This window comes from Streptomyces apricus (assembly GCF_008369065.1).
GTDB lineage: Bacteria > Actinomycetota > Actinomycetes > Streptomycetales > Streptomycetaceae > Streptomyces > Streptomyces apricus.
The window spans coordinates 1-56,403 of sequence record NZ_VDFC01000004.1 but is presented as its reverse complement, the minus strand read 5'-3'; the positions used below and the strand labels follow the sequence as shown (position 1 = coordinate 56,403).

Below are 56,403 nucleotides of genomic sequence, written 5' to 3'. Positions count from 1 at the left end.
GAGCGGCCGGAGATCCACCGGTGCCCGTCCCACTGCCAGCCGCCTGCGTCGATGGGTCCCGTCAATTGCATTTTGATCACCGCATGCTCCTGGTCCGGCAGCGGGCCAGGAGCTGTGGTCCCGGCCCGTCGCCGAGGACTGTCAGATGTCGTCGGTCTCGGTCTGCGTGTCCGAGCTGCCCTGCTTCTTGGTGTAGAGCAGGTCCAGGCCCGGAACCTCGCGGATCTCCTGATCGGCGAACAGCTCCTCGAACGGGGTCTTCTGCTGCATGGCGAACACCTTTCTCGTAGGGAGGAAATGCGTGGTGCGGCCGTCACTCCGTCGGAGTGACGGAGTCTGCGATCAGCGTCTTCAGCTCGGGCAGGGCCTCTGCCCGGCGAGCCATGAGGTAGACGGTGCGGCTCTTGCGCCGAGGCGTGTGGATCAACTTCCAGCCCTGTACGTCGCGGTAGTAGGTCATGAGCCGTTCCACGAAGGTCCCGCGGCGCACCCACTCGACGCCTTCGTGGGCAGCCCGGTCCAGGGCCCACCACGCCATCAGACGGCCGGGCCGGTCCTGTCGGCGGGCGGGATGGGTGAACGATGTCGCCAGGAAGTACGCGCTGTGTGTCAGTTCCTCGGGGGTCCAGCCCCATTCCGGTGTCGTGGTGAACACAGTGGTGCAGCCGATGACCTGACGGCCGTCGACGAGTACCCGTACAGGAAAGTTCGGGTCGGCTGCCTGGGCCGCGACGGTGTTCACGTCGTCATCGTTCCGAGGCCAGTCGGGGACACCGCGATTCCGCATCCAGGCCATGCGGGCCCGGACCATCACGGCAATCGCTTCCTGATCGTCGGCGGTGGCCGGACGCATCTCGTACACGGTGATCCTCCTGGTGTTCACGACTCGTGCGTTTTCTCGACAGACGGTCCGCCGGCACGGCTCGGGCACCGCCGTGGTGCCGCTGTCTCCTGCGGACGCGGCCGAGCCGGGGACTCCTGGCGACCTGGGTCGTCGCAGGCTCCTATCGCGCGGACTCTCGTCGGGCGATGGCCTGCTCCAGCTGAATGGAGTAGAGCTCCACCTCGCCAGGGGTGAGGATCAGGATCGTCTCCTCCGTCCCGCCATCGGGATGGTGCAGGACGATCGGTAGGGCAGCTTGCTGGGCACGATGGTCATAGGTCACATCGCGCTTGACGGGTGTCGCGTGGGTGATCAACGGTCGGATGGCCTTTCTGCTGTCCTGCACGGGAGCGTGATGTCCAGTCAACTGCCGGACGGGTGGACGAAGGAGGGGCCAGGCTGTGGGCCAGGTGTAGGCCCGTGTGGTCCAGGGAGGTACAGGTGCCGGAGAACACGAGCATCGGGGATGTGATCCGGCAAGCGCGCGAAGCGAGGGGCTGGGGGTCGGCCAAGCTCGCCCGCGAGCTCGGCATCGCTGAGGGCCGAGGCCCGACGCAGCTGGAGCGACAAGCGGTCTACCGGTGGGAGACCGGGAGGCGGAGGCCCGGCTATTGGCTGCCGTACATCGTCCAGGTCCTGGAACTGGACCTGTGCGCCGTTCCCGGGCCGGCTGTCCCCGAACAGGAGCGGATGCCCACGGATACCGTGGAGTCAGTCCTTGTCCTTGGAAGGAATGACGTGGATCGCCGGAAGTTCCTGGCCGCATCCAGCGGTTATGCCCTCAGCGCTCTCGCACTGCCCGATCTGGAAAGTGTCGTGCGTCGTACCAGGACGGCTTCGTCCGGAGCCGTGCGCGTCGGCGCGGGTGAAGTGAGCGCCGTCCGACAGATGGTCAAAGCGCTCGGTGACTCCGCAGCCGAGCTCGGTGGCGGCCACGCCCGCCATCTCGCGGTCCGCTACCTGACACAGGACGTCGCTCCCTGGCTGAACGGGAGGTTCACCGAGTCCACGGGCCGTGAACTGTTTGCCGCTTCATCCCAACTGGTGCACTTGGCAGGGTGGATGGCCCAGGACGAGGGCCACGGCACGGAGCATCAGGGACGAGCTCAGCAGTACTACGCGCACGCCTACCGGCTCGCGGCCGAAGCGGGAGATCCGGAACTGTCCGCGACCGCCCTGCGCGGTCTCGCGGTCCAGGCCGTCGACCTCGGGTATCGCGCCGAGGCCGTACAGCTCGGCGAGGCATGTGTCCGCCACGGCCGCCACTTGGAGAACCCGCGGGCTGTCGCCTACTACGAGGCCACCCTCGCCAACGCGGCAGCGCAGGACAACGACCGGCGCACCGCCACCCGACATCTCGTGCTCTCCGAGGCCGCCATCTGCCGTTCCCCCGACGTGTCCGGCGAATCCTGGGCCGCCCACTATTCACCCGGTCGATGGGCTCACGAATCCGGCATGATCCTTTCTCGCCTCGGCGACCTCGACGCGGCTGAGGAACACCTCCATCTCGCCTTGGACATTCACGGACTGGACCGTAGACGCACCCGCGCCATCGTCCTCGCCGACCTCGGCGGCGTGCGTCTTCGGCAGGACGACCTGGATGGCGCCCTGTCCTCATGGAACGAATTCGTCGAATGCGCTGAGGGCATCCGCTCGGTGAAGGTCCGCAATGCCGTGGACGACATGCGGCTGCGGTTGAACCGATTTCAGGGCACAGTCGCAACCGAGGAACTGCGGCGCAAGGCGGATCAACTCATGACCTGGCATTCGTAGGCCACAGAATCCCGTGTCCCGGTGGCGAGCTGGGCACATACCGGGTCATGAGGCGAGTCAGGGAGCGACCGCGCGGACGAGGAGCGTCCCGATGTGCCCGAGGTGCGGTGCGTCGAGGATCCGTGCGTCGGCCGTGGCGAAACCGGCCCGGCTGAGCAGGCGTTCCCACACAGTTGGACGGTAGCTCGGGCCCGAGGTCTCTTGCGGACCCGGCACGTCAGGCCGCTGGGGCCATGGCAGCGACTGTAGGAAGCGGCAGTCGTCCGGGGCGAGGGAAGTTCCCCGAAGTTGCTCGACGAGGAACGGAAGTTCCTCAAGGTTCCCGACGTCACCTTGTTGAGCTGGGCGGATCGGGCGCCGGGCCGGGGATGCTCTCCGTACCGGCCCTGGACGAGAGGAACCGCTCATGGCGCGACGACTGCGCTTCAACGGCACCGGATCGGGCGACGACGGATGCCCGTCGGTACACGAAGACCTCGACTCCGGAGAGGTCATCCTGCACGGTCCGCCGCTCACGGATTCCGAGGACGTCGCCCGACTGCGGCACCTGAGCGAGGGCGAGGTGCCGATCGTCGTACCGAGGGAACTGCTCATGGACTGGGTGCCCAAAGGGCCGGAACAGCGGAAAGCGAGGTTCGTTCACCTGGATGGTCTGAGCCGGCTGTTCACACGGTTCGAGCACACGGCCTGGCGGCTGGAGACGCGCCGGCGTTACGCCTCCGACGAAGCCACGGAGACTTACGCCCGGTTCATCCGCGGTGAGTCCGTCGACTGGGACGACACGGACTCGCCATGGTGTGCCAATCGTCTCGTGCAGACCGGACTCGGCAAGCGGATCGAGCGTGTCCGCGTCGTGGACGACCCGCCCACGGCGGGGCAGCTGTACCTGTTGGGCAATGCACGGCGCAACACTGCCGTCGGCGAGAGGATCATGAATCTCCGACGTGCGGACGCCGACCACCTGAGCCTGCCCACTGAAGACTTCTGGATCTTCGACTCGCGGATGGTCGCCTTGCTCCACTTCGACGACGCCGACAACCTGGTGGACGTCGAACTGATCACAGAGCCCGCCGAAGTGGTCCGGTACTCCCAGGTGCGGGACGCGGCCGTGCATCATGCCGTTCCGTACGAGCACTTCGTGGCCGGCCTGGCAGCGGGGAAACAGGAGAAGCAGGTGTGTATCGGTGAGTACGGACTACCAGAAGGCACGTGAGGCCCTCGGCACCGCGGTCCTCGACGACACCTGCGACAACCTCATCCAGATCGCCGAGTACAAGTGAACCGACGGGGGTGACGGTCCCCGGCGCACGGGCCCCGACGGTACGGCAGGTCCCACGGTGTGGTCGTACGAAGGCCCGGCCACGTGCGGGAGCGGCCGGGCCGGGTGCGTCGTCAGGCGGGCGCTGTCAGCCCCAGCCGCCGAGGAGCCCGGAGTTCGCCTGCGCGTGGCAGATGTTGTATCCGCCCGCCGCGTGCGCCTTCTCCGTGTGCCCGTCGACCGTGACCGAGCAGTTGATGTCCCCGGAGCCCTGCAGCTGCGCCATCACGTTGAAGTACATGGCGTCGTCGTCGAGCGGCAGTGTGGCTTCGAACGTGCCGTTCTTGAAGCTGCCCTTGCGGGTGTCGGAGTCGGAGCCGTAGGTGATGTCCAGCGGGCCGAGGGTGCCGGCGGGGGCGGTGCCCCACACCTTGAAGACGACCTTCGTGGTGTCGTCCTTCTTCGGCTCGGCGGCCTTGGGCTTGTCGTCCTTCTTGGCCTCGTCGGCCTTCGGCTCGTCGTCGGTCTTCGCCTCGGAGGCTTCGTCCTTCTCCGCCTTGTCCGCGGTGTCGTCGCCCTTGGCCACGGTGTCGGAACTGACCGTGTCGCCCTTGCTGTCGTCGTCGGAGCCGCCCCCCCGCGGCCGCGCCGATGACACCGATGACGACGAACAGCGCGAAGACACCGGCACATCCGAGGCCGACGATCTTGCCGGTGCTGTTCTTCTTCGGCGGCGGAGGCGGAGCCCCCCACCCGGGCTGCTGCGCGCCCCATTGTGGCTGCTGCTGAGGCTGTTGCGGCTGCTGTCCCCAGTTCGGCTGCTGCGGGTGCTGCTGGTTCATCTCGCCCCCCAATGGCGTTTTGCGCAAGAGGTGAGAATGTATCCGATGTGTGGGCCGTGTGAGGACACTGGTGCGAATCTGTGACATATATGAACCGTCAACCACCTGTCGCGGCCGTGCCCCTACCGGATCCGGAACCCCGCGCGGCGGGCGCCGAACAGCTTCGTCTGTTCCGGCGTCGGCAGGTTGCCCAGCGAGATCAGGTGCGGGGCCTGAGACAGAGCTGCCGAGCGGGTGGCTTCCTGGGCCGACCAGAGGGCTCGGACCGTGCCCTCGACGGCCGTCGGCGGGTAGGACGCGATGACCGTCGCGCAGCGGACCGCCGCCTGCACCGATCCGCCCGGCGGCGTCMCCTCCGACACCAGCCCCACCTCGTACGCCCGCCGTGCGGAGACCCGTTCCGCCGTGCCCATCAGGGCCAGGCGGGCCACCTCGCCGAACGGTGTCCGCTGTGCCAGGTACACCGACTCGTAGGCGCTGACCATGCCGTACGTCGTGTGCGGGTCGAAGAACGTGGCCGTCTCGTCCGCGATCACGAAGTCCGCCTCGCCCAAAAGGTAGAAGGCTCCGCCGCACGCCATGCCGTTGACCGCCGCGATCACCGGCTTCCACAGGCCCGCCGCCTTCGGGCCGACCGCGGCGAGCGGATCGTCCAGCATGTAGGGGGAGTCGGGCTGCGGTACCTCGGCGTCCCGGTCCAGGCCCGTCGAGAAGGCCCGCTCGCCCGCGCCCGTCAGGACGATCGCCCGTACGGAGTCGTCGTGTCGGAAGTCCGACCAGACGGCCGTCAGTCGGGACGCTGTGGGCAGGTCGATCGCGTTCAGGCGGTCCGGGCGGTCCAGCGTGACCACCGCCACGCCCGTGTCCTTGTCGGTGGTGATCCGCAGGGTCATGGCCGCTCCAGGACCCACCGGGGGAGTCGGACGCCGTCCGCGCCGCTCGTGAAGACCACCTGGACCCGCGCGCCGATCCGGATCTGTTCCGGCGGGACCGAGTTCAGCGGTGCGTCCGGGGCGGCGACCAGGTTGCCGACGAGGCGGATCCGCGGTGCCTCCGCCAGCTCCACGACGATCACGTTGTACGGGGCCTGCGCCGCGTAGTCCGGCAGCAGCGGGGGGTGCGGGACCACGTACGACCAGATGCGGCCCCGGCCGCTCGTCGCGCGCCACTCGCTGTCGAAGGAGTGGCAGTGCGGGCAGCAGGGCCGGGGCGGGAAGCGCGGTTCGCCGCAGCCGGCCCCGGCGCAGGCCTGGACGCGCAGTTCGCCCCGGGCGGCGTACTCCCAGAAGGGAGCGCCGTCGTCGTCCACGACGGGAGCGAGCATGGGGGATCCTCCTCGACTGCCGGACCGCTGACGTCAGTTGCGCAGGAGCAGGGCCGACGTCGGGACGCCCTCGCCCGCCGTGACCAGGCAGGTCGCGGCGCCCGGCACCTGCGCGGTGCTGGTCCCCCGCAGCTGCCGCACGCCCTCGGTGATCAGGTTGAAGCCGTGCACGTACGCCTCGGAGAGCCCCCCGCCGCTCGTGTTCAGCGGCAGCCGGCCGCCGATCTCCAGGGCGCCCCCCTCGGTGAAGGCGCCGCCCTCGCCCCGCCCGCAGAAGCCGTACCCCTCCAGGGAGAGCGGGACGAGGGACGTGAACGCGTCGTAGATCTGGGCGACGTCCACGTCCTGCGGGGTGAGGTCGGCGTGCTTCCACAGGTGGCGGGCCGCCGTCCAGGCGGGGCCGGTGAGCGGGTCGTCGTTCCAGTAGTTGACCATCCCGTGGTGCTGGGCTGGCAGCCCCTGGGCGGCCGCGTGGACGTACACGGGCCGGTGCCGGCAGTCGCGGGCCCGCTCGGCGGAGACGACGACGCAGGCCAGCGCCCCGTCCGTCTCCAGGCAGTTGTCGAAGAGGCAGAGCGGCTCGCTGATCCAGCGGGAGTTCATGTACATGTCCCGGGTCAGCGGGCGTTCGTACATGACCGCCGCGGGGTTCTGGTTGGCCCGGTTGCGGCAGGCGAGCGCGACGTTGAAGAGGTGGTCGCGGGTCGCCCCGTACTCGTGCAGGTAGCGGCGGGTCAGCATGGCTATCTCGTCGGCCGGGCGCAGGAGGCCGAAGGGGCGCGTCCACTGGGCCGGGGTGGGGAGCTGGACGGCGGTGTTCCGCCACGGTCTCGGCCCGCTGCCGCGCTTGCGGGAGCGCCAGGCGACCCCGACCGTCGCCTGCCCGGTGGCCACCGCGCCCGCCAGGTGCGCGACGGTGGCGCACGAACCGCCGCCCCCGAAGCCGACCTTGGAGAAGAAGGTCAGGTCGCCGAAGCCGACCGCCTTGGCGACCTCCACCTCGTCGGTCTCCTCCATCGTGTAGGAGGCGAGCGCGTCGACCTCGGCCGGGGAGATCCCGGCGTCGTCCAGGGCCGCCAGGACCGCCCGGCACGCCAGCGCCTTCTCGCTCCCGGGGAGGTGCTTGGCGAAGGCGGTCCGCCCGATCCCGACGACGGCGGTGGCGTCCTTGAGCGCCGCCCCCGACCCCGATCCCGCTGCCCTCGCAGTGCCTGCCATGGGCACGCCTCCGCCCCGGTCCGCGAATGCTGACAGTGCGTCAGGCTACCGCTAATCTGACGGACAGTCAGCTAGTGGTGGGGAGGCCCGCTGTGCGCGGTGACTTGGAGTGGGGCACGGTCCCGGGACTCGTCCGGGCGGCGGCCGGGCGGTACGCGGACGTGGAGGCGGTCGTCGAGGGCCGCACCCGGATCACCTACGCGGAGCTGGGCGACCGGGTGGAACGCGCGGCGGCGGCCTGCCTGGCGAACGGCGTGGAGCCCGGCGACCGCGTGGGCGTCTGGGCGCCCAACACCCTCGACTGGATCGTGTGCTCGCTCGGCGCGGTGTCGGCGGGCGCGGTCCTGGTCCCGCTGAACACGCGCTTCAAGGGCGCGGAGGCGGCGTACGTGCTGGCCAGGAGCCGTACGAAGCTGCTGTTCGTGACGGGCACCTTCCTCGGCACCTCGTACGTGGCCGCACTGCGGCGCGCCTGCGCGGAGGGGCCGGCCGGCGAGCGCCCCCTGCCGGGGCTGCCGCACCTGGAGCAGGTGGTGGTCCTCTCCGACGACGCCCCCGACGTCGCCCCGGCCGGCCCCCGTACCCGGGAGGCCGGCCCCAGTACCCGGGAGGCCGGCCGGACCCGCGGCGCGTGGAAGGCCTGGGCGACCTGGAAGGAGTTCCTGGCGAGCGGGGACGGGACGGAGCCGGAACAGGTGCGGGCGGGCATCGCGGCCCTCGACCCCGCCGCCCCCTGCGACATCGTCTTCACCTCGGGCACCACGGGCCGGCCCAAGGGCGCGGTGATCACCCACGCGCAGACCCTGCGGGCGTACGACGTGTGGTGCGACCTGGCCGGACTGCGCGAGGGCGACCGCTACCTCGTCGTGAACCCCTTCTTCCACACCTTCGGCTACAAGGCGGGCGTCCTGGCCTGTCTGATGCGGGGCGCGACGATCGTCCCGCAGCCCGTGTTCGACGTCGGCACGGCGCTGGCCAACATCGCCGCGGAGCGCATCTCGGTGCTGCCGGGGCCGCCCACCCTCCACCAGTCCCTCCTGGACCACCCGCACCGCGACGCGTACGACCTCTCGGCCCTGCGCCTGGTCGTCACCGGCGCCGCGGTGGTGCCGCTGCGCCTGGTGGAACGGCTGCGGCGGGAGCTGGGTGTGGACACGGTCCTCACCGCCTACGGCCTCTCCGAGGCGAGCGGGATCGTCTCCATGTGCCGCCGCAGCGACGCGCCGGGGGTCATCGCGGCAACGTCGGGGCGGGCGATCCCCGGCACCGAGGTGAAGGTGGTGGACCCCGCGGGCGCGGCGCTCGCCCCGGGCACCCCGGGCGAGGTCCTGGTCCGCGGCTTCAACGTCATGCGCGGCTACTACGAGGACGCCCCGGCCACCGCGGAGGCCCTCACCCCGGACGGCTGGCTCCGCACGGGCGACATCGGCGTCCTGGACGAGGCGGGCAACCTGCGGATCACCGACCGCATCAAGGACATGTTCGTCGTCGGCGGCTTCAACGCGTACCCGGCGGAGATAGAGCAGCTGCTCGGCCTGCACCCGGACGTCGCGGACGTGGCGGTGGTCGGCGTCCCGGACGCGCGGCTCGGCGAGGTCGGCCGGGCGTACGTCGTGCGCCGCCCGGACGCGCCCCTCACCGGCGACGACCTGATCGCCTGGGCGCGCCGCGAGATGGCCAACTACAAGGTGCCGCGGACGGTCGAGTTCGTCGGCGCCCTGCCGCGCAACGCGAGCGGGAAGGTCCTCAAGGGCGAGCTGCGCGGGCGGGGTTGAGGGAGGTGTGGGCCGGGAGGTACCTCCCGGCCCACACCCCCGCCCCGGCCTGCCCCTACTCGCGGGCCGACAGCGCGTGGGCCGGGGCCGTGCGCAGGGCCTGCCGGGTGGGGAGCTCCACCGTGGCGAAGGCCGTGCACAGCACGGTCAGTGCGACGGCCGGGAGCAGCCACACCGGGCCGTCCGGCCAGGGCCGGTCCAGGAAACCGAGGCCGAGCAGCGCGAGCGGGACCGCCGACAGCAGCACCCCGGTGCCGAGCGCGGCGGCGCCGATCACCGCGGCCTCGCGCCGCATCATCGCCAGGACCTGGCGCGGGGTCGTGCCGTTGAGCCGCAGCGCGGCGATCTCGTTGCGCCGCTGGGCGGTCGTCGCGACCAGCTTGTTGGCGATGCTCAGCAGCAGGTAGCCGAGGAGCACGACGACGGTCGCCAGGTTGATCCAGACCGTCGCCGGGGCGTCGTCGAGGCTGTCGCCGGTCCCGGTGTCGGTGGGCTCCAGGACCAGCCCGGGGCGGGACCCGGCGAACGCGGCGAGGGCGCGGCCGGCGGCGTCGGTGCCGTCGGTGCGGACGAGGACGCTCTGGTCGAGGCCGGCGGTGGTGTGGCCGGCGGCGAGGTCGTGGGAGAGGACGACCGGGCCGAAGCCCAGGCCGCGGTCGTAGACGGCGACGACCTCCGCGTCGACCGTGGCGCCGTCCCCGAGGACCAGGGTGATCCGGCGGCCGACACCGGCGTCGCGGGAGCGGGCGACGTCGCTGCTGACGGCGACCGTGTCCCCGGTGAGCCGGGCCAGGCTGCCGTCGCGCACGCCGAGGTCCAGGACGCCCGGCGCGGCCGGGGTCAGGATCGTCGCCGCGCTCGACTCGGTCTCCGGCTCGCCGAACATCTCGTACGTCCACACGACCGTCGTGCTGCCCACCGGGGCCGCCGCCCGTACGCCGTCGGTCCTCGCCACGTCGGCCAGGGTGCCGGCCGGCAGCCCGCCGAGGCCGGGCGCGCTCAGCCGCTGCTGGGCCAGGGTGCCGGCGCGGGTGTCCTGCGCGGTGGCGCTCATGACGGTCGTCTGGGCGAAGACGTAGGTGAGCACGAACACCACCGCCATCGCGAGGGCGCTGACGACCCCCGACAGGCGCAGCGCGTACCCGCGGATGTTGGCCACCGCCAGCCAGGTGGGCGCCGAGACCCCGGGCCGCAGCCGCCGGGCGGCCGTGTCGCCGACCGCCTTGACCAGGGCGGGGCCCGCCAGCGCCAGGCCGATCGCGCCGATGATGCCGGCCATCGAGGTGGCCGCCGCGCCGAGGACCGTGCGGTTCAGCAGCGGGACCGCCGAGAGCGTCATGGCGCCGGCGATCAGCAGCAGCCCGGCGCGGGCGCGGACCTTCGACGGGGTACGGGGCTCGCTGCGCGACTCGGCGACCGCCTCGGTGGCCGGCATGCGCGAGGTGCGCCACGCGGCGCCGCGGGCCGACACCTGCACGCCGATGCCGAGGAGCAGGACGGTGGCGAGCGCGGGCAGCGGGCCGTAGGTGAGCGGCAGGCTCTCCGGGATCACCGCGCGGTCGACCAGCATCTCCCGGAACCGCCCGGCCAGCAGGTAGCCGAGGCCGATCCCGGGCGCGGCCGCCACGGCGGCGATGAGCGAGGCCTGACCGGCCGCCAGCCGCCGGATCTGCCGGGGCGTCGCGCCGACGGCCCGCATCAGGGCCAGGTCGCGGCGCTGGCTGCCGATCGACACGGCCAGCGCGCTCGCCATCACGAACCCGATGATCAGCACGACGATCCCGGCGAGCGAACCGGCGAGCAGGATCAGCAGGGAACGGGAGGCGCCCGCGCCGGGGGAGGCGATGTCGCCGCGGTCGGAGCCGGTGGAGACGACGAGGTCGCCGCGGACACCGGCGCCCTTGCCCGCGTCCCCGCCCTTGGCATTGGCGTCCGCGACGATGCCGCGGGCCGCGGCGGCCACCGAGGAGGCGGCGCCCGGCTCGGTGCGCAGGCCGACCAGGTCCACGGTCCCGGCACGCGGCCCGGCCGCGGACCCCGCGTCCGCGCGGCCGGACAGCCGCAGGGCCGTCCGGTCGGCGAAGAGGATGCCGGCGTCCGGGGCGTCGACCACCGCCGTGACGCGGTACGCGGCGGCGGGCCGCCCGGCCGCGACGACCTCGACCCGGTCGCCCGCGCGGACCCCCGCGGCCCGCGCGGTCGCGCCGTCGAGCGCCACGTCGCCGGCGCCGGCCGGCGCGGAACCGTCGACCCCGGCATCCGCGAGCAGCTTCGTCGAGGACCAGCCGTGTCCGGCCGCCTGCGGCTCCGCGGCCGGTACGACCCGGCCGTCGCCGTCCAGCACGGCGGCCGGGAAGCTCACGTCGCCCACCGCGGCCGTGACACCGGGCAGTCCGGCGAGGCGGCCGGCCAGCGCGGCCGGGACCGTGCCCCGCTCCGGGAGCGCGATCGGCAGGTCCCCGGCAGGGTGGAAGCTCTGGTCGGTGGAGACCACGACGTCCGCGCCGGCCAGGCGCCCGGCCGGCAGCTGGGAGCGCAGGCCCGACTCGGCCAGGATCCCGGTGCCGGTGATCAGCGCCGCGCCGCCGAGCACCGCGAACGCCACCGCCAGCAGGGCGGTGATGCGGTGGCCCGCCATACGGACCGCGAGATGCAGCATGGTTCTAGACCTCTCCCAGCTTGACGAGGCGGTCGGCCAGTTCGGGGGCGGTGGGCCGGTCCAGGGTGTCGACCACACAGCCGTCGGCCATCACCAGCGCGCGGTGCGCCTGGGCGGCGGCGGCCGGGTCGTGGGTGACCATCACCACCGTCTGGCGCAGTTCGTCGACGAGTTCGCGCAGCAGGCCCAGCACCTCGTGGGCGCTGCGCAGGTCCAGGGCGCCGGTCGGCTCGTCGGCGAACACCACGGCGGGCTTCGCCACCAGGGCCCGTACGATCGCCGCCCGCTGCTGCTGACCGCCGGAGAGCTCGGCGGGCCGGTGCGCGAGCCGGTCGGCGAGGCCGACCCGCTCCACCAGCGTCCGCAGCCACCGGTGGTCGGGGGCGCGCCCCGCGAGCCGCAGCGGCAGGGTGATGTTGTCGGCGACGCTGAGTGCGGGGACCAGGTTGTAGGACTGGAAGACGAACCCGATGTGCTCGCGGCGCAGTTCGGTGCGGCGGGTCTCGTTCAGGCCCGCGATCTCGCGGTCGCCGATGCGGATGCTCCCCGCGGTGGGGGTGTCGAGTCCGGCGGCGCAGTGCATCAGCGTGCTCTTGCCGGAGCCCGAGGGCCCCATCACGGCGAGGAACGTGCCGTGCGCCACGGTCAGCGACACGTCGTCGAGGGCGCGGACGCCTCCCGCGTACGTCTTGCTGACGCCGGTCAGGGTGATGGCGGGGGCCGCCTGCGCCGGGCGGGCGGTGCCCGCGGGGAAGCCGCTCATCGCCGGCCCCGCAGGTGCCGGACGACGAGCACCGTCGCGCACAGGGCGGTGACCGCGCCGCAGACCAGGTGGACCTGCGTGGAGGCGGCGCCGAAGGAGGCCGCCATGTTGCCGACGGTACTGACGACCAGCAGCAGCCACAGCACCGTCCGCACGACGCCGTCCCTGGTGACGCCGTCCCGGCCGGCGTCCGGCCCCGCGGTGGACGGACCGGCGGTGTACGGGCCGCTCGCGTACGGGTTGTCCGCGTACGGGCCGCTCGGGTACGGGCTGCTCGCGTACGGGCCGTTCGCGTACGGGTTCTCGGCGCCGCCCTCGAAGCGGTAGGGGTCCGTGGTCGTCATGGCTGTCCTCTTCACGGTCTCGGGTGCACGGTCTCGTGGGCTGAGAACCCTGATCGGGTCCCGTCGCCGTGCCACCGAAACTACGGATCGCGACCCCGGCCGGCCGAGCCCGCCAGCAGCCCGGATGGGGGTACAGCAGGCTGTACCTCTACGCTCCTCCTCGACGGCGGTCGGGCTGCTGACCGGCCGCCGCGACCGGGTCGTCGGACGGAGAGGGAGGGTGCGGATGCCGGCCTCCAGCGATGCGGGCGGGCCCGCGGACAGGACCCAGGGGCCGCCCGGGCACGGGCCCGCGGACAGGCCCGGGATCGGGGTCACCGCCGTGCGGACCGCCGGCGCGGCCGGCGCCGCGCTGAGGGAGCTCGTCGGCGGGTTCCGCACGGCGCTGCTGGCGCTCCTCGTCCTGGCCGGGACGGCCGTGACCGCCGTGGCCTCCCTCGCGGGGATCGGGCTGCTCATGGCCCCGGTCACCCTGCGGGCCCTGCACGCGCTGGCCGGACGCGAACGCCGCCGGCTCGCCCGGCACGGCCCCGAGGTCATCGGCCCGGACCCGGCACCGACCCGGCTGCGCCTGGCCCTCGTCGACCCGACCACACGGCGCGAACTGCGCTGGCTGGTCCGGCACGCCTCGCTCGGCCTGCTGCTGGGCCTCGCCGGCGCGCTGCTCCCGGTGCTGGCCGTGCGCGACGTCGCGTTCCCGCTGTACTGGCGCCTGCTCCCGGAGGGCGCGACCAGTACGTCCCTGGGCATCGGGGTCGCGCAGACGTGGACCGACGCGCTGGCCGCCGGCCTGCTGGGGCTCGGCTGGACCGCCATCATCCTGGGCCTCGCCCCCGGCATGGCCCGGCTCCAGGCGCGGCCCGGCCGCACCCTCCTCGCGGCCGGACCCGACACCGACCTGTCCCTGCGCGTCGCGGAACTCACCGCCACCCGGGCGGCCGCCCTGGACGCCCACGCCACCGAACTGCGGCGCATCGAGCGCTCGTTGCACGACGGCACCCAGAACCGGATCGTCACCGTCACCGTGCTGCTGGGCGCCGCGCGCCGTATGGTGGCCCGCGACCCGGCGGGCGCCGAGGAACTCCTGGAGCGCGCCCAGAGCGCCGCCGAGCAGGCCCTGGCCGAGCTGCGCTCGGTGGCCCGGGGCATCCTGCCGCCCGTCCTGGCCGACCGCGGGCTCGCGGGCGCGCTCACCGGGCTCGCCGCGAGCTGCCCGGTGCCCTGCCGGATCGACGTCGAGGCGCCCGGGCGGTGCGCGGCGTCCGTGGAGGCGACCGCCTACTTCGTGGTGGCCGAGACGCTGACGAACATCGCCAAGCACAGCGGGGCGCGGCAGGCGTCCGTCACGGTGCGCAGCCGCGGCGGCTGGCTCCTGCTGGACGTCACCGACGACGGCCGGGGCGGCGCCGACGAAAAAGGCGGCTCCGGGCTCACCGGGATCCGCAACCGGATCGCGGCCCACGACGGCACCCTCGAACTGGCCAGCCCGCCCGGCGGCCCGACGACCCTGAAGGTGGAACTGCCATGCGGATTGTGATCGCCGAGGACGACGCGCTGCTGCGGGAGGGGCTCGCGCTGCTGCTGCGCGCCGAGGGCCTCGACGTGGTGGCCACCGCGGGCACCGCCGACGGCGTCCTCGACGCCATCGACACCCACAAGCCGGACGTCGCCATCCTCGACGTGCGGATGCCGCCGACGCACACCGACGAGGGGATCGTCGCGGCCGTGGAGGCCCGTCGGCGACGGCCCGACCTGGCGGTCCTGGTGCTCTCGGCGTACGTCGAGCAGTCCTTCGCCACCGAGCTGCTGGTGGGCGGGGTCACCGGGCTCGGCTACCTGCTCAAGGAGCGGGTCGGACGGGTGGAGGAGTTCCTGGACGCACTGAACCGGGTGGCGTCCGGCGGGACGGCCATCGACCCGGAGGTCGTCGCGCAGCTCTTCACCCGCACCCGCCAGGACACGCGCCTGGAACGGCTCAGCCCGCGCGAGCGCGACGTGCTCGCGCTGATGGCGGAGGGGCTGGGCAACGGGGCGATCGCGGAACGCCTCGTCGTCACGGAGGGCGCCGTCCACAAGCACATCCGCAGCATCTTCGCCAAGCTCGACCTGTCGCCCGCCGACCAGGTGGACCGGCGGGTCGCGGCGGTGCTGCGCTACCTCGACGACGCGCGCCGCCGCGCCTGACGACTAGGACCTGACGACGCGTCAGCAGGTGTACGTTGCCTCCGTGTTCCCTCCGGTCACGAGGCGCGCGGTACAGCAGGCGCCACCGGCTCCGGGGTGCGGGCACCCCTGCCGAGTGGCCCGCCTGCCCGATCGTCGCGCGCGGCGGCGGTTCCTAGCGTGGTGGTCACACCGCGACGGCGGCACGACCGACACGACACCCGAGGAGCCCGCGACCCATGAAGACCAAGCTCACCTCCCGTGCGCTGGCCACGATGCTGGTGACCGCGCTGGCCGGCGTCGGCCTGACCCTGCCCGCGGCCGGCGCGACCGGATCCGTCGCCGCGCCGGTGCACGGCGGTCCGGCCGGGACCTCGCACGGCAAGAGGCTGCAGGCCGGCGTGGACGCGGTCATGCGGACCGGGACCGTCGCCGTCGTGGCGCGGTCGACGGGCCCGTGGGGCGTCCGGCACGCCTCCGGCGGCGTCGCCGACCGGGAGACGGGGGCGCCGGCGCGGGCCGGTGACGGGTTCCGGATCGCCAGCACCACCAAGACATTCGTCGCCACCGTGATGCTGCAACTGGTGGGCGAGGGCCGCGTGTCGCTGGACGACACCGTGGAGCACTGGCTGCCCGGCGTCGTCTCCGGCCACGGCAACGACGGCGCCGCGATCACCGTACGGCAGCTGCTGCAGCAGACCAGCGGGCTGTTCGACTACGTGTCGGACTTTCCCGGGCTCACGAGCAAGGAGGGGTACCTGGCCGGCCGTCACACGACCTGGACCCCGGAGCAGCTGGTCGCCATCGCGACCCGGCACGCCCCGAACTTCGCGCCCGGCACGGGGTGGAGCTACTCCAACACCAACTACGTCCTGGCCGGGATGATCATCGAGAAGGCCACCGGGAACAGCTGGAACGAGGAGGTCACCGCGCGCGTGATCCGCCCGCTGGGCCTGCGCGGCACCTTCGCCCCGACGACGTACCCCCGGCTGCCGGGGCGCCACCTGCGCGGCTACTCCGACTTCGACGGGGGCGGGCCGGGGATCGACGTCACCGAGCTCAACCCCTGGGCGGGGGGCGCGGCGGGCGGCAGGATCAGCACGACGGCGGACCTGACCCGCTTCTACGAGGCGCTGCTGGGCGGCCGGCTGCTGCGGCCGGCCGAGCTGGCGGCGATGAAGGCGACCGTGCCGGCCCCGGAGCTGGAGCCCGGCTGGGCCGGTGTGCGCTACGGCCTGGGCCTGATGAGCGTCCCGCTGTCCTGCGGGGGCGTCTACTACGGCCACGGCGGCGACATCCCGGGCTACACGACCCGCAACGGCGTCACCGCGGACGGCCGCCGCGCGGTGGTCCTGAACGCGACGGGCGACGGCTCGGCGGACACCCAGCAGGCCGCGAACGACCTGGTCGACGGCGAACTCTGCGCGTAGGGCCGGTCAGGGAGCCTGGCCGGCGGGCGCGGCCTGGCTCACGCCGCCGTACGGCGGCGGCGAGGGCATCGAGTTGTCGGCCGGGGCCGGGCCCGCGGCCGCGGCGCTGACGCCGAGCACCAGGGCGAGCGTGGCGAGGAACTTCTGCGTGCGGGTCATGGCGACTCCTGGAGGAGAGGACGTGCCGGCCGGCGAGGGACGCCGACCCCGTACGGCTACCCACGACCGGCCGGGTCGAATGCCCGTACGGCCGGAGCGTGTCCGGACAGACCTCGGCCGCGGTGGCTCCCCCTCCGCGCCACCGCGGCCGAACCCCCGTCGGGAGGGCGGTCCTGGTTCTTACTTGCCGCCGTCCAGGCCCTGGGCGGGCGGGGACGGCATGCCGTTGTCCATCGCGAGGACGTCGTCGGGCGCGGGCGGAGTGGGCATCCCGTTGTCGAGCTGGGGGCCCGTCGCGTCGTCGGCCGGCGGGGTCGGCATCCCGTTGTCGTTCGGGGTGGCCACCGTCTGGTCCTTCACCGCCGAGTCCTTCACCGGCGGCGCCGGCATCCCGTTGTCCTGGGTGGTGAAGTCGGTGTCCTTCGTGGTGTCGCTCATGGTCCGGGTCCTCCCGTTGTGATGACGAGTGAGAAACGCCCGTCCAGAGACTCCCCCGAGGGCCGCTGGACGGGCGTTCGGAGCCGCACACTAGTCGGTTGGCTCCTGGTCAGACCGTCTGCCCCCCGACGCGACGGTGTGACAGGAATGAGAGTGCCGGGCGGAGATAAACGAATGCTGAACGTCTGCATCCGCCCTGGTGGGAACCCTGTCGCTCACGCCGCCGTGGCGGGTGCGAGCAGGGCGCGGACCTCCTCGGCCTGTGCGGCGCCGCCGTTCGACTCCAGGAGGTTCAGCGCGTCGCGCCAGCAGACCCTGGCCCGGTCCACCTGTCCCAGCATGGTCAGGGCCCGGCCCAGGAGCGTGAGGACGGTGCCCTGCATCCGGTCGCCGCCGATGCAGCCGAGCGCGAGCGCCTGCTCGGCGTGCTGGGCCGCCTGCGCGGGCCGGCGGGCCGCCAGGTGCACCTCGGCCATGCGGAAGTTGGTGGTCCCCTCCCACAGCCGCTGCCGGTGGCTGCCGAAGACGGCCAGGGCGTCGGAGAACTGGCTGAGCGCCTCGGCGTGCCGGCCGGCCCGGGTCAGCGCGATGCCCAGGGTGAAGTGGCCGTTGGCGATGCGCAGGGTCTTGCCGATCTCCAGGTAGGTCGCCAGGGCGCGCTGCGCGATCTCGACGGCCTTGTCGATGTTGCCCATGCCGAGGTGGGCGCGGGAGAGGTTGCAGAGGCTGAGGGCCTCCAGGGGCCGGTTGCCGATCGCCCCGTACCCCTGTATCGCCTGCTCGAAGTACGGCTTGCCGCTCGCGAACTGCTCCTGGTGCAGGCAGGTGAGGCCCCGGTCGTTGGCCGCCCAGCTCATGGCCATGGCGTCCTGCGCGGAGGTCGCGAGGTCCATGGCGAGCTGCGCCTGCTCGGCCGCCTGCTGGATGCGGCCCGAGACCAGCAGGACGTTGGTGAGCGTGGTGCGCGCTCTGCCCTCCGCGCGGGCGTCCCCCGCGGTGCGGGTGGCGTCGCACATCGCGCTGGCCGTCGTCTCGTACTGGTGGGAGTTGGCCCCCGACTCCGTGAGGTCCTTGGCCGCCCACAGCAGGTCGACCGCCCGGGGCAGCAGGTCGGTGCCGGCGGACTGCCGTACGCAGGCCAGCAGCGGCGCGGCCTCGGTGTACAGCCAGTCGAGCGCCGCGCTCCCCTCGGTGAACCGCAGGCCCGGGTACTGGGTCGTCTCCAGGTGGTCCACCAGCCGGTCGCCGGGCCGCTCGATCGCGTACACCCCGGCCGCCGTGGCCAGGTAGAAGTCGAGCAGGCGGGACATGGCGGCGTTCCGCTCGCTCGGCGGCTGCTCGTCGCGCTCGGCGCACGCACGCGCGTAGAGACGGACCAGGTCGTGGTAGCGGTAGCGGCCGGGCGCGGCCGATTCCAGCAGCGAGGTGTCGACGAGCGATTCGAGGATGTCCTCGGTGTCCTCCGGCGAGAGGTCCAGGACGGCGGCGGCCGCCGCGAGCGAGATGTCGGGGCCGTCCGCGAGGCCCAGCAGCCGGAAGGCGCGGGCCTGGGCCGCCTCCAGCTGCCCGTACCCCAGCTCGAAGGTGGCCTTCACGGCCAGGTCGCCGGCCTGGAGCTCGTCCAGCCGGCGCCGCTCGTCGGCGAGCTTGGCCGCCAGCACCGAGACCGTCCAGGTGCGCCGCGCCGCAAGGCGGGACGCGGCAATCCTGATGGCCAGCGGCAGGAAGCCGCAGGCCGCCACCACGTCCAGCGCCGACTGCCGCTCGGCCGCCACCCGTTCGGCGCCCACGATCTTCGTGAAGAGCTGCAGCGCCTCCTCGGGCGACATCACATCGAGGTCCACCAGGTGCGCGCCGGCCAGGTCGACCATCCGCACCCGCGAGGTCACCAGCGCGGCGCAGCCCTCGGTGCCGGGCAGCAGGGGCCGCACCTGCGCCGCGTCGCGGGCGTTGTCGAGGAGCACCAGCACGCGGCGGCCGTCCAGCACCGAGCGGTACAGCGCCGCCCGCTCCTCCAGGGTGTCCGGGATGGCGGAGTCCGCGGTGCCCAGGGCGCGCAGGAACGCGCCGAGGACGGCCTGCGGTTCGGCGGCCCGTGCGCCCGCGCCCTGCAGGTCCACGTACAGCTGCCCGTCCGGGAAGACGGTGCGCGAGCGGTGCGCGACGTGCACGGCGAGCGTCGTCTTGCCGACGCCGCCGATGCCGGCGAGCGCGGACACCGCCATCACCCGGCCCTCGGCGGTCGCGAGCACGTCGCTCAGCTCGGAGACGAAGGAGGCCCGGCCGGTGAAGTCCGGGACCGTCGCCGGGAGCTGGGCGGGGCGCACCGGGGCGGCGGCGGCCTCCGGCGGCACCAGCGGGGCGGAGGGCTCCGCGAGCCCGGGGTCGGCCTGGAGGATGCGCTGCTGCAGTTCCTGGAGGTCGGGGCGCGGGTCCACGCCGAGCTCGTCGGCGAGCAGGCGCCGGGTGTCGGCGTACACGGCCAGCGCCTCGGCCTGGCGGCCCGAGCGGTACAGCGCCAGCATCAGCAGCTCGCGCAGCCGCTCCCGCAGCGGCTGGGCCGCGGTGAGCGCGGTGAGCTCCGAGACGGCCTCCGCGTGGCAGCCCTGTTCGAGGTCCATGTCCAGGCGGGTCTCGGTGAGCTGGAGCTTCCACTCCTCCAGGCGGGTGCGCTGCGTCTCCGCGTACGGGCCCGGGACGTTCGCCAGCACCTCGCCGTCCCACAGGTTCAGCGCCTTGTTGAGCAGGGCGCGCGCGTGGCACAGGTCGCCGGTGGCCTTCGCCTTCTCCGCGTCCGCCGCCAGCTCCTGGACGAGGGCCACGTCCAGGCTCCCGCCGGGGCCCGACGGCCCCGACGCGTCGGAGAGGCGGATCGCGTACCCGCCCGACTCGCTGACCAGGACGCCGGGGGAGAGGATCTTGCGCAGCCGCGAGGCGTACGTCCGCACCGCGGCCAGGGCCTGCGACGGCGGATCGTCGCCCCACAGCGCGTCGATCAGCTCACCCGCCGTGGCCGTGCGCCCCTCGCGCAGCAGCAGGGCGGCCAGCAGGGCGCGCTGCTGGGGGGACCCCATGGGCAGCGCCTCCGCGCCGCGCCAGGCGCGCACCGGGCCGAGCACACTGAAGCGCAGGGCCGCCGATTCCTCGCGACTCCACTGCTCCGGTACCCGCGGTACACCGTCCATCGCTGTCCCCCTGCCGAACCGTCATGACAACCAGGCCAGTTTGCCTTGTTCATGGCGGATGCGTCAGCCGTGGGAGACACCGATCACAGGCCGCCATGAGAGTTTCGCGCAAGCCCTCACAGGGCCCACACCCCGTCCTCGCAACCACCGGGTGCGGTCCCGGCATTCCGGCAACCGCTTCCAGGCAGCTGACGGACCGTCAGATCAGCGTTACCTTGGGACCATGGAGACCTTCCCGAAGATCATCTCGGTGGACGACCACACGGTGGAGCCCCCGCACGTCTGGCGGGAGCGGCTCCCGTCGAGGTACCGGGACGAGGGGCCGCGGGTCGTGCGCGCCCCCCTGAAGGAAATGACCTTCCTGGGCGGGAAGTTCGCTCCCGTCATGGGCGGCCCCGGCGACGACGGGCCGATCGGCGACTGGTGGGTCTACGAGGACCTGCACCGCCCGCTCACCCGTCTCGACACCGCCGTCGGCTACGACAGGGACGAGATCAGGCTGGAGGTCATCACGTACGAGCGGATGCGCCCCGGCTCGTACGACGTCCCGCAGCGCCTCGCCGACATGGACGTCAACCACGTGCAGTCCGCGCTCTGCTTCCCGACCTTCCCCCGCTTCTGCGGCCAGACCTTCACCGAGGCGAAGGACCGGGAGCTGGGACTGCTCTGCGTGCGGGCCTACAACGACTGGATGGTGGAGGAGTGGTGCGGGCCCGAGGCCCGGGGCCGGCTGGTACCGCTCACGCTGGTCCCTCTGTGGGACGCGCGGCTCGCCGCCGAGGAGGTGCGGCGCAACGCCGCGCGCGGAGTGCGGGCCGTCGCCTTCTCCGAGATACCTCCGCACCTCGGACTGCCCTCCGTTCATACGGACGAGTGGGATCCGTTCCTCGCCGCCTGCGACGAGACCGGCACGGTGATCGCCATGCACATCGGGTCGAGCAGCCGGATGCCCTCCACCTCCGCGGACGCGCCGCCCGCCGTCGGTTCCACCATCACCTTCGCCAACTGCTGCTTCTCCATGGTCGACTGGCTGATGAGCGGCAAGTTCGAGCGCTTCCCGAACCTCAGGGTGATGTACGCGGAGGGCCAGATCGGCTGGATCCCCTACATCCTGGAACGCGCGGACGTCGTCTGGGAGGAGAACCGCGCCTGGGGCGGCGTCGCGGACAAGGTCCACCGCCCGCCTTCCGAACTCTTCGCCGAGCACGTGTACGGCTGCTTCTTCGACGACGCCTTCGGCCTGCGGAACCTGGACGCCATCGGCGTCGGCAACGTCCTCTACGAGACCGACTACCCGCACTCCGACTCCACCTGGCCCGAGTCCCGCCAGGTCGGCGAGGCCCAGATGGGCCACCTGGACCCCGAGGTCGTCGACCGGATCGTCCGCCGCAACGCGATCGGGTTGTTGGGGCTCACGGAGGACGGGCTGTGGGCGGGAGCGAAGTGAGGGCGAGGGCGAAGCCCCGCCTTTCAGGGGCGCGGGGAACTGCGCGACCGGCCCCCACCGGCCCGCAGCCGACCGGACACGCGAGCCTTGCCTGACTGAAGGGTGCCATTCATGCAGATCCCGCCCGAAGGGCAACCCGCGTACGGGATGCAGCTGCCGATCCAGTCGCAGAGCACCCTCTACGCCGAGCCCTGGGAGGCCGGCGCCGGGCCGGACGACCTCGTGGAGATCGCCCGGACCGCCGACACCGCCGGCTTCGCCTACCTCGCGAGCTGCGACCACGTCGGCGTCCCGCGCCGGCTCGCCCCCGCGATGGGCACCGTCTGGTACGACCCCGTCGCCACCCTCGCCTTCCTCGCCCCGGTCACCCGGCGCGTACGGCTGCTCAGCCACGTCGCGGTCGTCGGGCTGCGCCACCCCCTCGTCACCGCCAAGCAGTACGCGACCCTCGACCACCTGAGCGGCGGGCGCCTGATCCTCGGGGTCGGCGCCGGACACGTGCGGGAGGAGTTCGAGGCGCTCGGGGTGGACTTCGGGCGGCGCGGGGCCGTGCTGGACGAGTGCGTCGACGCGCTGCGGGCCGCGCTGGGCCCCGACGAGTTCCCCGCCCACCACGGGAAACTGTACGACTTCGAAGGGCTCGGCCAGCGGCCGCGGCCCGCGCAGGAACGGGTGCCGGTGTGGGTCGGCGGGTCCTCGCCCGCCGCCGTGCGCCGGGCCGCGGTCCGGGGCGACGGCTGGCTGCCGCAGGGCGACCCGCGGGAGCGGCTGCCCGAGCAGATCGCCCGGATCGGGCGGCTGCGCGAGGAGGCGGGGGCGACCGGCCCGTTCACCGTCGGCGCGATCACCGAGCCGCTGTACGTGGGCACGCCCGGCTGGCAGGTGGGGCGCCGCACGCTCACCGGCTCCGCCGAGGCGATCGCCGAGTCGCTGCGGGCGTACGGGGCCATGGGGGTGGACCAGATCCAGGTGCGGTTCCGCTCGCGCAGCCGCAGCGAACTCACGGACCAGATGGCGGCGTTCGGGGTGGGGGTGGCTCCGCTCCTCGGATAGGCGCCTCCTGGGTGCGGTTCCGCGCCCCGTTCCCCGCGCCCCTTCGGGGCGCCTTCTGCTGAGGGAGATGTCATGGGTCGGTTGGACGGGCGGGTCGTGGTGGTCACCGGGGCGGCCCGGGGGCAGGGCGAGCAGGAGGCGCGGCTCTTCGTCGCCGAAGGGGCCGCGGTGGTGGTCGCCGACGTGCTCGACGAGCAGGGGGAGACCCTCGCCAAGGAGCTGGGGCCCCGGGCCCGGTACGTCCACCTCGACGTGGGCCGGGAGGAGGACTGGGCGGCCGCGGCGACGGTCGCCCGGGACGCGTTCGGGAAGGTCGACGGACTGGTCAACAACGCCGGCATCCTGCGCTTCAACGCCCTCGTCGACACCCCCCTCGAAGAGTTCCTGCAGATCGTGCGGGTCAACCAGGTCGGCGTCTTCCTCGGCATCAAGACCCTGGCCCCCGAGATCGCGGCGGCCGGCGGCGGCACCGTCGTCAACACCGCCTCGTACACCGGGCTCACCGGCATGGCGTACGTCGGCGCGTACAGCGCGACCAAGCACGCGATCGTCGGCCTCACGCGCGTGGCCGCGCTGGAACTGGCCCCCCAGGGCATCCGCGTCAACGCCGTCTGCCCCGGCGCGATCGACACCGCCATGAGCAACCCGGCCCTGCTCGACCCGGCGGCGGACCCCGAGGCGGGCTCGGAGGCCGTCGCCCGGTTCTACCGCAAGCTCGTCCCGCTCGGCCGCATCGGCAGGGCCGAGGAGGTGGCCCGGCTCGCCCTCTTCCTGTCCTGCGAGGAGTCCTCCTACGTCACCGGCCAGCCGTTCGTGATCGACGGGGGATGGCTGGCGGGCGTCAGCGCCAGGTGAGACGAGGGTGATTGACGGAGCGTCAGTTATTCATCCATCGGCTCTTGACGCTCCGGGGGTGCGGTGCCACAGTCGGCGGCAGGTCGATCTGACGGTTCGTCAGATTGCGGACGGGCGAGCAGGGGACGGTGAACCTCCGTGGAATTCGGGCTCTTCGTACAGGGGTACGTGGGCAAGCGGGCCGAGACCGATCCGCTCGCCGAGCACAAGGCGCTGATGGAGGAGACCGAGTACGTCATCGAGGCGGACCGGTCCGGGTTCAAGTACGCCTGGGCGTCCGAGCACCACTTCCTGGAGGAGTACTCGCACCTCTCCGCGAACGACGTCTTCCTCGGCTACCTGGCCCACGCGACCGAGCGCATCCACCTGGGCTCCGGCATCTTCAACCCGCTCGCCCAGGTCAACCACCCGGTCAAGGTCGCCGAGAAGGTCGCCATGCTCGACCACCTCAGCGAGGGGCGGTTCGAGTTCGGCAGCGGGCGGGGCGCGGGAAGCCACGAGATCCTCGGGTTCATCCCTGGTGTGACCGACATGAACCACACCAAGGAGATCTGGGAGGAGACCATCGCCGAGTTCCCGAAGATGTGGCTCCAGGACGAGTACGTCGGCTTCCAGGGCAAGCACTGGCAGCTCCCGCCCCGCAAGATCCTGCCGAAGCCGTACGGGAAGTCGCACCCCGCCATGTGGTACGCCGCCGGGTCGCCGCCCTCGTACGCGATGGCCGCCCGCAAGGGGCTCGGGGTGCTCGGCTTCAGCGTGCAGAAGGTCTCCGACATGGAGTGGGTGCTGGAGCAGTACAAGACGGCCGTCGTCGAGGCGGAGCCGGTCGGGGACTTCGTCAACGACAACGTGATGGTGACGACGACGGCGATCTGCGCGCCGACGCACGCCGAGGCGGTACGGGTCGCCGTGGCGGGCGGGCTGCACTATCTGCCCTCGCTCGTCTTCCGCTACCACGACACGTTCCCGCGGCCCGAGGGGTTCCCGGTGTGGCCGGACACGCTGCCCGAGTACACCGAGGAGCTGGTCGAACTCCTCATCGCCGAGGAGCTGCTGATCTGCGGGGACCCGGACGAGGTGCTCACGCAGTGCAAGCGGTGGGAGCAGGCCGGCGCCGATCAGCTGTCGTTCGGGCTGCCGGTCGGGGTGCCGAAGGAGGAGACGCTGCGGACGATCCGGCTGATCGGGGAGCACGTCGTCCCGAAGATCGACACGGATCCGGTCCACCGGACTACGCGGTTCCGCGGAACGGCCTGAGCGTCGTCGGCTGCGGCTCCGTCGTGGCTTGTCGCGCAGTTCCCCGCGCCCCTTGGTGGGGTCGCCGGCCGCAGACCGAAAAGTGCAGGAAGGGAAGGGGATCCGGTGCTCGACCATCTGATCGAGGGCGCGACCGTGGTCGACGGGTCGGGCCGGGAGGCCTTCGTCGCCGACGTGGGCATCCGGGACGGCCGGATCGCCGTGGTCCGGGAGACGGGCGGGGCCGGGGGCGCTGGCGATGGGGCCCAGGGCGTCGGTGAGGCGGCCCGGACGCGTGAGGACGCGCGCGGGCTCGTGCTCGCGCCCGGGTTCGTGGACCCCCACACGCACTACGACGCCCAGCTCTTCTGGGACCCGTACGCGACACCGTCCCTCAACCACGGCGTGACGACGGTCGCGGGCGGCAACTGCGGCTTCACCCTCGCCCCCCTCAACCCCGCGCGGCCCGAGGACGCCGACTACACGCGGCGGATGATGTCCAAGGTCGAGGGGATGTCCCTGGTCGCGCTGGAGCAGGGCGCGCCCTGGAACTGGCACGGCTTCGGCGAGTACCTGGACGCCCTCGAAGGACGGATCGCGGTCAACGCCGGCTTCATGGTGGGCCACTGCGCGCTCCGCCGGCACGTCATGGGCCCCGACGCGGTCGGCGGACAGCCGGACGAGGAGCAGCTCGCGGCGGTCGTCCGGCTGCTGCACGAGGCGATGGACGCCGGCGCCTGGGGCTTCTCCACCACCCAGTCCTCCACCCACTCCGACGGCGACGGGCGGCCGGTCGCCTCCCGGCACGCGCGCCCCGCCGAGCTGCTGGCGCTGTCGCGGGCGGTCGGCGAGCACGAGGGCACGCAGATCGAAGCGATCGTGGCCGGGTGCCTGGACCGGTTCAGCGACGCCGAGATCGAGCTGTTCACGGAGATGAGCGCGGCGGCCGGCCGGCCCCTGAACTGGAACGTCCTGACCATCGACGCCGCCGTCCCCGAGCGCGTGCCCCGCCAGCTCCTGGCGAGCGAGCGGGCGCGCAAGGCGGGCGGCAGGGTCGTCGCCCTGACCATGCCGATCCTCACCCCGATGAACATGTCGCTGGGCACCTTCTGCGCCCTCAACCTCATCCCCGGCTGGGGCGAGGTCCTGGGCCTCCCCGTGCCCGAGCGGATCGCCCGGCTCCGGGACCCCGGCGTCCGGGCCGGGATGCTGCGGCGGGCCGCCTCGAAGGAGGCCGGCGTCTTCCGCCGCCTCGCCGACTTCGGGCGGTACGTCATCGGCGACACGTACAGCGCGCGCAACGAGGGCCTCACCGGGCGGGTCGTGCGGGACATCGCGGCCGAGCGGGGCCAGGAGCCCTTCGAGTGCATCGTGGAGATCTGCGCCGAGGACGGGCTGCGTACGGTCCTGTGGCCCATGCCGACCGACAACGACCCGGACTCGTGGGCCCTGCGCCGGGAGACGTGGCGGCACGAGGACGTGCTGCTCGGCGGCTCGGACGCGGGCGCCCACCTGGACCGGATGTGCGGCGCCCCGTACACGACCCGGTTCCTCGGCGACTGCCTGCGGGGCCGCAGGCTGGTGCCGCTGGAGCGGGCGGTGCAGATGCTCACGGACGACCCGGCCCGGCTCTTCGGGCTCCGGGAGCGCGGCCGGATCACGGAGGGTTTCCATGCGGATCTGGTGCTCTTCGACCCGGAGCGCATCGACGCCGGCAAGGCCACCCTGGTGCACGACCTGCCGGGGGACAGTCCGCGCCTCGACTCGAAGGCCGTCGGGATCCGGGCCGTGTGGGTCAACGGCGTGGAGTCGATACGGGACGACGTGGTGACCGGGGCGGTGCCCGGCCGGGTGCTGCGGTCGGGCCGGGACACGCGCACGGTGGGCACGCGGTGACGTGGTGACGCGATGACGCGGAGGGTGCGGGGGACAGGTGAGTGATGACCAACGGCTGTTCATCGGCGGCTCGTGGGTGGAGCCGGACGGCGGCCACTACGAGGTGATCGACCCGGCGACCGAGGAGGTCGTGGGCGCGGCCCCGGAGGCCTCGCGGGAGCAGGTGCACGCGGCGGCGGCCGCGGCCCGCGAGGCCTTCCGGTCCTGGTCGCGCACGTCCCCCGAGGAACGGGCCGCCGTCCTGGGCCGGGCGGCCGACGCCATCCGCCGCGACCTCGTCGCGCACGCGGAACTGGCGCAGGCGGAGACCGGCGCGACCACCGCCACCGCGCGCGGGATGCAGGTGGGGGTCGGGGCGGCCCGTTTCCGGCGCTACGCGCGCGTGGAGCCCGTCGAGGAGCCGCTGCCGCCGCAGGTCAACGAGGCGGGCCCGTTCGGCGGGGCCGCGGTCCTCGGCGCCCTCGCCGTGCGCCGGCCGGTCGGCGTGGTCACCTGCATCACCTCGTACAACAACCCGTGGGCGAACCCGGCGGGCAAGATCGCGCCGGCCCTGGCGACGGGCAACACGGTGGTCGTGAAGCCCGCCCCGCAGGACCCGCTCTCGGTGTACCGGATGGCCGGGGCGCTGGAGGCGGCGGGCGTGCCGCCGGGCGTCGTGAACGACCCCACCCCGGTCCACACGCTGCCGTTGCTCGGACACCCGCACCAGCAGGCACCGCACCCGCAGCAGAATCCGTGGGCGCCGCCGCCGACGCAGCCCACGGGGAGGGGCGAAGGGCCGGACCGGCGGCGACGGGCCAGGCTGGTCACGGCCGTCGCGACGGCGGGGGCGCTGCTGCTGGCGGGCGCGACCTGGACGGCGCTGGAGGCGGGGAACCGGCTCGGTGACCGGGGTAAAAGTCCGTCTTCGGCGTCCGGCCCGTCGGCGTCCTCGCGGTCGACCGGACGGGCCTCCGGGACGGAGACGGACGCGGACACGGACGCGGAGGCGGAGACGGGGGGAACGGCAGGTGCCGGCGGGCGGACGTCGCAGGACGTGGACCCCCTGGCGACCGCCTCCGACCGGCCGAGGCCGGAGGCGCACGCCCAGCAGTGGCTGGACGCCAAGACCTCGCTGAGTTTCAAGGAGCCGATCAGCCGCGAGGACCGTAAGGGGGACATCCGTTTCAACTGCAAGGACCCCAGTTGCGAGCTGGAGAGCGACACCAGTCTGCTCGTCATGATGTTCGCCGAACCGGGGACGACCCTCGACATGTGCCGCCTGATCCTCTCCGGCGCCGAGAAGAACAAGTCCCGCCACCGCGTCCTCCCCCTGGCGGCCGCGGCGGCCGGTACGGAGATATGCGTCAAGCACTCCTCCGGGGACATCGCGCTGCTCGTGGTCCAGGTGAAGTCGACCGCGCTGCCGGACATCGCCTTCCTCACCCTGGACATGACCATCTGGCGGGAAGGGTCCTAGGGAAGGGCCCTAGCGGTGCGGTGAGGTACGGGCCCGCCCGGCGGATCGTGCCGGACGGGCCCATGGGGCCGAGGCGGTCCGGGTCAGCGCTTGAGCGTGAACGTGAAGTCGACGCAGAGCCTGCCGCCCAGCCGGACGGCGGAGACGAGCTTCCCCTCCGCCAGCAGTCTCGCCACCTCGGCCCGCGGCAGACCGCACCCCTCGGCGATCAGCCGCAGCGGCCGGACGGGGATCTCGGCCGCGAACCGCACCGAGACGTCGAGCGCCCCGTGGTCCACGTGTGCCGAGCGGTCCCCGTGCGCCGGTGCGCCGGTGTCGAGACGCCAGGCGCCGGACCAGTCCAGGGCGATGCGGTTGCGGCGCCGTACGACCGGGTCCTGGAGCAACTCGGCCGCCAGACCGGGGTCGTTGGCGTGCAGCCGGTCCAGCAGTCCGGGGCGTACGGAGCGCACGTTCACCCGTTCCAGGACGGTGAGCTTCGTGGTCTCCCCGCAGGTCGTGCAGAGCGCGAGGAGCCAGACGTCGAGGAGCTTGTGGTGGGCGTTGACGCGGAATTTCCCGCTCGTCCGGAAGTGCCCCGCCCCGCACGGGCGGCAGCGGCGGCGGACGAGCGGCAGGCAGGTGGGCAGGACCACCCAGTTTTCGAGCAGCACGGAGATACACCGGTTCCAGTGTGAGAAGACCGCAGCGGAAAGCAGCGCGGCGCACTTGCGGCGACGCGCGACGGATCAGCACTCGGGGGGTCTCACACGGTGTACAAGGGCACGTCCTCGCCTGGGAGTTCGGTCGGGCAGCACGGTAGGGGCGCACGGCGGCACCGCTCCACTCCTTTTCCGCCGCCTCCCGGAAAACCGCTGGAGACCGGTCGGCGCGCGGGGCCACGATGGTCGGCATGGTGTCCACAGACCGGTTGCTCGCCTTCGCGGCCATGTCGTTCCTGCTGATCGTGGTCCCCGGCCCGAGCGTGCTGTTCGTGGTCGGCCGGGCGCTCGCGCAGGGACGCCGGGCCGCGCTGACCACGGTGGTGGGGAACACGCTGGGCGCGTACGTCCTGGTCGTGGCCGTGGCGCTCGGCGTCGGGGCGGTCGTGGAGCGCTCGGTGGTCGTCTTCACGACGCTGAAGCTCGTGGGCGCGGCGTACCTCGTCTACCTGGGGGTGAAGGCGGTACGCCGTCGCGGGGCGCTGTCCGCGGCGTTCACCGGTGACGGGCCCGCGCACAGCGGTCTGCGGACGCTGTGGGAGGGGTTCGCGGTCGGGGTGGCCAACCCGAAGACGATCGTGTTCTTCGCGGCCGTGCTGCCGCAGTTCGTCGACCGCGGCCAGGGCCACGTCATGGCGCAGATGCTGCTGCTCGGCCTGGTCTTCAACCTCATCGCCCTGGCGTCGGACAGCGTGTGGGGCCTGGGCGCGGCGGCCGCACGGCACTGGTTCGCCGGCTCACCGCGACGGCTCGCCCTGGTCGGCGGAGCCGGCGGCGTCACGATGATCGGCCTGGGCATCACGATCGCCGCAACGGGCAAGGACTAGCAGGGACACGCCCGGCCCTCGCCTGGCCCTCGCCCGGCCCCGCCCGGCACGCCGAGGCGCGGACTCAGCCGGCCGGGTCGGGGTCGAGATCGACCCTGATCGTCAACAGGCTCGTGCCGAACGCCCGGACCGCGCCGCTGTTGAGCCGCGGCAGCGACTTCAGGCGGGCGCGGGGGTCGTCCTCCGGCAGCAGGTGGGCGGTGCCGTGGTGCCACCGTCCACCGACGCGCACCCGTACCCTCGGGTCGGCCTGGATGTTCCGCACGTACTGCGACTTCTCGCCGTACTCGGAGACGAACCAGAACTGCTGTCCGACGCGCCGCCCGCCCACCGGCGTCCGCCGCTCCAGGCCGGACGTCCGGCCGGTCGTCTCGACGAGCGTCTGGAACGGCAGCCGCCGGCTCACCGGGTTGGCCACCCACCGCTGGAAGGCCGTGACGGCCCGGAACTTCAGGTCCCGCTCACGCGGCATGCCGGCCCTGCCCCTCCTTGAGCAGCAGGAGCAGAGCCCCGAAGGCCTCCGGAGAGGCCCCGAGTATGACTCCGTCGGGGTCGCCGCTCTCGGTGAGTTGGACGCTCGGCGTGTCAGCGGCGGCGACATGGAGGCAGGACTCGCCCTGCCCGCAGTAGGACGACTTCTGCCAGGAGTGGTCGAGCATGCGGATCCCTTCACAGGTCCTGAGCGATGGTGTGGACGAACTCGCGGGACCTCTCGGGGGAGAGGGCCACGGATTCCATGCGGTCGAGGAGTACGCGGTACGTGTCCAGTTGCGCTTCGGCGTCCACGAGTACGGGACCGTGGGACTGGTCCAGCGAGACGGTGTCCAGGGCGGGGACGGACCCGTACATGTACAGGATCGTCTGTCCGGAGCCCGGGTGGGCGCCGATCGAGAACGGGATCACCTGGATCGTGATGTGCTCGCGCCGGCTCTGCTCGACCAGGTGATCGAGCTGGCGCCGGGCGACCGAGGGGCCGCCGACCGGTACCCGCAGCGCGGCCTCGTGGATGATCGCGTGGTACGGGGTCGGGTCGGGCCCGTCCAGCAGCGCTTGGCGCTGGAGCCGGTGGCTGACCCGGTGCTCGATGTCGGTGCGGGAGAACTCGGGAACGACCTGCCGGAAGATCTCGCGGGCGTGGTCCGTGATCTGGAGCAGGCCCGGCACGTGCGCGGTGTTGGCGGACCGCAGACGCCTGGAGTGCTGCTCCAGCTCGGCGATGTCCAGCAGCGTGGTGGGCAGCACCCCGCGGAAGGTCTCCCACCATCCGCCCGCCCGCTCGGTGGCGAGTTCGAGCAGCCCGTCGACGTACTCGGCGTCGGAGCAGCGGTAGATGCGGGCCAGCGCGCGCAGTCGGTCCGGGCTCACGCCGAACCTGCTGGCCTCGATGTTGCTGAGCTGGGCCTGGCTGACGCCGAGTTGACGGGCGCCTTCGGTGACGGTGAGTCCCGCGCGCTCGCGCATCCGCCGCAGTTCGGTGCCCAGACGCAGGCGGCGGGCGGTGGTGGCGGTCCTGGGCGCCATGACTCAACTCTCCTTGTGCAACAGCACGTTGTTGTCACCCACACGAGGGAAAACCTCATGGTATTGCCAGAATGGGAAATGTATTAAGTGGTGAGCCGCTACCTTACTGGTGCAGGCGCCATGTTCCCCAGAAGCACCCCGTTCGACGGAGCGGCACGGTCACTGGGTCCTGAAGCCAATCCCCCCGCTCGTGATCGGAGACCTCCGATGGCCACCGTATCCCCGCCCTGGGCGTACACCCTCCAACTGCCGCACGATCCACGCGCACCGGGTATCGCTCGCGCAACCCTGCGAACCGTGCTCGCCGCGCACGACCTCTCCTGTCTCGCTCCCACCGCGGAACTGCTCGCCTCGGAGCTGCTCACCAACGCTCACCTGCACACGCGGGGCTCCTACGCCCTGCGGGTCCGCTCGTCGGCGGAGCCGGGCCGGCTGCGGGTCGCGGTGTGGGACTCCGACTCCAGGGTCCCGCCGGGTTTCACGGCCCCGCCCGCCGCGGGCCGCGTACCGCCGGAGTCCGCGGAGAACGGCCGGGGCCTGCACCTCGTACGGGCCTGCGCGGACACCTGGGGTGTGCACGTCCTGGAGGGCGCCCGCGGCGGCAAGCTCCTGTGGGCCGAGTGCGGACCGTAGGGGGGCACCGGCCCGCCCGGGACAAGTACTGCCGATAGACGCAGGGTTGTGACGCGCCGCTGCCTCCGCGTCTCCTATCCTCACTGCGAAAGGCGCCGACGGGGACGACGGGGACAGAGGAAACACACATGGACGGGTTGGCCCCGGACGATCCGGGCTGGATAGGCAATTACCGACTGCTGCGCAGGCTCGGCGAGGGCGGCATGGGGCGGGTGTACCTGGCCCGTTCCGACCGCGGCCGTACGGTCGCGGTCAAGGTCGTCCAGGAACAGCTGGCCCGCAGGCCCGACTTCAGGCGGCGGTTCGCGCAGGAGGTCAAGGCCGCTCAGCGGGTCGGCGGCGAGTGGACCGCGCCCGTCCTGGACGCCGACACGGAGGCGGCGACACCGTGGGTCGCCACCGGCTACGTCGCCGGGCCCTCCCTCGCCGAGGTGGTGGACAAGCAGTACGGGCCCCTGCCCCCGCACTCCGTACGGGCCCTGGGGATCGGGCTCGTCCGCGCGCTCCAGGCCATCCACGGCGCGGGGCTCGTGCACCGCGACCTCAAGCCGTCCAACGTCCTGGTGACCATCGACGGGCCGCGCGTCATCGACTTCGGCATCGCGCGCGCCCTCGACCCGGCCCTGCAGTCCACCGACGGGCTGACGATGACGGGTGCGGTCGTGGGCTCGCCCGGCTTCATGTCGCCCGAGCAGGTGCGCGGCGAGCGGGTCACCTACGCCAGCGACGTCTTCTGCCTCGGCGCCGTGCTCGCGTACACCGCCTCGGGGAGGCTGCCGTTCGGCACCGGGGAGGGTGGCATCCACTCGCTGCTCTTCCGGATCGCCAGCGAGGAGCCGGACTTGACGGGGGTCCCCGCGCCGTGGGACGGGCTGATCGCCGAGTGCCTCGTGAAGGACCCCGCCCAGCGGCCGTCCCTGGACACCCTGCTGGCCCGTATCGAGGCCATGGAGGACACGGGCGGCGCCTGGCTGCCGGGCGAGGTGCTGGCGGAGCTCGGCAGACACGCCGTGCAGCTCCTGAACAGCGAGGACCCGCAGAGCCACGCGCTCGCCGCGCAGGCACACGCCCAGGCCCAGGCGCATGCCCAGGCACCGGTCCAGGCTCCGGCGCAGTCCCCGGTGCAGGGCTTCGGCCCGCCCGTCTCGTACCACCCGTCCTCGCCCCCGTGGCAGCAGAGCCCCGCGCCGGGCGGCCCCCACGCGGGCAGCCCGCCGCCCGGCGTCCTGCACGCGGGCAGTCCGCCGCCGGGCAGCCTGCCGCCGCCCTCGCCGCACTACTTCTCGCCGCGCCCGCCGGCCCGTCCGGCCCGCGCACTGGGCACGGGCCTGGCCGTCCTGCTCGGCTTCTACACGCTGCCGCTGCTGCTGCGGGGCGCCGTCCTCACCTGGACCTACCTCGTACTCGACGGGCAGGACGGCGGTGCCGACCCCTCCGTCATCCAGGACTACCAGTTGCTGCAGTTCGCGACGGAGATGACCGACCTCCTCGAACTGCTGGTGAGCCTGGGACTGGCCATCGCCTGGCCGATCTGGTTCCAGCGGATGCGCAACAACGCCGACGCCTTCGCGCCGGTGCGCCTGCGCTTCGCGCCCGGGATGGCGGCCGGCGCCTGGTTCATCCCGGTCGTCAACCTCTTCATGCCCAAGCAGATGGCCAACGACATCTGGACGGCGACGGCGGGCCGGGCCCGGGGCGCCGGGCGCTGGTTGATGCACACCTGGTGGTGGTGCTGGCTCCTCTTCTTCGGGACGTACGTGAACAGCTCCTTCGCCAGCTGGTACGAGAGCGACAGCGTCTCCGGCGCCATGAGCGACATCCTCGACACGCAGGCCTCCGTCGTCGCCGGCATCGTGAGCGCCGTGGTCGCGGTCTTCTTCGTCAAGAAGCTCACCGGCATGCAGCAGGCCCGCATCGAGGAGGCCCGCGCCTCCGGGACCTCCTGACGCGGGACGGGCAGGCCTACGGCTTACCTCTTACCGCCTACCGCCCCGGGCGTCCCAGGAAGACCGGGTTGGTGAACGCCGCCAGCGCCCCCGGCAGCGGCCCCGCCGCCGCCTCGTGCCGCACCTCGGCCCGTACGTAGGACGCGTACTGAGCCGTCGTACGCCACTCCACCGTGCCGGAGCCCGACTCCGGCAGGGCGGGGCTCGTGTGCAGCACGCCCTGGTCGGTGACGAGGCGGACCGTGCAGCGGGGCGCGCCCGCGACCTCCAGGCGGACGGTGACCGGGTCGTCGCGGTCCACCGCCAGCCGGCCGCCGATCCCCGCGTGCTGCCCCTTCGGCCCGGTCGCCGAGAAGGACAGCGACACCGCCTTCGACTCCGCCACGTACGAACGGCCCGCGCGGATGCCCTCCTGGATCGCCTCGCGGGACAGCTCGTCGGCGAGGACGACCGTCTGCGGGGTGCCGACGGGGTCGGGGTCGCGGTGCGCGTCGCTGCTGCCCATCGCCGGGATCCAGTCCTGGCCGCCCCGCCCCTCCCGCACGGAGGCGACCAGCATGCCGTCCCAGTCGGCCAGCGCCACCTCGTCGTCGGGCCCGTACGCGCCGTTCCACACCTCGATCGCGTCCGCCTCGCCGAAGCCGAACTTCCAGTTGCAGCCGATGCAGGTGGCGTGCGGATGGGCCGGGACGACCAGCCCGCCGGCCTGCCGGATCCGGCGCGCGTACCTGCCGAAGCGGTTGTCGCGGGCCCGGTAGCGCCAGTCGACGAACGTGCCCGGGTCGGTGCCGAGCGCGACGACGTGCCCGTTCCTCGTCGTCACCTCCTCGCCCAGCAGGATCAGCAGTTCGCCGTCCGGGTGCGGGCCCGCCTGGTCGGCCCAGTGGGCGTGCCCGGAGTGCGTGTTGTGCTCGGAGGTGTTGATGAAGTCCAGGCCCGCCGCCCGCGCCAGCGCCGCGATCTCGGCCGGGGTGCGGCGCCCGTCGGAGTACCAGGAGTGCAGGTGGCAGTCGCCCCGGTACCAGGCCCGGCCGCGCCCCGTGGCCCGGGACGGCGGGTACACCGGCCGCACCGGCTCGCCGGGTTCGCCGTAGGTGAGCGTGACGGTGACCTCGTACGCGAGACCCTGCGGGGCCACCGTGTACGGGCCCAGCGCGATGTGCCAGGTGCCCGCGCGGACCGGGCCGGGGAGGTACCCGGGGGTCGCGTCGTCCACGCGCAGGAAGAACTCCGTGCGCGCCCCGCCCGACCAGCCCCGGAACCCCTCGCCGCCCAGCGCGGTGCCGCGCTGGTCGAAGATCCCGATGTCGAGCGCGTTGCCCGGGGTGCCCGCCGGGACGACGGGCCGTTCGTAGGTGTACGCGACCTTGATCTCCCGTACGCCGGAGGGGACTTCGACGGGCAGGTAGACGAAGTCGGGCGCGCCGGGGGGCAGCGTGCCGCGCACGGTCCGGGTCTCGGACGCCCCGGACGCCCCGGATGCCCCCGAGGCGCCGGACGCCCCGGTCGCCCCGGACGCGGCGGCGGCCGGGCCGGAGAAGTCCACGCTTCCCAGGGTGAGCGCGGCGGCGGCTCCTGTCACGAACAGGGCGCGTCTGCCGACGCCGTGCCCACTGCTGTGCCGGTCGCTGTGCCGCTCGTCCTCGCACATGCTGCTGCTCCTCAGGTCGTCGTGAGTCACATGGCACCGGTGGCGCGGGTGTGGTGGCCGTCAGCCTCGTATTCAGCCGTGAACCGCGGGACAAGGGAAGGGGATCGGCGGCTTTCGGGCGCCCGGCGCTCCGATGCGGCGCCCGGCGGGGCACATGTGCCGACCGGTCGGTATGGACACGGCAACCCCGCGCCGGTAGAGATGGGTCATGCGCATCTCCGTGACGATCTTCCTCACCGACGAGACGATCACCCCGACCCGGCTCGCCCGCGAGCTGGAGCACCGCGGGTTCGCCGGGCTCTACCTGCCCGAACACACCCACATACCCGTCGAGCGGACCACCGCGTACCCGGCGGGCGGCGATCTGCCGCCCGAGTACGGCCGCACCCTCGACCCCTTCGTCGCCCTCGGCCAGGCCGCGGCCGTCACCGAGGACCTCGCGCTGGGCACCGGTATCACGCTGATCGCCCAGCACGACCCGATCGACCTGGCCAAGCAGATCGCGACCCTCGACCACCTCTCCGGCGGCCGCTTCACCCTCGGCGTCGGCTTCGGCTGGAACGTCGAGGAAGCCGCCGACCACGGCGTCGAGTGGCGTACGCGGCGGGAGCTGGGCCGGGACCGGATGGCGCTGATGCGGGCCCTGTGGACGCCCGAACCGACCGCGTACGAGGGCCGGTTCGGCTCCGTACGGGCCAGTCACGCCTACCCCAAGCCCGTGCAGAAGCCGCGCGGGCAGTCGGCGTCGGGGCAGCCGCTCGTCGGGCCGCGCACGCTGATCGGCGGGGCGGCCGGTCCCAAGCTCTTCGCGCACATCGCCGAGTACGCGGACGGCTGGCTGCCGATCGGCGGCCGGGGCCTGACCGAGTCGCTGCCCGTGCTGCGGACCGCCTGGGCGGAGGCCGGCCGCGACGCCGGGGCGCTCCAGGTCGTGCCGTACGCCGTCCTGCCCGGCGCCGGCAAGCTCGCCCACTACGCGGACCTCGGCATCGAGGAGGTCGTCCTGCAGCTGCCCCCGGCGGGTGAGGAGGAGGTGCTGCGGGTGCTGGACGAGTACGCCCGCTACGTGTGAGGGGCCGCAGGTCACGGGCGCACCCCTTGTGACGCGGCACACCGGTAGTGCCTGGTCACCGCAATCGTATGCTCGGAGGATGACGATTTCCGCGACCTCCGGAACCGGGCCCACCGAGAACTCCATGCGTCGCGCCCTCAAACGCGCCCGCGACGGCGTCGCCCTCGACGTCGCCGAGGCCGCCGTGCTGCTCCAGGCGCGCGGCGCCGACCTGGACGACCTGACCGCCTCCGCCGCCCGGGTGCGCGACGCGGGCCTGGACGCGGCGGGCCGCGCCGGCGTCATCACGTACTCGAAGAGCGTCTTCGTCCCGCTCACCCGGCTCTGCCGGGACAAGTGCCACTACTGCACGTTCGTGACCGTCCCGGGCAAGCTGCGCCGGGCCGGCCACGGCATGTTCATGTCCCCCGACGAGGTGCTCGACATCGCCCGCAAGGGGGCCGAACTGGGCTGCAAGGAAGCCCTGATCACCCTCGGCGACAAGCCCGAGGACCGCTGGCCCGAGGCGCGCGAATGGCTCGACGCGCACGGCTACGACGACACGATCGCCTACGTACGGGCCATCTCGATCCGCATCCTGGAGGAGACGGGCCTGCTGCCCCACCTCAACCCGGGCGTCATGTCGTGGACCGACTTCCAGCGGCTCAAGCCCGTCGCGCCGAGCATGGGCATGATGCTGGAGACCACCGCGACCCGCCTGTGGAGCGAGCCCGGCGGCCCTCACCACGGCTCCCCGGACAAGGAACCGGCCGTCCGGCTGCGCGTCCTCGAAGACGCCGGACGCTCCTCCGTGCCCTTCACCAGCGGGCTGCTGATCGGCATCGGCGAGACGTACGAGGAGCGTGCGGACTCCCTCTTCGCGCTGCGCCGCGTCTCCCGCGCCTACCACGGCATCCAGGAGCTGATCATCCAGAACTTCCGCGCCAAGCCGGACACGGCGATGCGCGGGATGCCGGACGCCGAGCTGGACGAGCTGATCGCGACGGTCGCCGTGGCCCGGCACATCATGGGCCCCGCCGCCTGCCTCCAGGCGCCGCCCAACCTGGTCGACTCCGAGTACGGGCGGCTGATCGGCGCCGGTATCGACGACTGGGGAGGGGTCTCGCCGCTGACCATCGACCACGTCAACCCCGAGCGCCCCTGGCCGCAGATCGAGCTGCTGCGCGAGCGGTCGGCGCAGGCCGGCTTCGAGCTGCGCGAACGCCTGTGCGTGTACCCGGAGTTCGTGCAGCGGGGCGAGCCGTGGCTGGACCCGCGGCTGCTCCCGCACGTCCGGGCGCTGGCCGACCCGGAGACGGGCCTCGCCGTGCCGGACGCGGTGGTGGAGGGCCACCCGTGGCAGGAACCGGACGAGGCGTTCACGTCGTCGGGCCGCACCGACCTGCACACCACGATCGACACCGAGGGGCGCACCGGCGACCGGCGCGCGGACTACGACCACGTGTACGGCGACTGGGAGGCGCTGCGGGAGGCGGCGGCGCCCGGCATGGTCCCCTCGCGCATCGACACCGACGTACGCGCCGCCCTGGCGACGGCGGCCGACGACCCGACCCGCCTGACCGACGACGAGGCGCTCGCCCTCCTGCACGCGGACGGGCCGGCGCTGGACGCGCTGTGCCGGATCGCCGACGACGTCCGCAGGGCCGCGGTCGGCGACGACGTCACGTACATCGTCACGCGGAACATCAACTTCACCAACGTCTGCTACACCGGCTGCCGCTTCTGCGCCTTCGCCCAGCGCCGCACGGACGCCGACGCGTACACGCTCTCGCTCGACCAGGTCGCCGACCGCGCCGCCCAGGCCTGGGACGTCGGGGCCGTCGAGGTCTGCATGCAGGGCGGCATCCACCCCGACCTGCCGGGCACGGCCTACTTCGACATCGCGCGCGCGGTGAAGGAGCGGGTGCCGGGGATGCACGTGCACGCCTTCTCGCCGATGGAGGTGGTGAACGGCGCGACCCGCACCGGCCTGTCGATCCGCGAGTGGCTGACGGCGGCGAAGGAGGCGGGCCTGGACTCGATCCCCGGCACGGCGGCGGAGATCCTCGACGACGAGGTCCGCTGGGTCCTGACCAAGGGCAAGCTCCCGACGGCGACCTGGATCGAGGTGATCACGACCGCGCACGAGCTGGGCATCCGCTCGTCCTCGACGATGATGTACGGGCACGTCGACCAGCCCCGCCACTGGCTGGGCCACTTCCGCACCCTCTCCCGCATCCAGCAGCAGACGGGCGGTTTCACGGAGTTCGTGACCCTCCCCTTCATCCACACCAACGCACCCGTCTACCTCGCGGGGATCGCCCGGCCCGGCCCGACGACCCGCGACAACCGCGCGGTGATGGCGATGGCGAGGCTCCTGCTGCACCCCCACATCCCCAACATCCAGACCAGCTGGGTGAAGCTGGGCACGGAGGGCGCGGCGGAGATGCTCCGCTCGGGTGCCAACGACCTCGGCGGGACGCTGATGGAGGAGACCATCTCCCGGATGGCGGGCTCCAGCTACGGCTCGTACAAGTCGGTGAAGGACCTGATCGCGGTGGCGCAGGCGGCGGGCCGCCCGGCGAAGCCGCGCACGACGCTGTACGGACCGGTGCCCGAGGAGCGGCAGCGGGCGGCGGAGCGGTCGGACGGCCACCTGCCGGAGCTGCTGCCGGTCCTGGAGTGACGTCTCCGTCGGAGGGCCGGGGAGTCTCGGAGTAGGATGATCGCACCCTGCGACGGGGTGAGTCAGAGCTGAGGAGTTGCGTGCCCGTGCCTGCCCGACGGCCTCCCTCGTGGGCCTGGGTCACCGGTCTGACCGCCGCCGCGCTGGTGCTGGTGGCCGTGCTGGCCGTCAAGGCCGAGAACGGGCCCCAGCCGACCGCGTCGGCGAGCCCGAAGCCGAGCGCCTCCGCGAGCCCCAAGCCCTCCGCCAAGCCCGACGAGTCGGCGCCGGTCGCCGTCCCGGACGGCTCSGGGACGGGCCGCCGCATCGTCTACTCCCTCGGACAGCGCCGGGTGTGGCTGGTCGACGCGAGCGACGCGTCCCGGCGCACCTTCAAGGTGTGGCCCGGGACGGTCGGCCCGGCACCCGGTAACTACACCGTCGGCACCCGCCGGGAGGCCGCCACCGGCAGCGACGGCGTGGAGATCGAGAACATCGTCTACTTCGCCGTCGCCTCCGGCGTGAACGTCGCCTTCTCCAACGCACTGGACGGCTCCTCCCCGCCCCCGCCCGCCGCGGGCACGACGACGGGCGGAGTCCGCATGAAGGCGGCGGACGGCGACGCGGTATGGAAGTTCGGCACAGCAGGCACGACGGTAGCGGTCGTGAAGTAACCCGAGGTTCTCGCAGCGGCAGCACGGGTTCCGCCCGGAGCACGCTGTGAGGGCGGTCGCGTTACACGCGGCAGGCCTCGACGAAGGCGGCCCATGACCTGTCCGCGAAGGCGAGCCGCGCGCCTTCCTTATCCTTGGAGTCGCGTACGTGGACGGTGGCGTCCGGGGTGGCTATCGCCACCTCGACACAATCCGGGCCGTCGTTGCTGCTGTAGCTGCTCTTGAACCACTTCAGGGATGTGGTCATGACGCTTCTCCCAGTAGTTTTTCGATGAAGACGAGCGACTCCCGGGGCGTGAGAGCCTGCGCCCGGATCATTCCATAGCGCATCTCCAGGATCTGGACGTCCCGAGGGTCGCTGATCAGGCGGCTGTGCAACTGTGCCTCTGTGTGCCCGAGCGTCTTTCCGCTCCGGAGTTTCAGCAGCCTGATCGAGCCGGCCATGCCCGCGTGATCTTCGCAGTCGGTCGGCATCACCTGGATCTCGACATGCCTCAACTTGCTGATCTCCACCAGGTATTCAAGTTGTTGTCGCAGCACCATCTTGCCTCCGATGGGCCGCCGCAGCGTCGTCTCTTCCTGGACAAAGGTGAACAGCGGCCGAGGTGTGCGCTCGAAAGAGGCTTTCCTCGCCATGCGTGCGGTGACGTGGCGATCGATCTCCTCATCGGAGTACGCGGGCCGACGCATCCCGTACAGTGCCCGCGCGTACTCCGGCGTCTGCAGCAAGCCATGAACATGATGGCTGTCGTACGAGCCCAGCTCGCCCGCCTCCTCCTCCAGCTTCGCCAGGTCGCGGACCTTCTTCGGGTAGCGGGCCTCCTCCACGTCCTTCCTCATCGCGGAGAGCTTCCCGCCCGCGCCGAGGACCTCGTCGGCCTTGTCCAGGAACTCCGGCTTCGGGACCCGCCGTCCCCGTTCCACCGACGAGACCATCTCCTCGCCGTACCCGATCGCGGCCCCGAGCTCCGGCTGCCGCATCCCGGCGGCCTCCCGCCACGCCCTGATCTGGCGTCCGACCGCCCTGAGCACGGCCGCCGCTTCCTCGTCCTCCACGCCCCCACCTCCCGTGTACCGGCCGTACGGCTCCGGAGGGTGCCCGGACAGTCGCACTGCGTACCGGCTTCGATGCTGTTCAGGGTAGCCACAACCGGCCACGCTGAGTGACGTGAATCAAGCAGCCACCCACACCTTCGTCCCGGTACGGCACTTCACCGTGCTGTTGTCCGCCACGCGCAGGGGCGCCCGTCTCGCCCGCCTGCTCACGGAACGTCAACTCGCCGACTGGGGTCAGCCGTCGGGGGCCGCCGAGCAGGTCGTCGCCGAGCTAGCGGCCAACGCCGTGCTGCACGGACTCGTACCGGGCCGGGACTTCAGACTGGCGCTGGGCCTCGACGGCACCGGCACGCTGCGCATCGCGGTGACCGACGCCCGCGGCGACCGGCTCCCGCGCGTCCAGGCCCCGGCCGGCGACGGAGCGGAATCGGGCCGCGGCCTGCTGCTCGTGGCGGCGTACGCGGACCGCTGGGGCGTGACGGACGGCCCGGGCCCGGCCTGCAAGACGGTCTGGGCCGAACTGGCACTGGATCGTTCGACTCGTCAACTCCTGTCCCCGCTCGGACAAGTTGATCCACACTGGGAGCCGGACGTGAGTCGGGCGTGGGTCGCAGGGAAGCGGAGGCGGATCGGTGGTGCGGGTGGGGGTGTCGTGGCAGGAGTTGATCCAGCAGGGGAATCGGGCCGGGTTCGTCGGCCGGGGGCCTGAGCGGGCCGCGTTCCTGGCCAACCTCGACCTGCCGGTCGGGGACGACCGGCGTCGCCTGCGCTTCCATGTGCACGGCCCCGCCGGGGTCGGGAAGACCTTCCTCGTCCAGGAGCTGCGGCACCTCGCGCGTGAGCGCGGCGCGCTGACCGCGTACGTCGACGAGCGCGCCGGGAGCGTGCCGGAGGCGATGGCCGAGGTGGGCCGGCAGTTCGCCGAGCAGGGGCGGCGGCTGAAGGAGCTGGAGCGGCGGCTCGCCGTCTACCGGGAGCGGCGCCACGAGGCGGAGGCCGCCGCCCTCGCGGCGCTCGCACCGGAACCGGGGGCGCCCCCGGGCCCCTCGGCCGGCAGCCGGGCCGTCGTGGGACTCGGCGTCGCCGCCTTCGAGGCCGTCGTACCGGGCGCCGGCCTCGTCACCGGCGCCCTCCCCGCCGACCTGCTCGCCCAGCACGCGGACCGCCTGCGCACCGGCCTGAGCGCCCGCTTCCGCACTCCCGACGACATCGACCTGGTGCTGTCCCCGGAGCGGGCGCTCACCCCGGTCCTGCTGCGCGAGCTGCGCACGGCGGCCTCCGCCGCCGCGTCGGTCGTCCTGTTCTTCGACACGTACGAACGGACCGGGCCGTTCCTCGACCCGTGGCTGCACGACCTGGTCACGCGCCACGGGGCGGACGGCGGACTGCCCGCCTCCGTCGTGGTGGTCACCGCGGGCCAGCGCCCCCTGGACACCGCCCGCTGGACCGGGGCGGGCCCGGTGGCGGACGTACCCCTGGCGCCGTTCACCGAGACGGAGGCGCGAGGGCTCCTGTCCGGCAAGGGAGTCGTCGCCGAACCGGTCGTCAAGGAGGTGCTGCGCCTCACCGGCGGCCTGCCCGTCCTCGTGTCGACGCTCGCCGAGGCCCGCCCCGGCGCCCCGGACGACGTGGACGATCCCAGCGCCACCGCCGTCAAACGCTTCCTGCAGTGGGAGACCGACGACGCCCGCCGCCAGGTCGCCCGCGTCTGCGCGCTGCCCCGGCAGCTGGACGCGGACGTGTTCCGGGTCCTGGTCGACCGCCCGGACGACGACGGGGCGGACGCGCTGTACGACTGGCTGACCGGGCTGCCGTTCGTCGGGGAGCGCGGGGCACGGGTGCGGTACCACGCCGTCGTACGGGCGCCGATGCTGCGCCTGGAGCGGCGTCGTTCCCCGCGCGAGTGGGCCGCACGGCACCGGCGGCTGGCGGAGGCCTTCGCGCGGTGGCGGGCCGAGGCCGCGGCCGGGCGGGACGGCGAGAACCTGTGGGCGGACGAGGAGTGGCGCGGGCTGCGCCTGGAGGAGGCCTACCACCTGCTCTGCGCCCGGCCCGCCGCGGCACTCGGCGCGGCGCTGGGCGCACTGGTCGAGGCCTGCGGCGAGGACGGCGTCCTCGGACGCGGCTGGGCGCGCATGCTCCAGGACGCGGGTGACGACACGGACCACCCGGACCTCGCCGCCTGGGGCGCACGGCTGGACGGGGCACTCGCCGACGAGTCCGCCGGCATCGCCGGGGCGATGGACCTGCTCCTGGCCCGGCCCGGTCTCGACACGCCCGGCCGGGCCTCGGCGCACGCCCTGCGGGGCAGGGAACTGGGCCGCACCGGCGCGTACCGGCGGGCCCTGGAGGAGTACGACCGGGCCCTGGAGCTCGACCCCCGACTCGTCCGGGCCCACTACGGCCGCGGGTCCGTCCACCGGCTGCTGGACGACTTCCCGGCAGCGCTGGCGGCCTTCGACCGGGCGGACGAACTGGCCCCCGACACCGTGTGGATCATCGCCGAGCGCGGGGAGACGTACCGGCTGGCGGGCCGCTTCGAGGAGGCCGTCGCTGACTTCGACCGCGCCGTCGCCCTCGACCCGGCCGATGCCGGGGCGCTGACCGCCCGAGCCGTGTGCCGGCACGCCCTGGGCCGGTACGAGGAGGCGCTCGCCGACTTCGACCGGGCGCTGGCCATCGACGCGGACCACCTCTGGGCACGGGTGCGCAGGGCCCGCCTGCGTCGCGCCCTGGGCGAGGAGGCCGCGGCCTTCGCCGACCTCGACCGGGCGGCCCGGACCGCGCCCGACTCGCCCTGGGTCGCGTCCGAACGCGGCGACGCCTACCGTCTGGCCGGCCGCCCCGAGGCGGCCGTCACCGAGCTGAGCAGGGCGATCACCCTCCTCCCCGACCACCCCTCGGCCCTGGCCAGCCGCGGAGCGGCCCTCCACGACCTGTCCCGCAACGAGGAGGCCCTGACCGACCTCGACCGCGCCCTCGAACTCCGCCCCGACTACCCCTGGGCCCAGACGATGCGCACGAGGGTGAGGGCCGCAATCTTTTAGGGGCGCGGGGAACGGCGCAATCTTTTGCCTTCAGGGGCGCGGGGAACGGCGCGATCTTTTGTCTTTAAGGGGCGCGGGGAACTGCGCGACAAGCCACGACGCACCCGCACCCGCACGACAACCCGCCCGCGGAGCGGAACCGCTCAACCGCCCTCACCCCCGGCAGGGCCCCGGTCCACCCCCGGCAAGTGGATGACGATCAACACCACCCCGCTCAGCAAAAACACCCGCATCGCCGCATCCAGCCCGTTCCAGTCCTCCGACTGCCACATCGCGAACCACTCGCCCCCGATGGCGAGGAACCCCGCACCGAAGAGCAGCATCAGCATCAGCAGCCCGGCGGTGGACGTCCGCCGGGCCCGGACGTGGTCCCGCCGCACCCACTGCACCGTGCCCAGGATCAGGACGAGCGCGGCCACCGTCTCCCACACGATGATCGCCACGTACGCGGTGTTCTGGAGCGCCTCGGACTCCACGGCCCGCCACATCAGGTCGTCGTCCTTGAAGGTGGTGTCCATGGCGAGCACGTGCTGGACGAATTGCTGGTTGGTGCCGAAGTCGGTGATGTTCCCGAACGCCACGAGCGTGATGTAGAGCGCGACCGTACCGGTGAGCAGGGTCGCGGTGATCGGTAACGCGCGCACTGCGGACATCCTCAAAACCCCTCCGTCGACAGACGTGTTGACAGGTGTGTCGGTCAACGGACACCTGACACCATGTATGCCGCGCAGGCCACCGAATTACCGGCTCACCGCAGCCGATCCACGTACAGGTCCGTCCCTGGCACCGTCGGCACGAACGGCGCCACCAGCTCCACCCGCCCCAGCCCCGCCTCCGCGACCGGCTCCTCCAGGCCGGCGAACCACTCCTCCCAGCACTCCCGCGGATCCGCCTCCAGGAACCACAGCAGCGTCAGCCGCGTGTCGACCCCCTCGACCTGCTTCACGTACGACATCCGGTCCCCGGGCAGCGGCGTCGGCCGGAAGACGGTGACCAGGGCGGCGGGCGACCCGGCGAGGCGCTCGGGCAGGTACCGGGAGCGAAGCCACTGCAGCAGTTCGGCCCGCCCGGCGGCGGAGTCGGCGTCGACGACCTGCAGCACCAGCCCCGCGTACGGATGGTCGAGGGCGTGGAAGTCGCGCGGCCCCGCGTCCCCGTCCCGGTACACCGTCGCCTCGTGGTCCTGGAAGGCCGTGAAGACGTGCGTACGGTCCTGGAAGACCCGCCCGTCCCTGTTCAGCCGCCTGTTGATGCCCACGGTCCACTTCATGTGGTCGTCGTAGCGGCCCTCGGTGACCCAGTACGTCGACAGGTAGCAGCCGGCGGTGACCGGCTGCGCGACCGCCGACTTGTCGGGCACGCGCAGGAGCTGGAGGTCCCGGGTCGCGACCCAGCGGCGGCCCGCGTACATCCAGGGCATCGCCATCGCCCCGGCGTAGTAGTGGTCGTCCTCGTACCAGCGGTTGTACGCGTGCTCGTGCCCCGGATGCGGCTCCACCATCGTGATCAGGGCGTGGCCGGGACGCACCCCGTACGGGCCGACGGCGGCCAGCTCCCCGTACACCTCACTGCGCGTGCCGTCCGGCGCGCCGGACGTGTCCTCGGACATGACGCCTCCCCTCCCTCTCGATCTCTTCCCTTTCCAGCTCTCTTCCCTCGTCCCCCGCACGCCCTTACTCTGACGGACCGTCAGATCAGGCGCCAGAGCCGGGAGGTCCGTGATGTCGCTGCTGGAGGGGAAGACCGTCGTGGTGTCGGGGGTCGGGGCCGGGCTCGGGCACCGGGTCGCGGCGGCCGTCGTGCGCGACGGCGGGAACGCCGTGCTCGGCGCGCGCACGGAGGCGAACCTCGCCAAGGCCGCCGCCGAACTCGACCCCGGCGGCGCCCGCACCGCGTACCGGGCGACGGACATCACCGACGAGGGCCGGTGCGAGGCGCTCGCCGCGCTCGCGGTCGAGCGGTTCGGGCGGCTCGACGCCGTCGTGCACGTGGCCGCCTGGGACAGCCACTTCGGCGGCCTGGAGGACGCGGACTTCGCCACCTGGCAGGCCGTCCTCGACGTCAACCTGCTCGGCACCCTGCGGATGACCCGCGCCTGTCTGCCCGCGCTCAAGGAGCGCGGCGGGTCCGTGGTCGTCATCGGCACGCAGTCGTCGGTCGCCGCCCCCTCCCAGGTACGGCAGGCGGCGTACGCGGCCTCGAAGGGCGCGCTGACCAGCGCGATGTACTCCCTGGCGCGGGAGCTGGGCCCGCACCGGATCCGGGTGAACACCGTGCTGCCCGGCTGGATGTGGGGCCCGCCGGTACGGGCGTACGTGCGGTACACCGCGTACACCGAGGGCGTGCCGGAGGCCGAGGTGCTGGAGCGGCTGACCTCCCGGGCGGCGCTGCCGGAGCTGGCCACGGACGGGGACGTGGCGGACGCCGCGGTGTTCCTCGTCTCGGACCGGGCGCGGGCGATCACGGGACAGTCCTTGCTGGTCAACGCGGGGGAGCTGATGCGCTGACGACCCCGGCGGCAGGTTCATGGACATGAACCAAGGTCTGCGAGCTGAACTATTTTACCTCCCCTTGACCGTCCGGGATGTTGTCGCAGTCATGCCATCGAACCCACGATGAGCGGGCGCTTCACGACCCTGACGATCCTGGGAGAAGGCATATGAACGGTCTCGACTGGGCCGTGCTCATCGGCTACTTCGGCGTGATGGTCGCGATCGGTGTCTGGTCCCACAAACGGGTCGACAACGTCAGCGACTTCTTCACCGCCGGCGGCAGGATGCCGTGGTGGCTGTCGGGCATCTCGCACCACATGTCCGGCTACAGCGCGGTCATGTTCACCGGGTACGCGGCCATCGCCTACACGTACGGCGTCACGTCCTACGTCACCTGGTCCTTCCCCATCGCCATCGGCATCGCGATCGGCGCCAAGGTCTTCGCGCCGCGCCTCAACCGGGTGCGCTCGCGCCTGCACGTGGCCTCGCCGCTGGAGTACCTGAAGAACCGCTACGACCTGCCCACCCAGCAGGCCCTCGCCTGGTCCGGCGTACTGCTGAAGATCGTGGACGTGGGCGCCAAGTGGGCCGCCATCGCGACCCTGCTCTCCGTCTTCACCGGCGTCTCGCTCAACACGGGCATCCTGATCACCGGCGCCGTGACGGCCGTCTACTGCACGGTCGGCGGACTGTGGGCGGACGCGCTGACCGAACTGGGCCAGTTCATCATCCAGTTCGTCGCCGGCATCGCGATGCTCGTCGCCGTCATGGCCGAGCTGAACGGCTTCAGCACCCTGTGGAGCGTCTGGGACGAGCCCGCCCTCGACGGGCACACCAAGCCGCTGGCGGGCCCGTACATGATGGTCTTCCTGATCGCGTATCTCTTCATCAAGACCTTCGAGTACAACGGCGGCATGTGGAACCAGGCCCAGCGCTACATGGCCACGGACTCCGCGAAGTCCGCCACGCGCTCGGGCATCCTGTCCGCCTGCCTCTGGCTGATCTGGCCGCTGGTGCTGTTCTTCCCCATGTGGGTCGCGCCGCTGATCATCAAGACCGACGTACCGGCGGATTCGTACGCGCTGATGGCCGAACACCTGCTGCCGCACGGCCTGCTGGGCCTGGTCATCGTCGGGTTCTTCTCCCACACGATGGCGATGTGCTCCTCGGACGCCAACGCCATCGCGGCCGTCGTCACCCGCGACATCATGCCCGCGGTCTCCCGCAAGGCCCGCGAGTGGGACACCCGGATGGGGCTCCTGGCCGCGCGCTGGGCCACGCTGCTCTTCCTCGGCCTGTCGATGGCCATCGCGACCCAGGTCAACTCCGCCTTCTTCGGCGACATCATCACCGTCGTCATCAAGTGGGTGGCCGGACTCATGGGACCGATCGCGATCCCGCTGATGCTGGGCCTGCTCCCGTGGTTCCGCAAGAGCGGTCCGACGGCGGCGCTGGTGAGCTGGGCCCTCGGCCTGGTCACCTTCTGGCTGGTCAACTACCCGATCAGCTGGAACGTCGACGGCGGCGTCCCGCTCCAGTACCAGGTGTCGATCCCGCTCGCGGTCTCGCTCGTCCTCTACGTGCTCATCGGCTACGTGAAGCCGGAGGACACCCCGGAACGGGACGCGCTCATCGCGAAGATCAACTCCGACGACGGCGGCTCCGCGGCCGCGGCGGTACCGGCCCCGGCCGGCCCGGCGGACGGCGTGGTGGGCGCGCCGGCCAAGGACTGAGCGTACGGAAGATCCTCACGGGACCCTCACGGATGGGCAAGGGCGACCGCTCGCACCACCGGGCGGTCGCCCTTCCCCGTCGTTGTCGGTCGTCCGCGGTCGGCCGTTCGCGGCCGGCTCACAGCCAGTCGTGCTCGCGGGCGTAGCGCGCCGCCTCGTGCCGGCTCCTGGTCTGGGTCTTCCGCATGGCGTTGGAGAGGTAGTTGCGCACCGTCCCCTCCGCCAGGTGCAGCCGGGCGGCGATGTCGGCGACCGAGTAGCCCTCGCCGGTCACCCGCAGCACGTCGGTCTCCCGCTCGGTGAGCGGGCAGTCGTCGATGACGGCGCGCGCGGAGACGTCCGGGTCGATCCACCGCTTGCCGCCGTGCAGCGTGGCGATGACCGACGTGATGTGCGCCGGCTCCGCGGACTTGCTGACGAACCCCTGCACCCCGAGCCGCAGGGCCCTGCGCAGCACGCCGGGCCGGGCGTGGCGCGTCAGCATGAGGATCACCTGCCCGGGCCGCGTACGGCGGATCTCCTCGACGGCGCCCAGTCCGTCGACGCCGGGCATCTCCAGGTCGATGACCAGGACGTCGGGCCGGTGCCGCAGGGTCGCCTCGACGGCGGCCGCGCCGTCCGCCGCCTCGGCGAGCACGGTGATCTCGCCCTCCATCGGGAGCAGCGCGGCCAGCGCCTTGCGCAGCAGGACCTCGTCGTCGGCCAGCACCACGGTGGTCACCGGCCCTCCTTCCGCGGCGCGTCCGCCGTCGGTGCCACCGTCGGTGCCGCCGTCGGTGCCGTCTCCTGTGTTGCCGCCCGTGTCGTCGCCCGGGTCGCCGCCCGTGTCGCCGTCCAGGCCGCGTCGGGGTGCGGGTGCGGGAAGCCCGCGGCTGTCAGGAACCATCCGTTCCGCTGCTCCACGGCCAGCTCGCCCCCGTCCTCGGCCACCCGTCGCCTGAGCGCGGACAGTCCGCGCAGCTCCGGCAGCGGGCCCTCCCGCGCGCCGTCGTTGACGATGGTGATGCCCGTCGCGGAGAGCGAGATCCGCACGGACGCGGCCTGCGCGTGCCGCAGGATGTTGGTCGTCGTCTCCCGGAGCACCTGGCCCAGCAGCTCGCTCCGGCGGGCGTCGGTCTCGGGCCCGCGGTCCACGTGCACGCGGATGCCGGCGGCCTCGAAGAGGTTCTTCGCGTTCTCCAGCTCCGCCGAGAGGTTGAGGCGGCGCTGCGCGTGGGCGAGTTCCTTGGTCTGCGTGATGGTGTCGCCGACCAGGGCGTGGATCTCGCGCAGCTCCTGCTCCACGCGCGCGGGGTCGCTGTGCACCAGCTTCCGGGCCAGCGCGACCTTCAGTTTCACCACGTGCAGGGTGTGGCCCTGGATGTCGTGCAGGTCGCCCGCGAAGCGGACGCGTTCCCTGGCGACGGCCAGCTCCGCCTCGCGGTCGCGGGACGCCTCCAGCTCCGCCACGAGACCGTAGAACCGCTGGTTGGGGAACATCAGGCCGGTCAGCACCCCGGTGACGCCCGCGGGGATCAGGACGAACAGGGCCAGCTCGCCGGCCAGGACGTCCGTCGTCACGAGCAGCCTCGCCAGGCCCACCGCGATGACGTACGCCAGCAGACCGAAGGCCGCCGCGCCGCGGCGTCGGGGCAGCTGGGAGACGACGTGGGAGCCCACGATCGTGAGGCCGTAGAAGGCCGTGCCGCAGTCCGCGACCACCCCGAACGCCCATACGGCCCCGGTGACGGCCAGGCAGGGGAGCGCGACCTGGCGGAGCCGGCCCGCGGTCCACCGTTCGAACGCCACCAGGGCCGCCGCCACGCCCGCGCCGAGGACGGCGGCCTGCCACCAGGTCTCGGCGTCGAGGGCCACGCAGAGCGCCCCGGCGGCGGCGAGCGGCGGGAGCAGCATGACGAGGTTGAGCCTGCGCAGCCGGTCCCGCGTCACGTCGGAGTGGCGCGGCACTCCCCGCCTGCCGGTACCGCCGGGAGCTTCCATGGACCGTTCTCCGAGTTCGGGCGGGCGCCTTGCGGATGCCGCGCCGCCTCGCGGACGCCGCACCGCCTCCCAGTATTCGTCCGCCGCGGGGGCACCACCAGTGACACCACGTCATGCCTGCCGGCCCGGACTCCCCGCGTGAACGAAGCTCCCCATGTACGCGGAGCCCCACGTGGCGCGGGCCCGTGGCGGTCAGCCCGCCGTGACCGCGGTGGCGGTCGTGCCGGACAGGGCCGCGTACCCGCGCGGGTAGCGGGCCAGCCAGCCCGGTGAGGAGCCCGCCGGGCCGTGCAGGGCCGGGCCCTGCGTCATCTCCATCGCGAAGTCGTCCGCCAGGACCAGCATGGTGGGGCGGCCCTCCAGCTCGGCCAGCCAGGACGGCGGCAGCGCCGTCTCGCCGTGCAGGGCGCCGAGCAGCGCGCCGGTGAGCGCCCCGGTGGCGCCCGACGCGCCGCCGTGGTTCACCGCCAGGGACAGCCCGTGCCGGGTGTCCTCGCCGACCAGCGCGCAGTACACGGCCACCGAGAGCAGCCCCTCGGCCGTCCCGTCCCCGGCCAGGTCCTCGACCCGGGCCGGGGACGGCATGCCCTGCCGTACGGCTCCCAGGGCCCGCTGCAGCGCCTCCGCGACGGGCTGCTGCCCCGGTCGCGGGGCCAGCAGCTGCAGCGCCCGCTGCACGGCGGTGTCCAGGCTCTCCCCGCGCGCCAGCCCGTGCACGACGACGGCGTACGCCCCCGCCGACAGGTAGCCCAGCGGGTGGCCGTGGGTCTGCGCCGCGCACTCCACCGCGAGCTGCATGACGAGCTGCGGCTCCCAGCCGACGAGCAGCCCGAACGGCGCGGAGCGGGCCGCGGCCTCGACGCCCCGCTCGTCCGGGTTCTTCGGCGCGTCCAGCGTGCCCATCGTCTCGTCGCCGAGCCCGAGCAGACAGGCGCGCGCCGGTTCACGGCGCGCGTACAGCCACTCCTCGCGGGCCAGCCAGCCGTCCTCCTTGCGCCGCTCGTCCGGGCCCCAGTCGCGCTGGGTGGCGGCCCACCGCAGATAGGCGCGGTGCAGGTCCGTCGGCGGGTGCCAGGCGCCGGTGTCGCGGCGCACCTGGGCCCGTATCAGGCCGTCGAGCGAGAACAGGGTCAGCTGCGTGAGGTGCGAGACGGCCCCGCGCCTGCCGAACCCCTGGGCCAGGTCGGTGAGCCCGTCCGCCCCGTGCGCCGCGCGGATGAGCTCCATCGAGAGGCCGTTCACGGGCGAACCGAGCGCGTCGCCCACCGCCGCTCCGAGGAGCGTGCCGCGTACCCGGCTGCGGAAGTCCTGCTGTTCGGCGCGGCCCCAGACGGCACCGGCATTCGCACCCACCGAGGCCTCCTGAGTTCCCGATCCGGTTCCGTCGGTACGGCCGACACATCAGCACTGTAATCGAACGGGAACGGTCGGTTGAAAGCCAGAACGGTATGCGAACAATGAGCCGACTGATCAGATGTGGCGGCCTTCGGATCAGATGTGGCGGCCTTCGGAGCAAAGGTGTGTGCGGACAGGGCCGAGCCCCCTCGGCCAGGACGGCGGACCGGTCGAGAGGGCTCTTTCGTGAAACGTATGAAGTTGTCGATGAAGTTGTTGATGTAGTTGTTGATCCGGTTGTGGTCGTGATCGCAATGTGAGGAGCAGTGGTAGAAGCACTGATGGACGGAGAAGTGTGGTCGGGACTCCTGCGGCTCGTGCTGTGCGAGGCCTCCGCCCGTGTCAGACGGTGCCCCGGCCCACTTCTGTCACGAAGGCGTTCCAGGACTCCGCCGGGAAGGCCAGCGTCGGACCCTCGACGACCTTGGAGTCACGGACGGCCATCGCCGCCAGGACGGGGGACTTCACTTCGACGCACGCGCCGTTCCCCTGCGAGTAGGAAGACTTCGTCCACGTGTCCGTGGCGCCTTGCATGATCGGCATGTTCGCTCCGCTGGCCGGTTCCTGAGTTGCTGTCACCGAGTTGCGGGTTCCTTCCGGAACCCGCGGTTCGGATTGCGCCAAGGTCGTTGCCCCTTGGCGTGATCGACGCTACTCGCCAACTTCCGTGTACGAAGCGACTATTCACTCGTCCGAGTGACATATGCCAGTTGAGTCTTCCGTTGTAATTGGGCGAAGGTGTATCGTCCGCCCCTTTGTTCTCGCCGAGCCCCGGAACGCTCAAAACCAGCCCCGTGTCACCTCAGCGCGCGTAGTCCTTCGCGACGTCCGCGATGAACTCGCGGGACTGATCGGCGTTGAGTGCCTGCGCCCGCAGGTGCTCGTACATCACGCTGTACTTCTGGACGTCGTTCGCCTTCTCCAGGTAGAGGTCGCTGGTGACGCCCTCGATGTAGACCACGCTGGAGTCGGCCGCGTCCGGGAACTCCAGGATCGCGTACTGGCCGCTCACCCCGGGGTGCGCGCCCATCGTGAACGGGATGACCTGCAGGGTCACGTGCGGCACGTGCGACATCTCGACCAGGTGCTCCAGCTGCTCGATCATCACCTGCTTGTTGCCGACGGTCCTGCGCAGCGCCGCCTCGTCGAGGACGGCCCACAGCCGCAGGGGGTTCTCCAGGTCGGAGATACGTTCCTGTCGGCGCAGCCGCACCTGCACGCGCTTGTCGATGTCGCCGGCCGCGGCCTCCGGGAGCGCGCCCTGGATGAGGGCCTCGGCGTACGGACGGGTCTGCAGCAGGCCCGGTACGACCAGCGGGTCGTACACGCGCAGGCTCGCCGCGTCGGTCTCCAGGCCGATGTAGACGCTGTAGGGGATGTCGCCGAAGGAGTGCCACCAGCCCTGCTGGCGCGAGTCCTTGGCCATCTGCATCAGCGAGTCGACGATGCGCACGTCCTCCACCTCGTAGACCCCGCACAGGTCGCGGACGTCGCGCTGGCTGATGCTGCGCCGCCCGTTCTCCAGCCGGCTGATCTTCGACTGCGAGACGAGCAGCCGCTCGGCCACTTCTTCGGCCGTCATGCCCTTGAGCTCCCGGAGCCGTCGCAGCTCCTGGCCCAACCGGCGACGCCTGACGGTGGGATTGACGTTGGACGCCACGGGACGTGCACCTCCGGCTGCGGACTGCCTGTACTTTGCGTATCTGCTGTTGAGCAGATTGCCACCAAGGCGCTCGCCGCCGCTACGGAACAGCGGATATGCCGTCTTTACGCGCCACTTGTCGCCACCCCCCGCCACTTCGCGCCACCTGGCGGTCCGTCCGGCGGGGCGTGACGATGGAGGGAACGGCGAGCGGCCGTGTGCATGTCTGTGACCGTGGAGACGACGGCGCGTGGGGGAACGGCCACGGACATGCGGCCGCGCGGGGCGGCGGGCCGTGTCGTCGTCCGGACGTACGGCCCGCCGCCCCGCGCGGTCCAGCGGCTCCCGAACCGGATCCTGGGGACTGCGGTGCGGCGCTGATCGTGCGTGACGCGCGAGGCGTGGTGCACGGTGGGTGCTGCGGAGGTTCTGTACTGCGTACTTCTGTACTGCGTACTTCTGCACTGCGGTCGTGCCGGGGGTGCCGTGACCTGTGACTCAGTGGGCCACGGCGCGCGCCATCGAACCGCGGCGCGGTTGCATGGGAACGCCCCTGGCGGGCTCCGATGCGGGTCCGGTTCCCGGGGCGGCCTGACGGCCGGCCGGTGGGGCCGGACTGCGGCGCGGCTGAGCGGCCACACCGTTCTGGACGTCCATCACGGCATGCGCCACGAGGCCGCCCATGGGGTCGTGCCTGATCAGGTCCCGGAGGCGGGAGCGCGACGAACGCCCCTCGTTCCCCGGGTAGAGGTGCTTGCCCAGGCCGACGGCGTGCGCCAGCGCGGCCAGTGCGGCGGTCCGCGGGTCCGGCGGGACGCCGGTGCGGATCGCGCTGTCCAGCCGGGTCCTGATCTCCCGGCTGATCTCCGTGTCCGTCGCCTGGTAGCGAGTCGTCGGAAGCACCCCGCACATCTGTCCTGCCACGGCATGGACCATGCCGCACCGCTCCAGATGCGAGAGATATGTCTGGCGCAACCCCAGGCGGGGCCCGCCGATCCAGTTCACAGCGCGTACTGGAGCACCCCGCCTGCGGAGTAGTTCCAGCGCACAGTCCAAGGTCGGATCTCCGGTCGGCCGTGGTGCCACCACGGCGATACGATCCCCGTCTGGGGCTATCCGTCCGGCCAGCGCCAGCTCCACTAGCTGTGCTCCGGCCAGACCGAGGTCGAGCGACTGCGGCTGTGCGGTGGTACCCGTGGTCGGGTCCAGCGCCAGCAGCAGAAGCTCCTCCGGAAGTGTTCTGCGGCTCCTGCCCATCCATGCCTCCCCGCGTGGATGAATGACAGGGTGACCCCTCTCACATTGGTCTGTCGAGAGCGCGTGACCGGTTCGTAGTGGAACCAGTAGATATGTCGTTCTCGTCTACCGCAGGGGTCAATCCCGCACACAGGACACTGGTACATGGTTCGGACACGGATGTCCGGGCCCCGCGTGCACTGGTTTTCTGGTTCTTTTCGAGTTCATGGTTCGGTTGGGCGCACGGTGTGTGGCGCACGGAGGAGGCATCGGTGGCGGGCGAGTCCCCCGACAGGTCGAAGCAGCACGAGTCGTCGGCAGAACCGACGTCGGGGAGCAAGGCGTCGGTTCCGGATCCGCGCCTGGCGGTGTCCCGGGAAGCGGTGACGGCCACGGCCCGGACGGGCGCGGACGCGGGCACCGGTCCGGCCGCCGCCCGGACGGACACCGCGACGGCAGTCTTCTCGACGAAGCGCGTCCCGGGGGCGGCGGGTTCGGCCGGAGACGACGAGCCGGATGCCGGAGGTCGGCAGGGGAGTGACGGTTCTGCGGAGTCGGCGCCGGCCGCCGACGGCATCGCAGAGGCCACCGGGGGCGGCGACGAGCGCCTGCGGAGCGCGGTGGCGGCCTGGGCCGCCACCGCGGACGAGGAGGCGCCTGGAGGCGCTCCTGAGGGCGCGGGCGCGGACGCGGGCGTGAAATCGGGCGCGACGGACGCCCGACCGGGCCCGAACGGGCGCGACACGGGCTCCGATTCCGCGGCCGCGGAGCCGGGCGAGCCGGGCGGGGCCGACCTCGACGGCGACCCCGGTGCCGGGTCCGGGTCCGGCGCGGGCTCGGACGCCGCGTCCGCGTCGGCGGAATCGGAGGCCGACGCGGACTCCGAGCCCGAGGACGCCGTTCCGGCGGACGTGTCGGCGCAGGACGCCGGGTCGGCGTCGGACGCACGACCCGCGACCGGCGCGGGAGCAGACGCTGCGGACGCGTCCGCCGAGAAGGCTGCTTCCGGCAGCGGGACGCGGGACGCGAGGTCGGTACCGGACGCGCGGACCGCGACCGGCGGCGCGGCGGAGTCCGACACCGACGCCGAAGCTGCGGACGCGGGCGAGGACGAGGCCGTATCGGCGAAGCGCACGCCGCGGGATGCCGCTGAGGCGGAGGCCACGGCCGAGTACACCGCTCAGACCGACGCCGTAACCCCGGCTGCCGACGCAGATCAGGACGCCGTTCCGGGAGCCGACGCCGATGCCGACCCGGACGCCGATGTCCGTCCCGGTGCCGAAACCCCCGCCGGCGATCAGGACGCCGTCGCCGCGAAGGCCGGAGCCGAGTCCGAGGGTGAAGCCCCCGCCGACCGGAACGCCGTCGCCGCGAAGGCCGACGACGAGCGCACGGCGGGTGCCTCCGCCGCGGCGGCCTCCACGGCTACGGCGTCGAAGAGCGCAGCTCAGGACGCCCCCGACGGCGGCAAGGCATCCGCGACGGCCCCGGATGCCGTCGCGAAGCCGGACTCCGAGGCCGGTACGAACCCGGACTCGGACCCGGTCCCGGACCCTGCCGCGGCCCCGGGCGATGACGAGCCCGGTCGTCGCCCCGTCGACCAGGCCACCGCCATCTTCAAGCGGCCCCCCGCCGTGGACCAGCCCACGACCATGCTCAAGCTGGGCGGCGCCGCGAAGGCGGACACCCCGGCCGGAGCCGAGCCCGACGCGGATGCCGCGAGCAAGGCCGAAGCKGGCAAGGCAGCCGACGACAAGGCGGCCAGCGACAAGGCAGCCGGCAGCAAGGCGACCGGTGACAAGGCCGCCGACCACAAGGCCGCCGACGACAAGGTCGGCAGTGGCGGTGCGGCCGGTAGCCGTGACGCCGCGCCCGAAGCCGAGCGGACCAGCAAGTTCGTCGCGCTCAAGCCGCTCGACGAGCCCGCCCCGCCCAAGGCGAAGCCCTCCGTCGCACCGGCCTCCGAGACCGCCGTCGTGCCGCAGGTCGGCCC

Annotated in this window: 50 protein-coding genes and 3 pseudogenes (1 of these 53 only partly in view); 23 read left to right on the top strand and 30 right to left on the bottom strand. The window is 72.6% G+C overall.

Translation table 11 applies throughout. The features are described from left to right. From FGF04_RS00920 to FGF04_RS00915, 4 genes are all read right to left on the bottom strand, one after another. A protein-coding gene (locus FGF04_RS00920; RefSeq protein ID WP_328596268.1) for an asparagine synthase-related protein crosses the window boundary here: on the bottom strand, window positions 1–71 show its beginning. It extends 1,501 nt beyond the left edge of the window; the window shows 71 of its 1,572 coding nt (coding positions 1–71); its start codon is at window positions 69–71; its stop codon lies beyond the left edge, outside the window. Window positions 72–141: 70 nt separating this feature from the next. After that, on the bottom strand, window positions 142–270 hold the full coding sequence (locus FGF04_RS41600) for a hypothetical protein (RefSeq protein WP_268893758.1): 129 nt from the start codon (window positions 268–270) through the stop codon (window positions 142–144). Between the two features lie 43 nt (window positions 271–313). After that, entirely contained in the window at window positions 314–853 is a 540-nt protein-coding gene (locus FGF04_RS39860; protein ID WP_188113910.1) for a GNAT family N-acetyltransferase, read from the bottom strand. Window positions 854–1,004: 151 nt separating this feature from the next. Beyond that, on the bottom strand, window positions 1,005–1,229 hold the full coding sequence (locus tag FGF04_RS00915) for a hypothetical protein (RefSeq protein ID WP_235882118.1): 225 nt from the start codon (window positions 1,227–1,229) through the stop codon (window positions 1,005–1,007). Between the two features lie 95 nt (window positions 1,230–1,324). Here FGF04_RS00915 and FGF04_RS00910 point away from each other — a divergent pair, with 95 nt between their 5' ends. After that, entirely contained in the window at window positions 1,325–2,656 is a 1,332-nt protein-coding gene (locus tag FGF04_RS00910) for a helix-turn-helix transcriptional regulator (protein ID WP_235882117.1), read from the top strand. Between the two features lie 57 nt (window positions 2,657–2,713). On the opposite strand, the pseudogene FGF04_RS00905 reads toward FGF04_RS00910, so the two are convergent. Further along, a pseudogene (locus FGF04_RS00905) lies at window positions 2,714–2,842 on the bottom strand (SAM-dependent methyltransferase); the annotation flags it as partial. Between the two features lie 220 nt (window positions 2,843–3,062). Between FGF04_RS00905 and FGF04_RS00900 the strand changes: the two are divergent. After that, complete coding sequence (locus FGF04_RS00900) at window positions 3,063–3,869, top strand: DUF6879 family protein (RefSeq protein WP_149509236.1); 807 nt, start codon at window positions 3,063–3,065, stop codon at window positions 3,867–3,869. Between the two features lie 193 nt (window positions 3,870–4,062). Here FGF04_RS00900 and FGF04_RS40805 read toward each other — a convergent pair whose 3' ends face one another. The 4 genes from FGF04_RS40805 to FGF04_RS00880 form a co-directional block, all read right to left on the bottom strand. Further along, window positions 4,063–4,572: a hypothetical protein gene (locus FGF04_RS40805; protein ID WP_235882116.1), complete on the bottom strand. Its 510-nt coding sequence runs from the start codon at window positions 4,570–4,572 to the stop codon at window positions 4,063–4,065. 306 nt (window positions 4,573–4,878) lie between these two features. Next, window positions 4,879–5,649, bottom strand: a complete 771-nt coding sequence (locus FGF04_RS00890) for an enoyl-CoA hydratase/isomerase family protein (RefSeq protein ID WP_149509235.1) — start codon at window positions 5,647–5,649, stop codon at window positions 4,879–4,881. Beyond that, a complete protein-coding gene (locus FGF04_RS00885; protein WP_149509234.1) occupies window positions 5,646–6,080 on the bottom strand; it encodes a Zn-ribbon domain-containing OB-fold protein in 435 nt (144 codons plus the stop codon). Before FGF04_RS00885 ends, FGF04_RS00890 begins: the two co-directional genes overlap by 4 nt. Before the next feature lie 33 nt (window positions 6,081–6,113). Beyond that, window positions 6,114–7,298, bottom strand: a complete 1,185-nt coding sequence (locus FGF04_RS00880; RefSeq protein ID WP_149509233.1) for a lipid-transfer protein — start codon at window positions 7,296–7,298, stop codon at window positions 6,114–6,116. A gap of 92 nt (window positions 7,299–7,390) precedes the next feature. Here FGF04_RS00880 and FGF04_RS00875 point away from each other — a divergent pair, with 92 nt between their 5' ends. Continuing rightward, a complete protein-coding gene (locus FGF04_RS00875) occupies window positions 7,391–9,073 on the top strand; it encodes a FadD3 family acyl-CoA ligase (RefSeq protein WP_188113909.1) in 1,683 nt (560 codons plus the stop codon). Window positions 9,074–9,128: 55 nt separating this feature from the next. Here FGF04_RS00875 and FGF04_RS00870 read toward each other — a convergent pair whose 3' ends face one another. Genes FGF04_RS00870 through FGF04_RS00860 form a run of 3 tightly spaced genes read right to left on the bottom strand, consistent with a single transcriptional unit; the run spans window position 9,129 to window position 12,839 of the window. Beyond that, window positions 9,129–11,732: an FtsX-like permease family protein gene (locus FGF04_RS00870; RefSeq protein WP_149509231.1), complete on the bottom strand. Its 2,604-nt coding sequence runs from the start codon at window positions 11,730–11,732 to the stop codon at window positions 9,129–9,131. A gap of 4 nt (window positions 11,733–11,736) precedes the next feature. Further along, window positions 11,737–12,495 carry an ABC transporter ATP-binding protein gene (locus tag FGF04_RS00865; RefSeq protein WP_149509230.1) on the bottom strand — a complete coding sequence of 253 codons (759 nt, stop codon included), beginning with the start codon at window positions 12,493–12,495 and terminating at the stop codon, window positions 11,737–11,739. Then, complete coding sequence (locus FGF04_RS00860) at window positions 12,492–12,839, bottom strand: hypothetical protein (protein WP_149509229.1); 348 nt, start codon at window positions 12,837–12,839, stop codon at window positions 12,492–12,494. The genes FGF04_RS00865 and FGF04_RS00860 overlap by 4 nt, the downstream gene beginning before the upstream one ends. Window positions 12,840–13,065: 226 nt before the next feature. On the opposite strand from FGF04_RS00860, the gene FGF04_RS00855 reads away from it, so the two are divergent. The 3 genes from FGF04_RS00855 to FGF04_RS00845 all read left to right on the top strand — a co-directional run bounded on the left by FGF04_RS00855 (window position 13,066) and on the right by FGF04_RS00845 (window position 16,432). Then, window positions 13,066–14,376: a sensor histidine kinase gene (locus FGF04_RS00855; protein ID WP_149509228.1), complete on the top strand. Its 1,311-nt coding sequence runs from the start codon at window positions 13,066–13,068 to the stop codon at window positions 14,374–14,376. Beyond that, complete coding sequence (locus FGF04_RS00850; protein WP_149509227.1) at window positions 14,364–15,023, top strand: response regulator; 660 nt, start codon at window positions 14,364–14,366, stop codon at window positions 15,021–15,023. The genes FGF04_RS00855 and FGF04_RS00850 overlap by 13 nt, the downstream gene beginning before the upstream one ends. A gap of 218 nt (window positions 15,024–15,241) precedes the next feature. Then, window positions 15,242–16,432 (top strand): serine hydrolase domain-containing protein, encoded by a 1,191-nt coding sequence (locus tag FGF04_RS00845; RefSeq protein WP_149509226.1) that lies wholly within the window; start codon window positions 15,242–15,244, stop codon window positions 16,430–16,432. 6 nt (window positions 16,433–16,438) lie between these two features. Here the strand turns inward: FGF04_RS00845 and FGF04_RS39855 are convergent, their stop codons facing one another. From FGF04_RS39855 to FGF04_RS00835, 3 genes are all read right to left on the bottom strand, one after another. After that, on the bottom strand, window positions 16,439–16,591 hold the full coding sequence (locus FGF04_RS39855) for a hypothetical protein (RefSeq protein WP_188113908.1): 153 nt from the start codon (window positions 16,589–16,591) through the stop codon (window positions 16,439–16,441). A gap of 180 nt (window positions 16,592–16,771) precedes the next feature. Beyond that, entirely contained in the window at window positions 16,772–17,029 is a 258-nt protein-coding gene (locus FGF04_RS00840) for a hypothetical protein (protein ID WP_235882115.1), read from the bottom strand. Window positions 17,030–17,244: 215 nt separating this feature from the next. Then, window positions 17,245–20,214 (bottom strand): AfsR/SARP family transcriptional regulator, encoded by a 2,970-nt coding sequence (locus FGF04_RS00835; RefSeq protein WP_149509225.1) that lies wholly within the window; start codon window positions 20,212–20,214, stop codon window positions 17,245–17,247. Window positions 20,215–20,437: 223 nt separating this feature from the next. Here FGF04_RS00835 and FGF04_RS00830 point away from each other — a divergent pair, with 223 nt between their 5' ends. From FGF04_RS00830 to FGF04_RS40800, 6 genes are all read left to right on the top strand, one after another. Further along, a complete protein-coding gene (locus tag FGF04_RS00830; protein ID WP_149509224.1) occupies window positions 20,438–21,661 on the top strand; it encodes an amidohydrolase family protein in 1,224 nt (407 codons plus the stop codon). A 111-nt stretch (window positions 21,662–21,772) separates the two neighbouring features. After that, a complete protein-coding gene (locus FGF04_RS00825) occupies window positions 21,773–22,714 on the top strand; it encodes an LLM class F420-dependent oxidoreductase (RefSeq protein ID WP_149509223.1) in 942 nt (313 codons plus the stop codon). A gap of 72 nt (window positions 22,715–22,786) precedes the next feature. Continuing rightward, complete coding sequence (locus tag FGF04_RS00820) at window positions 22,787–23,569, top strand: SDR family NAD(P)-dependent oxidoreductase (RefSeq protein ID WP_149509222.1); 783 nt, start codon at window positions 22,787–22,789, stop codon at window positions 23,567–23,569. A 138-nt stretch (window positions 23,570–23,707) separates the two neighbouring features. After that, the gene (locus FGF04_RS00815; RefSeq protein WP_149509221.1) at window positions 23,708–24,826 is read left to right on the top strand and encodes an LLM class flavin-dependent oxidoreductase; all 1,119 of its coding nucleotides are present in this window, start codon (window positions 23,708–23,710) and stop codon (window positions 24,824–24,826) included. A 105-nt stretch (window positions 24,827–24,931) separates the two neighbouring features. Further along, complete coding sequence (locus FGF04_RS00810; protein WP_149509220.1) at window positions 24,932–26,701, top strand: N-acyl-D-amino-acid deacylase family protein; 1,770 nt, start codon at window positions 24,932–24,934, stop codon at window positions 26,699–26,701. Between the two features lie 37 nt (window positions 26,702–26,738). Continuing rightward, entirely contained in the window at window positions 26,739–28,160 is a 1,422-nt protein-coding gene (locus FGF04_RS40800) for an aldehyde dehydrogenase family protein (RefSeq protein ID WP_235882114.1), read from the top strand. Between the two features lie 83 nt (window positions 28,161–28,243). Here FGF04_RS40800 and FGF04_RS00800 read toward each other — a convergent pair whose 3' ends face one another. Continuing rightward, complete coding sequence (locus tag FGF04_RS00800) at window positions 28,244–28,810, bottom strand: DUF1062 domain-containing protein (protein ID WP_149509416.1); 567 nt, start codon at window positions 28,808–28,810, stop codon at window positions 28,244–28,246. A gap of 242 nt (window positions 28,811–29,052) precedes the next feature. Here FGF04_RS00800 and FGF04_RS00795 point away from each other — a divergent pair, with 242 nt between their 5' ends. Continuing rightward, window positions 29,053–29,688, top strand: a complete 636-nt coding sequence (locus tag FGF04_RS00795; RefSeq protein ID WP_149509219.1) for a LysE family translocator — start codon at window positions 29,053–29,055, stop codon at window positions 29,686–29,688. Between the two features lie 64 nt (window positions 29,689–29,752). Here the strand turns inward: FGF04_RS00795 and FGF04_RS00790 are convergent, their stop codons facing one another. Genes FGF04_RS00790 through FGF04_RS00780 form a run of 3 tightly spaced genes read right to left on the bottom strand, consistent with a single transcriptional unit; the run spans window position 29,753 to window position 31,209 of the window. Beyond that, window positions 29,753–30,160, bottom strand: coding sequence for a nitroreductase/quinone reductase family protein (locus tag FGF04_RS00790; protein WP_149509218.1), 408 nt, complete (start codon window positions 30,158–30,160; stop codon window positions 29,753–29,755). Further along, window positions 30,150–30,347 carry a DUF397 domain-containing protein gene (locus FGF04_RS00785; protein WP_149509217.1) on the bottom strand — a complete coding sequence of 66 codons (198 nt, stop codon included), beginning with the start codon at window positions 30,345–30,347 and terminating at the stop codon, window positions 30,150–30,152. Before FGF04_RS00785 ends, FGF04_RS00790 begins: the two co-directional genes overlap by 11 nt. A gap of 10 nt (window positions 30,348–30,357) precedes the next feature. Continuing rightward, the gene (locus tag FGF04_RS00780) at window positions 30,358–31,209 is read right to left on the bottom strand and encodes a helix-turn-helix domain-containing protein (RefSeq protein WP_149509216.1); all 852 of its coding nucleotides are present in this window, start codon (window positions 31,207–31,209) and stop codon (window positions 30,358–30,360) included. Window positions 31,210–31,416: 207 nt separating this feature from the next. Here FGF04_RS00780 and FGF04_RS00775 point away from each other — a divergent pair, with 207 nt between their 5' ends. Beyond that, window positions 31,417–31,842: an ATP-binding protein gene (locus tag FGF04_RS00775; RefSeq protein ID WP_149509215.1), complete on the top strand. Its 426-nt coding sequence runs from the start codon at window positions 31,417–31,419 to the stop codon at window positions 31,840–31,842. A gap of 128 nt (window positions 31,843–31,970) precedes the next feature. After that, window positions 31,971–33,788, top strand: coding sequence for a protein kinase domain-containing protein (locus tag FGF04_RS00770; protein WP_149509214.1), 1,818 nt, complete (start codon window positions 31,971–31,973; stop codon window positions 33,786–33,788). 37 nt (window positions 33,789–33,825) lie between these two features. Here the strand turns inward: FGF04_RS00770 and FGF04_RS00765 are convergent, their stop codons facing one another. Continuing rightward, window positions 33,826–35,439 (bottom strand): CehA/McbA family metallohydrolase, encoded by a 1,614-nt coding sequence (locus tag FGF04_RS00765; RefSeq protein ID WP_149509213.1) that lies wholly within the window; start codon window positions 35,437–35,439, stop codon window positions 33,826–33,828. 208 nt (window positions 35,440–35,647) lie between these two features. Here FGF04_RS00765 and FGF04_RS00760 point away from each other — a divergent pair, with 208 nt between their 5' ends. The 3 genes from FGF04_RS00760 (at window position 35,648) to FGF04_RS00750 (ending at window position 39,829) form a co-directional block, all read left to right on the top strand. Further along, the gene (locus tag FGF04_RS00760; RefSeq protein WP_149509212.1) at window positions 35,648–36,511 is read left to right on the top strand and encodes an LLM class F420-dependent oxidoreductase; all 864 of its coding nucleotides are present in this window, start codon (window positions 35,648–35,650) and stop codon (window positions 36,509–36,511) included. 79 nt (window positions 36,512–36,590) lie between these two features. Next, window positions 36,591–39,176: a bifunctional FO biosynthesis protein CofGH gene (locus tag FGF04_RS00755; RefSeq protein WP_149509211.1), complete on the top strand. Its 2,586-nt coding sequence runs from the start codon at window positions 36,591–36,593 to the stop codon at window positions 39,174–39,176. An 80-nt stretch (window positions 39,177–39,256) separates the two neighbouring features. Then, the gene (locus FGF04_RS00750; RefSeq protein WP_149509210.1) at window positions 39,257–39,829 is read left to right on the top strand and encodes a hypothetical protein; all 573 of its coding nucleotides are present in this window, start codon (window positions 39,257–39,259) and stop codon (window positions 39,827–39,829) included. Window positions 39,830–39,890: 61 nt separating this feature from the next. On the opposite strand, the gene FGF04_RS00745 is transcribed toward FGF04_RS00750, so the two are convergent. Together FGF04_RS00745 and FGF04_RS00740 are read right to left on the bottom strand one after the other, a co-directional pair. Then, complete coding sequence (locus FGF04_RS00745) at window positions 39,891–40,076, bottom strand: DUF397 domain-containing protein (protein WP_149509209.1); 186 nt, start codon at window positions 40,074–40,076, stop codon at window positions 39,891–39,893. Beyond that, the gene (locus FGF04_RS00740; RefSeq protein ID WP_149509208.1) at window positions 40,073–40,885 is read right to left on the bottom strand and encodes a helix-turn-helix domain-containing protein; all 813 of its coding nucleotides are present in this window, start codon (window positions 40,883–40,885) and stop codon (window positions 40,073–40,075) included. The genes FGF04_RS00745 and FGF04_RS00740 overlap by 4 nt, the downstream gene beginning before the upstream one ends. Before the next feature lie 103 nt (window positions 40,886–40,988). Here FGF04_RS00740 and FGF04_RS00735 point away from each other — a divergent pair. Both FGF04_RS00735 and FGF04_RS00730 read left to right on the top strand, forming a co-directional pair. Beyond that, window positions 40,989–41,414: pseudogene (locus FGF04_RS00735) on the top strand (ATP-binding protein); the annotation flags it as partial. A gap of 118 nt (window positions 41,415–41,532) precedes the next feature. After that, a complete protein-coding gene (locus tag FGF04_RS00730; RefSeq protein WP_235882113.1) occupies window positions 41,533–43,932 on the top strand; it encodes a tetratricopeptide repeat protein in 2,400 nt (799 codons plus the stop codon). A gap of 143 nt (window positions 43,933–44,075) precedes the next feature. On the opposite strand, the gene FGF04_RS00725 is transcribed toward FGF04_RS00730, so the two are convergent. Together FGF04_RS00725 and FGF04_RS00720 are read right to left on the bottom strand one after the other, a co-directional pair. After that, window positions 44,076–44,585, bottom strand: coding sequence for a DUF2165 domain-containing protein (locus FGF04_RS00725; protein WP_149509207.1), 510 nt, complete (start codon window positions 44,583–44,585; stop codon window positions 44,076–44,078). A gap of 95 nt (window positions 44,586–44,680) precedes the next feature. Beyond that, entirely contained in the window at window positions 44,681–45,541 is an 861-nt protein-coding gene (locus FGF04_RS00720) for a hypothetical protein (protein WP_149509206.1), read from the bottom strand. 112 nt (window positions 45,542–45,653) lie between these two features. Here FGF04_RS00720 and FGF04_RS00715 point away from each other — a divergent pair, with 112 nt between their 5' ends. Further along, the gene (locus FGF04_RS00715) at window positions 45,654–46,439 is read left to right on the top strand and encodes an SDR family oxidoreductase (protein ID WP_149509205.1); all 786 of its coding nucleotides are present in this window, start codon (window positions 45,654–45,656) and stop codon (window positions 46,437–46,439) included. A 152-nt stretch (window positions 46,440–46,591) separates the two neighbouring features. After that, window positions 46,592–48,157, top strand: a complete 1,566-nt coding sequence (locus FGF04_RS00710) for a sodium:solute symporter family protein (protein ID WP_149509204.1) — start codon at window positions 46,592–46,594, stop codon at window positions 48,155–48,157. A 118-nt stretch (window positions 48,158–48,275) separates the two neighbouring features. On the opposite strand, the gene FGF04_RS00705 is transcribed toward FGF04_RS00710, so the two are convergent. The 6 genes from FGF04_RS00705 to FGF04_RS00680 all read right to left on the bottom strand — a co-directional run bounded on the left by FGF04_RS00705 (window position 48,276) and on the right by FGF04_RS00680 (window position 54,431). Continuing rightward, window positions 48,276–48,878, bottom strand: a complete 603-nt coding sequence (locus tag FGF04_RS00705; RefSeq protein WP_149509203.1) for a response regulator — start codon at window positions 48,876–48,878, stop codon at window positions 48,276–48,278. Beyond that, window positions 48,875–50,137, bottom strand: coding sequence for a sensor histidine kinase (locus tag FGF04_RS00700; RefSeq protein ID WP_149509202.1), 1,263 nt, complete (start codon window positions 50,135–50,137; stop codon window positions 48,875–48,877). The genes FGF04_RS00705 and FGF04_RS00700 overlap by 4 nt, the downstream gene beginning before the upstream one ends. Before the next feature lie 192 nt (window positions 50,138–50,329). Then, window positions 50,330–51,490: an ADP-ribosylglycohydrolase family protein gene (locus FGF04_RS00695; protein ID WP_149509201.1), complete on the bottom strand. Its 1,161-nt coding sequence runs from the start codon at window positions 51,488–51,490 to the stop codon at window positions 50,330–50,332. Window positions 51,491–51,874: 384 nt separating this feature from the next. Continuing rightward, on the bottom strand, window positions 51,875–52,075 hold the full coding sequence (locus FGF04_RS00690) for a DUF397 domain-containing protein (RefSeq protein WP_149509200.1): 201 nt from the start codon (window positions 52,073–52,075) through the stop codon (window positions 51,875–51,877). Window positions 52,076–52,334: 259 nt separating this feature from the next. Next, window positions 52,335–53,192, bottom strand: a complete 858-nt coding sequence (locus tag FGF04_RS00685) for a helix-turn-helix domain-containing protein (RefSeq protein ID WP_149509199.1) — start codon at window positions 53,190–53,192, stop codon at window positions 52,335–52,337. A gap of 480 nt (window positions 53,193–53,672) precedes the next feature. Beyond that, window positions 53,673–54,431, bottom strand: a complete 759-nt coding sequence (locus FGF04_RS00680; protein WP_149509198.1) for a GOLPH3/VPS74 family protein — start codon at window positions 54,429–54,431, stop codon at window positions 53,673–53,675. 251 nt (window positions 54,432–54,682) lie between these two features. On the opposite strand from FGF04_RS00680, the pseudogene FGF04_RS00675 reads away from it, so the two are divergent. Beyond that, a pseudogene (locus tag FGF04_RS00675) lies at window positions 54,683–56,403 on the top strand (hypothetical protein); the annotation flags it as partial.

Excerpts from the sequence above, each read along its gene's own strand:
- FGF04_RS41600 (WP_268893758.1), bottom strand. The coding sequence starts at position 270 with ATGCAGCAGAAGACCCCGTTCGAGGAGCTGTTCGCCGATCAGGAGATC.
- FGF04_RS39860 (WP_188113910.1), bottom strand. The coding sequence starts at position 853 with ATGCGTCCGGCCACCGCCGACGATCAGGAAGCGATTGCCGTGATGGTC.
- FGF04_RS00900 (WP_149509236.1), top strand. The coding sequence starts at position 3,063 with ATGGCGCGACGACTGCGCTTCAACGGCACCGGATCGGGCGACGACGGA.
- FGF04_RS00885 (WP_149509234.1), bottom strand. The coding sequence starts at position 6,080 with ATGCTCGCTCCCGTCGTGGACGACGACGGCGCTCCCTTCTGGGAGTAC.
- FGF04_RS00880 (WP_149509233.1), bottom strand. The coding sequence starts at position 7,298 with ATGGCAGGCACTGCGAGGGCAGCGGGATCGGGGTCGGGGGCGGCGCTC.
- FGF04_RS00870 (WP_149509231.1), bottom strand. The coding sequence starts at position 11,732 with ATGCTGCATCTCGCGGTCCGTATGGCGGGCCACCGCATCACCGCCCTG.
- FGF04_RS00865 (WP_149509230.1), bottom strand. The coding sequence starts at position 12,495 with ATGAGCGGCTTCCCCGCGGGCACCGCCCGCCCGGCGCAGGCGGCCCCC.
- FGF04_RS00860 (WP_149509229.1), bottom strand. The coding sequence starts at position 12,839 with ATGACGACCACGGACCCCTACCGCTTCGAGGGCGGCGCCGAGAACCCG.
- FGF04_RS00855 (WP_149509228.1), top strand. The coding sequence starts at position 13,066 with ATGCCGGCCTCCAGCGATGCGGGCGGGCCCGCGGACAGGACCCAGGGG.
- FGF04_RS00850 (WP_149509227.1), top strand. The coding sequence starts at position 14,364 with ATGCGGATTGTGATCGCCGAGGACGACGCGCTGCTGCGGGAGGGGCTC.
- FGF04_RS00845 (WP_149509226.1), top strand. The coding sequence starts at position 15,242 with ATGAAGACCAAGCTCACCTCCCGTGCGCTGGCCACGATGCTGGTGACC.
- FGF04_RS39855 (WP_188113908.1), bottom strand. The coding sequence starts at position 16,591 with ATGACCCGCACGCAGAAGTTCCTCGCCACGCTCGCCCTGGTGCTCGGC.
- FGF04_RS00840 (WP_235882115.1), bottom strand. The coding sequence starts at position 17,029 with ATGAGCGACACCACGAAGGACACCGACTTCACCACCCAGGACAACGGG.
- FGF04_RS00835 (WP_149509225.1), bottom strand. The coding sequence starts at position 20,214 with ATGGACGGTGTACCGCGGGTACCGGAGCAGTGGAGTCGCGAGGAATCG.
- FGF04_RS00830 (WP_149509224.1), top strand. The coding sequence starts at position 20,438 with ATGGAGACCTTCCCGAAGATCATCTCGGTGGACGACCACACGGTGGAG.
- FGF04_RS00825 (WP_149509223.1), top strand. The coding sequence starts at position 21,773 with ATGCAGATCCCGCCCGAAGGGCAACCCGCGTACGGGATGCAGCTGCCG.
- FGF04_RS00820 (WP_149509222.1), top strand. The coding sequence starts at position 22,787 with ATGGGTCGGTTGGACGGGCGGGTCGTGGTGGTCACCGGGGCGGCCCGG.
- FGF04_RS00795 (WP_149509219.1), top strand. The coding sequence starts at position 29,053 with ATGGTGTCCACAGACCGGTTGCTCGCCTTCGCGGCCATGTCGTTCCTG.
- FGF04_RS00790 (WP_149509218.1), bottom strand. The coding sequence starts at position 30,160 with ATGCCGCGTGAGCGGGACCTGAAGTTCCGGGCCGTCACGGCCTTCCAG.
- FGF04_RS00785 (WP_149509217.1), bottom strand. The coding sequence starts at position 30,347 with ATGCTCGACCACTCCTGGCAGAAGTCGTCCTACTGCGGGCAGGGCGAG.
- FGF04_RS00780 (WP_149509216.1), bottom strand. The coding sequence starts at position 31,209 with ATGGCGCCCAGGACCGCCACCACCGCCCGCCGCCTGCGTCTGGGCACC.
- FGF04_RS00775 (WP_149509215.1), top strand. The coding sequence starts at position 31,417 with ATGGCCACCGTATCCCCGCCCTGGGCGTACACCCTCCAACTGCCGCAC.
- FGF04_RS00770 (WP_149509214.1), top strand. The coding sequence starts at position 31,971 with ATGGACGGGTTGGCCCCGGACGATCCGGGCTGGATAGGCAATTACCGA.
- FGF04_RS00765 (WP_149509213.1), bottom strand. The coding sequence starts at position 35,439 with ATGTGCGAGGACGAGCGGCACAGCGACCGGCACAGCAGTGGGCACGGC.
- FGF04_RS00760 (WP_149509212.1), top strand. The coding sequence starts at position 35,648 with ATGCGCATCTCCGTGACGATCTTCCTCACCGACGAGACGATCACCCCG.
- FGF04_RS00755 (WP_149509211.1), top strand. The coding sequence starts at position 36,591 with ATGACGATTTCCGCGACCTCCGGAACCGGGCCCACCGAGAACTCCATG.
- FGF04_RS00745 (WP_149509209.1), bottom strand. The coding sequence starts at position 40,076 with ATGACCACATCCCTGAAGTGGTTCAAGAGCAGCTACAGCAGCAACGAC.
- FGF04_RS00725 (WP_149509207.1), bottom strand. The coding sequence starts at position 44,585 with ATGTCCGCAGTGCGCGCGTTACCGATCACCGCGACCCTGCTCACCGGT.
- FGF04_RS00720 (WP_149509206.1), bottom strand. The coding sequence starts at position 45,541 with ATGTCCGAGGACACGTCCGGCGCGCCGGACGGCACGCGCAGTGAGGTG.
- FGF04_RS00715 (WP_149509205.1), top strand. The coding sequence starts at position 45,654 with ATGTCGCTGCTGGAGGGGAAGACCGTCGTGGTGTCGGGGGTCGGGGCC.
- FGF04_RS00710 (WP_149509204.1), top strand. The coding sequence starts at position 46,592 with ATGAACGGTCTCGACTGGGCCGTGCTCATCGGCTACTTCGGCGTGATG.
- FGF04_RS00700 (WP_149509202.1), bottom strand. The coding sequence starts at position 50,137 with ATGGAAGCTCCCGGCGGTACCGGCAGGCGGGGAGTGCCGCGCCACTCC.
- FGF04_RS00690 (WP_149509200.1), bottom strand. The coding sequence starts at position 52,075 with ATGCCGATCATGCAAGGCGCCACGGACACGTGGACGAAGTCTTCCTAC.
- FGF04_RS00680 (WP_149509198.1), bottom strand. The coding sequence starts at position 54,431 with ATGGGCAGGAGCCGCAGAACACTTCCGGAGGAGCTTCTGCTGCTGGCG.